Below are 52957 nucleotides of genomic sequence, written 5' to 3' on the forward strand. Positions count from 1 at the left end.
GCTGGTGCTGGTGTTCTACCTGCCCTACACCTGGACCAACTTCGCTTCGGCGGCGATCTTCGGCCTGGCCGCGATCACCGACTGGCTCGATGGCTGGATCGCACGCCGTTACCAGCTGGAGTCGGCCTTCGGCGCCTTCCTCGACCCGGTCGCGGACAAGCTGATGGTGGCAGTGGCACTGTTCCTGATCGTGCAGGGCCATCCGACGCCGTGGATGGCGTTCTGGGCGGCGGTCATCGTCGGCCGTGAGATCGCGGTGTCGGCGCTGCGCGAATGGATGGCCGAGCTGGGCCAGCGTGCCAAGGTGCGTGTGGCGATGATTGGCAAGGTCAAGACCACCGCGCAGATGGTCGCACTGCTGTGCCTGCTGTATTCGGTGGCCCCGAACGTGCCGGTGGAAGACATCTGGATGGGCTGGCCGGTGTTCCATATCGGCGACTGGACCCTGGCCATTGCCGCGGTGCTGACCCTGTGGTCGGGCCTGCAGTACCTGCACGCTGCCTGGCCGAGCCTGCGCGATGACGAGCGTGCCGCGCGCGAGCGTGCACGGCAGAAGAAGCTGGGCAACTGAGCCCCGGGGTCTGAGCCCCGGGGTCGGACCCCTTTCCGAAGGAAAGGGCTCTGACCCCATCGATGCGCCTATCCACGCATGGCGTGGATCTACTGGAAATGCCGCATCCACGGAGGGGGCGGATCCATCAGTTTGCCGAGACGCCGTAGTAGATCCACGCCATGCGTGGATACGCGGTGCCAGGTGCCTCGGTAGCCCCTCAAAAAGCGCTTGACGCCATTTCCAGAACAGGTAGAATTTCGCCTCCCAAGCGGGAATAGCTCAGTTGGTAGAGCGCAACCTTGCCAAGGTTGAGGTCGCGAGTTCGAGTCTCGTTTCCCGCTCCAGATTCAAGAAAAACGCTCCCGCAAAGGGGCGTTTTTCGTTATGCGCGGCGGTACCCGCGCAGATCAATCATTGTCCTGCGCCGTCGCGCGCCAACGCATGCCACCTGGCGGTCCGCGAACCACTCCTGCACATCACCGGCGAAACTCGCCGGGCGTCCCTTGCCCTGCACGCCCTCGGCAATCGAGGGCAGCTTGGAACGTGCCAGTTCTTCGCGCATGGCCTTCTGCGCATTGATCATCACCGCGTGGATGACGCACACACCGCGGTTGGCCCAGCGGGTGGGGCACCATCAAACAGCGCGCAGCGCCCACAGGGAGTTGGGTGTGTCCTGGCGTCTGGGCTCGGGCGTCGCTCGCGTGGATGCGGAGGGCGTGACGTTGGAAAACGGAGAACGCATCGACGCCGCCACCGTTGTCTGGACGGCCGGTGCACGTGCCAGTGCGTTGACTGCTCAGATTCCTGGCTAGCACGATGCGGTGGGTCGCCTGCATGTGGATCGCACTCTCAAGGCGAAGAGTGTCGACGCGGTGTTCGCCACCGGGGACTGCGCGCATGCCGCCACCGATGACGAGGGCAACGTGGCGATGATGTCCTGCCAGCACGCGATGAACCTGGGGCGCTCCGCCGGACACAACGCCGCGGCTGACCTGACCGGGGAAGCGATGATTCCGTATGCGCAGCCCAAGTACGTGACCTGCCTGGACCTGGGGCCGTGGGGTGCTGTCTACACCGAGGGCTGGGATCGCTAGGTAACGCTGTCCGGCGCTGAAGCCAAGGCGCTCAGGACCCGGATCAACACCGAATGGATCTATCCGCCCACGGGTGAGCGTGCGGAGATCCTGGCGTCTGCAGATTCGCTGCGGATTGTGGTGGCCTGACGGCGCAAAGAAGTCCTGCAAGCAACGTTCTCGGACGGGGGCGTTGCTTCTGCCCGATAGTGGATGCTGTGATCTTTCTCCACCTGGGATCTCGACATGGTCATCGTTGGCGTCAGCTTTGCGGACGGCACCTACCTGTTGGTCGTCGGACAAAACGGTTGTGCCTGGATGCAAGGTGGACGTCGGTGGCGAGTGAACAACGCAGGCAACTTTGAATGAATTGATCGTAGTGCTCGACAGCTGCGCAGAATGTCGCAAATGGTCAGCTGACATGGCAGAGACCTCGGCGTTGTGCGATATCCAGAGCATCGGTAGCGCTTTCGCAAGCGACCTCTCTCTCACAGTGAGTTCAGCCGGGCTTGCCCCTTGGTACAGTTGCCATTGCTGACGTGATGGGCAAGGAAGAACCAAGAAAGTACGAGTTGATGGAGAAGCTGTGTTGGTGGGCCCCTTGCGCTCAGCTACTTTTCCATCTGCATATTGACTGCACGGCGCGATGCTCATCGCTCAATGGACGGGCGTTGGCATGCCAGCTTCATTGATATGAATGGACGCCGAAACTTTCTATTCATCTACATCCGGAGTTCCATGATGATTCGACCGTTGGTTGCCGTCGGGATGCTCGTTTTTTCTGTCAATGCGCATGCGACTCCTCTGGGATATGACAAGCAAGCCGAAGTTTCCCTTATTGATGGGCGGCCTGCGATCTGCCTTCCGAAAAAGGCCCGATCACCTTTCCCCATAGGCTGGGCAACGCTGTCTGAAGCCAGTGATCAGAACGATGGGGTCTGGAGCATTGAACTGAAGGATGGTGCTGCACCATTGATGCTGAAACCCGGTGACTGCTTCTCATATGGGCGTGTGCCCAGCTCATACGCTGTCGAACCCTTGAGAGGAAGGGAGAGAGTGTTGGAACTGCGGCCAGGCTTGGCGTATGTGTTCAGGCTGAATTCTTCTGTGCACTCAGCAGAGGCCTATTCGGTGTTGTTCTGCACTGGCCGGAAGCAGACGGAAGGTCGCGAAATTGAATCCATCAAGAAGGTAGACGACAGGACGAGGCGGTCCTCATGCTGATTCATAAGGTCGGAGTCTGATGCGGCGGTCCTTTCGTAGCGCGCGGTGCTTCGTTGGCTGCGATGCATGGTGCGTGGATCAGCAGCGCTCCCTGACAATCCTTGTCATTTCTGATAGAGAGGAGCTTCGATCGGGTCCAGCGTAACGTGTAGGCGAACGCTCATTTCTTTAAGATTCTTACGATCAAGATTGACCTCTTTTTTCCCGTCGCAGATCAGTAACTTCCTCAACTCTTCCTTGGAAGAGCTGCTTTGATGAACGAGTTGCTTGCAGTGCTGGGTGAGTCGAAGCTCCTTGATCCCCGCATTCAGATAAGTAGCGTCTTCTGTTGCATCTCGGACATGTAGATGGAAGCGGTACTCCCCTGAATTGATTGCGCTCTTTCTAGGTTCGTTCTGGAGTGTTAGTCCGACCGCTTCCAGTGGCAGTTTGCAAGCTCCGATGGAGTAATGCACGGGGATGTTTACACGTGATGGCTTGGATTCATCCGGGCTGGATAGATGAAATGCCTTTGTGACAGATCTCGGGCCGGGGATGTTGCTCACAAAGGAAGTTACTCCGCTGCAGTTCAGATCTTTCGCATCTCGTGGTGCATAGTGTGCGACAAGAGTCATGTGCAGCTGTGCCGGCAGTTGGGCTGTCAAGTTGAATGTTCTCGAAGATGCGCGCTTGGTCGTGGAAAGTGCAATTTCCTTGCTGATGACAGCTGCCGTCCGGCATCCCGATGTGATTAATGCCATCGAAACCAATAGCAGTGAAAGGGTGGTGCGGCCGGTTGCCAAGATGAGAGGTCCTGTCGAGGCCCAATGGGTTGTGCGAAGTGACATTCGATAGTGCTGCCAGAGCGATGGAATCGCGACATTTCGTTATAGATGCTCGAAGTAGGATCAAACATGCAACTAGTTGCAGAATATGCTGAATAGGTAAGAATGAATGCATCAGGAGGGTAGGTTGCGTTTCCTGATGAGGTGATGCGCAAAGAGTCGAAGCAGAAAAGCGATCCCGAAACTGAAGACGTTTTCCCATTGGCAAATTGCATGCTTCATCCCCACTTCACCCACACTCCATCGCCCCTCCATCCGCGCTAGCGAAGCTGCATCTCCGACTCTCCACGGCGATGCCGCAATGCCTCACACTCCCTCCGCCTACGACCACGATGTGGTCATCGTCGGCGCCAGCTTCGCCGGTGCCGCCTGCGCGCTGGCCGCTGCTCAATACGGCTTGCGCGTCTGCGTGCTGGAACGCAGGACCGACCCCGGCGAGCGCCTGCACACCACCGGCATCGTGGTGAAGGAAGCGATGGAGCAGACCTGGCTGGGGCGCATGCCCGAACATCTGGTGCAGCGGGTCGCCAACGTGCGCCTCTATGCGCCGAACCTGCGCAGCGTATTGCTGGCCGCACCGGGCTATTACTTCCTCACCACCGATACGCCGAACGTGATGCGTTGGCTGGCCAGCGAACTGCGCGCGAACGGTGTCGACCTGCGCCTGCAGCAGTCCTTCACCGACGCTCGCCGCTGTGGTGACGGCTGGCAGGTCGAAGGGACAGGGCGCTGCGCCTATCTGGTCGGCGCAGATGGCGCACGCTCACGCGTTGCCCAGCGCACCGGGCTTGGCCAGGTGCGTGACAACCTCTACGGCGTCGAGCGTGAGTTCGCCGGCCTGCAGGTGACAGAGGGCGACGCGTTGCATTGCTTCGTCAGCAAGCGCTTTGCACCGGGCTACATCGGCTGGGTCGCGCAGAATCCAACCGGCCTGCAGGTCGGGCTGGCCCTGCGCCATGATCCGCGACAGGCGCGGCCGCCGGATATTGATGGTTTCCTTGAGTATGTGCGCGATGTGGTCGGCATCCCGCCATCTGCGCGTCCCTCGGCCACCCGCGCCGGCCTGGTGCCCTGCGGCCGGCCGGATGGGCCGATCACCGGCCAACGCGTGATCCTGACCGGCGACGCGGCGGGCATCGTCTCGCCGCTCTCCGCAGGGGGCATCCACTCCTCGTGGCGGCACGGCTGGGCGGTCGGCGAGGCGATGGCCCGCCATCTGCGTGGGCAGGGGCCGGATGCGGAACGGGTGGCGCGGCAGGTGGCGCCGGCGTTCCATGGCAAGCGCCTGCTGCGCTGGGCGATGGATCATCTGCAGGCCGACTGGCCGTTCAACGCACTGCTGCACACGGCGGCCACGCGGCGCATTGCCGAGCAGGTCTACTTCCACCGCCGTGGCCTGCGCACGTGACGCGCGCTTTGCCAATGTAATTCCAGAATTCTGTATTTATATAGCTGAATGCGCAAATAAAACACAAAATTCGGGAGTTAAATCAATTGAATGGAGTTGGGGTTAATTCTATAATTTTGGGTGCTAAATAGCATAGATAGGGGATCATGCACGCTATGTTGGATTTAAGCCTCAGCAAGCCCAGCGAGGTCGTCAAGCGACTCTGCGGGCGCTTGCGTACAGAACGCATGGCGTTGGGCATGACACAGTCGGATCTGGCCGGGCGTGCCGGCATTGGTACCAACACCGTGTCCAACCTGGAGGCCGGGCGCAATGTTGGCTTCGAGGCGGTGGTCCGCGTGGCGATGGTCCTTGGTCGGATCAACGAGCTCGAAGGCCTGTTCCAGCCAAAGTTGGACAGCATCGAAGACATTCGGCGCTACGAAGAGGCCGCGAACCGCCTCCGGACGAAGAGGAAGCCCCGTAATGCCTGAACAGGTGAAGGTCTTCTACGAAGGGTGGGGAGAGCGATGGCACTGGGGAACGCTGATCTCCAGCATCGCCCTGACCGGTCGCCCGCTGGTCGCGTTCGAGTACAGCAACGAGGCCCGGCGAAGGGGACTGGAACTGTCTTCGTACAAGCTGCCGCTGGCCGGCCCTCCGTTGCGGCGGGATTTTCCGGACCATCAGCTGCAACTGCCCGGGCCTGTGTATGACGCGTTGCCAGACGGCTGGGGCATGCTGCTGATGGACCGCATGTTCAGGCGCCGCGGAATCAACGCAGCACGCATTGGCCCGCTCCAGCGGCTGGCCTATGTCGGTGGCAACGCGATGGGGGCCATGACGTTTGAGCCCGTGGCGCCCGAAGGTGAGGCGCCGAAGGTCCATATACCGCTAGAGCAGCTTTCCGCGGAAGTGCAGCAGGTGCTCCACGGAGAAGGCGGTGAATTCCTGCAGACCTTGCTGCTGGTGGGTGGTTCGCCCCAAGGTGCAAGGCCCAAGGCCCTGGTCTATCGCGATCCGCGATCGGGCGCGTTCACCACGGCCGTCACGCCCGGCTTCGAAGCCTGGTTGATCAAGTTCCCGGCCAGAGAAGAGCATGCCGAGGTGTGCGCCATCGAAATGGTCTACGCCGAGTGTCTGCGCAGGTGTGGCATCGAGACCCCGGACACGCAGTACTTCAGCCTGCCCAACGGACTGGCCGCGTTCGCCAGCAAGCGCTTTGATCGCCACGATGGGTTGCGTGTGCCGATGCAGAGTCTTGCTGCATTCACGGGCGCCAACTACCAGACGGCGGGGTCGTTGGACTATGTCAACTTCCTGCGCGCGACCCGGTTGTGCACCAATGACGTGCGGCAAATGGCCGTGGCCTTCGAACGTGCGGTCTTCAACGTTGCGTTCAACAACCGGGACGATCATCCGAAAAACTTTGCCTACATCATGTCGCCAGATGGGCAATGGCGTTTGGCTCCGGCCTACGACGTGACCTTCTGCGAAGGACCCAACGGATATCACCAGATGGACGTCATGGGGGAGGCACTGGAGATTTCCCGTGCTGACCTGCTTCGCCTTGCCGAAGAGGCAGAAGTGCAGCACGGGGACGCCAGCCTGGCGATTGGCAGCATTTGCGACGTGGCCAGCCAATTCACGGAAATCGCCAACAGCATGTACTCAAACGTTATTGCTCAAGATACCTTGATCATGATCCAGGGGCGCATCAACGAGAACGTAGCTCTGTTGCGGGAAGTCCGGCGTGGCCTGCGGACCTGAGGGCCGGGTCCAAGGGCCTGAACGCCGCCCCACAATGCGGCCGAAAATTCCTGTTGACGCCGTGCAGCAATATCGACACAATAGCGCTCCTTCGACGCAGGTCGAACGAAATCTGCGGGAATAGCTCAGTTGGTAGAGCGCAACCTTGCCAAGGTTGAGGTCGCGAGTTCGAGTCTCGTTTCCCGCTCCAGATTCAAGAAGAACGCTCCCGAAAGGGGGCGTTTTTCGTTTGTCACACCGGTTGCACCACCACCGCGCCAGCGTGCCTTGCCGGGCAGGGCGCTGCACCAGGTCCGGGCATTCTGCCGGTCGAAACCGGGGCAGCGGTTGTCCTGCGGGATGTAGACGTAGGGAACGTCATCCTCGTAGGTGAAGTGGTAGTAGTAGGTGCGGTCCTTCCCATACAACCAGTAGTTCGACGAGCCGTCGTTGATCGCATACGGCTCGAAGGTGAGGATCGAGGATTCGGCGGGAATGAAGTTGCTGCGCTCCATCAGTAGCAGCAGGGCGTTCGAGACCAGTGGGGTGGTCAGGACGAGCACGATCACACCGACAGTCGCTGTCGTGATCGAGCCAATCAGCAGCCAACGGCGAGGGTGTTTCACGGTCGTGCAGCATCGAAGCAAGGAATTGCGGCAATGTGCAATACGCCGTGAAAGTCGTCCAGTGTTCCGTGCCGGGAACGCATTGAAAGCGTAGTGAAAGGCTGGGTCGGCGTTGCCTGAACCGCACGCGTGCTGTGACCTTTTTCGGACGATTTCTCCATGTTCGCTCCACAATCGCGCGGTAGCCTTCATGCTCCTTCTACACGTTGGCGGGCTGGTGGTCAGGCGTATCACTTCAGTGGCAGCGCCCAGGACAGGGCGTGGACTCTCCCTGCAGGCAGTGCTGCGCCCCGGCGCGTTGTTGGCAACCCTGGCCTTGGCGGGTTGCATGTCGGTGTCCGTCCCGGACCTGCCTGATCGCACACCCAGCGCCTGGACCCAGGTGCCGCAGGGGCTGGGTGTGGCGGTGGACGCCAGGCAGTGGTGGAAGGTGCTGGCCGACCCGGCGCTGGACGGACTGGTGGACCAGGCCATCGCAGGCAACCTTGATCTGCAGCAGGCCACGTTGCGCCTGCAGGCAGTGCGGATCGTCGCCGGCGCCTCGGATTCGCGCTTCCTGCCGGAGATCTCGGCCAGCGCCAAGCAGGTACAGGACGCCGCCGCGGTCGACACCTATTTCCATGCAGGCATCGAAGCGATCTGGGACCTGGGGCTGTTCGGCGCCGCCGAGAGCGCGCAGCTGAGCGCGCAGGCCTCGACCGGCAATGCCGAGGCGCTGCGCAATGCCGCACAGGTGGCGGTGATTGCCGACGTGGTGCGCAGCTATCTGGACCTTACCGTGGCACAGGCCCAGCAGGACCTGCTGGCCCGGCAGCAGGCTGTGGACGACCGCGGCGAACAGCTGGCGCTGGTCCGTCAGCGGCTGCGTCTGGATGAGCCGGGCGAGCTGCAACGGCTGCGCGCGCGGCAGGCGGCCACCCGTGCGGCCATCGCGCAGGCGCGGGAAAACGCCGACAACGCCGCCCGTGCGCTGGCATTGCTGCTGGGCCGCGAGCGTCCGGATCCGGCCTGGCACGCCTACCGCACCCCGCCGACGCTGGGTGCGTTCACGCTGCAGCAGGTCCCTGCGGATCTGCTGCGCCACCGCCCGCAGATTCTGCTGGCCGAATCAGAGGTGATGCAGGCAGCGGCCAGCAAGGGTTCGGCGCGCGCTGCAATGTATCCGCGGATCAGCCTTGGCGGCTCCATCCTGTACGCGTACAACCTCACCCAGAACGCCCGCTCCAATTCCGATTCGAGCCCGTCGATCGGCCCGTACATCGATATTCCGCTGTGGGACTGGGGCCAGCGTCGCGCGCGGTTCCATGCCGACGAGAAGCAACTGGACGCCGCCTTGCTCGGCTACCGCAAGGCCGTGCTGGAAGGCGTGAGCGAAGTGGAAGGTGCACTGGGTAGCCTGGCGCGCCAGGACAGCAGCATCCAATCGCTGCGTGCGGCCAATGATGCCGCCAACCAGCAGGTCAAGCGGCAGGCGCGGCAGGTGCAGCTGGGCCTGTCCAGCGAATTCGACGGGCTGGATACGCAACGCGCCGCACTCGCCTCGCAGGCCGACCTGATCGCTGCGCAGGGCGCGCGCGTGCTGGCCTTTGCATCGCTGTACCGCGCCCTCGGCGGTGCCCCGCTGCCTGCCGAGGGTGAGGGCGAACCGCAATGATCGCACTCGCGCGCAAGACCCTGGCCTATGAGTGGCGCCGTTTCCTGCCGGTGGTGCTGGCGATGTGTTTCGCCGGTGTACTGTTGATCGTGCAGGCGGCACTGGTGCTGGGCATCTTCGGTACCGCCGCGATCTACGTGAAGGCATCCTCGGCCGATCTCTGGGCCGGTTTTCCCGGCACCCAGAGCGTCAACTACGGTCATGCGATCAGCGCCGATGTGGAAAGCCACCTGCGCATGGACCCCGATGTCACCCGCGTCGAACCCTACGAGTGGGTCGACGGCGAATGGCGGTCCGGCGCGCAGGGCACCGGCAATGTGTCGGTGTACCTGTCCGGCATCTCCACCCGGGACGACGCGATGATGTTCGCGCGCATCCTGCCTGCGAACCTGCGCGCGCAGCTGCGCGAGCCGGGTGCGGTGATCGTCGACAGCGCCGATCTGGATACGCTGGGCGTGGACCTGCAGAACAACCGTGCCTGGATCAATGGCAAGGCAGTGCGCGTGGTCGCCGCACAATCGGGCCTGCGCGGCCTCGGTGGCGTCAACGTTCTGGCCTCGCTGGACACCGCGCGCGCCATCGCCGGCACTGACCCGCACGAGGGCAGCACCTATTTCGTGGCGGGCCTGCGCTCGCCGGACCTGGCCGACCGCGTGCGTGACCGCTTGGCCGCGTCGATGGGCCAGGCCACACCGGTCGAGTTCTGGACCGCGCCGGCGTTCGCCAGCCGTTCGCAGCAGTATTGGCTGTTCGATACCGGCGCAGGGATCGCCGTGTTGTTCATGGCCGTCATCGTCTGCTTCGTCGGTGCGGTGATCACCAACCAGTCGTTCGCCTCGGTGGTGGCCGGCTCGGTACGCGAGTACGCCACGCTCAATGCACTCGGTGCAGGCCGCTATGCGCTGGCGCGGGTGGTGTTCGAGCAGGCATTGCTGATCGGTGGCGTGGGCATGCTGCTGGCGGCGGCGTTCAGTACCGTGGTGCTGTTGATCGCGCAGACCCAGCGCGTGCCGGTGCAGCTGACGCCGATGGTGATCCTCGGCTGCGTGGCGCTGGTCGCGGTGATGGCCATGCTCTCCAGCATCATGGCGGTGCGCAGTGTCGTCCGCTCCGATCCATCGTTGCTGCTGCGTTGAGGACCGGCCGATGACTTCCGCACGCGCCGTCGTCCCGACCCTGCAGGCCGACGCATTGGAAAAAGGCTTCATGTCCGGTGATGTGCAGGTGCCGGTGCTGCGTGGCCTGTCGCTGGACATCTATCCTGGCGAGCTGACCCTGGTGTCGGGCCCGTCCGGCTGCGGCAAGAGCACACTGCTGTCGCTGCTGTCCGGCCTGTCCGCACCCGATGGCGGTCGCGTGCACGCGCTGGGCCAGGACGTGGGCCACATGACCCGCAGTGAAGTGGAGCGTTTCCGCCTGCACCATGTCGGGTTCGTGTTCCAGGGCTTCAACCTGTTCCCGGCACTGACTGCGTTGGAGCAGGTACAGCTGCCACTGGGCTACCGCGGCATGCGCAATCGCGAAAGCGAGCCGCTGGCCCGCAGGGCGCTGGAAGAAGTCGGCCTCAGCCACCGCAGCCACATGCGCCCGGCGCAGCTGTCCGGTGGCGAGAAACAGCGCGTGGCGGTGGCGCGTGCCTTCGCCAAGTCGCCAACGCTGATCTTCGCCGACGAACCCACCAGCGCGCTGGACGCCGAGAACGGTCAGCGCGTGATCGACATCCTGCATCGCTATGCGCGGGAGCATGGCGCGACTGTGCTGTGCGTGAGCCACGATCCGCGCCTGATCCGGCATGCCGATCGGGTGATCGCCATGGAAGACGGCATGGTCCGTGATGACCGCCGCCAGAACGAAACCGTAGAGTCCGCCCCATGACCAAGACGTCGCATCTGCTTCCCCTCAGCCTGGCCCTGTCCGCGGCACTGCTGCTCGGCGCCTGTTCCAGGGAAGCGCCCACCGTCGCATCGGCCCCCTCAGGCAAGGCGGGTACTGCCGCCGCCGGCAAGGTCGCCGTGGCACGGGGCATCATTGACATCGAAGGTGGCCTGATCGCACTGGCACCGCCGGTGGATGGCTCGATCACTGCCGCGCCGGTGAAGGAAGGCGCCACGGTGAAGAAGGGGCAGCTGCTGCTGTCGCTGGATGGCGCCCTGTTGCAGCAGGAAGTGGCAATGGCCACCGCCGATCTGGCCTTGGCCAATGACCGCCTGAAGGGCAGCCAGGCGCAGCTGCGCGAACTGGAGCGCAACGCCACCCGACTGTCCACGGGCGCCAGTGAAGGTGTGTCCTCGAACCAGCAGGCCGATGCGGCCAAACAGCAGCTGGCCGGTGTGCGTGCCGATGTCGAGGTGGCCGGTGCGCAGGTCGACCTGGCGCAGCACAAGCTGGAGCACGCGAAGCTGAGACTGCAGCAGATGTCGTTGAGCGCGCCGGAAGCCGGCACCGTGGTCGGCCAGGTGCCGGGCGTCGGTGCCTTCGTGCAGGCGGGCAAGCCGGCGATCTCGTTGCTGCCGGCGCGCCCGCTGCAGGTGCGTGCCGAGCTCAGCGCCGCCTACGCCGATGCCGTGCAGGTGGGCATGAAGGCTGCTGTCGTGCCGGACAGTGATGGTGCGGAGAACACGGGCACGTTGCCACCTGCACGCGTGGTACGCATCAGCCCGGTGTTCGCGCAGGCACGCCTGCCTGAAGATGCCGGGCGTGGCGTGGCCAAGGTGGTGGAGTGCGTGCTGGAGTTTGACGGCGAGGCCAAGGCACGCTTCGGCCAGCATGTGCGGGTGGAGTTCCGGAAGTAGGTCTCTAGCGCTGCGGCGGGGGAGTCTGTGGTGACCCGCGCCGGCAGAGCGCCCGCCACGCGCTCACCGCCGACACCACGCACAGCGCCAGCAGCAATCCCACGTCCAGCAGCAGCAACCACAGCAGGTGCATGCCTTGTACCGGCGGCTGGTGCATCGCCGACAGCATCCACGGTATCGACCACACCAGCAGCAGGGCGAAGGCGATAAGCAGGCGCAGCCACAGGCGTTTGAGCTTCCACGGGCGCACGATCAGCGCCGCCACCACCAGTTCAACCGTGCCCAGCAACGCGAACACGATGACGGTGCTGGTCGGGTAGGGCAGCTGGGCGCCTTCCAGGCGATGCAGCAGCCAGTAGTCTGGGGTGAAGCCAGCATTGACAAGTGCGGCGATCAGCGCCAACCAGGTCAGCGCGACCAGCAACCAGAACAGGCGGACGTAGCGTCTAGGCATCGGCGGTGTCCGTGCTTGGGCGGGGCAGCGTACCCCAGCCCGGACGCTCGTGACCGCATGATGTGAAGACTGTTGACGGCGTGAAGGAATTTGGACACAATAGCGCTCCTTCGACGCAGGTCGAAGAATCTGCGGGAATAGCTCAGTTGGTAGAGCGCAACCTTGCCAAGGTTGAGGTCGCGAGTTCGAGTCTCGTTTCCCGCTCCAGATTCTACAGGGCCCCGGTAGGGGCCTTGTTTTTCTCCCGCCCCGGCAAGGCGGGGCACGTTGGGCCACAAGGCTTTACGCGCAGTCAGAAAAGTGAAATCGCTGGTGTGTTTTCCGGATTTCCGGTAGCATGTCGGCTTACGCGGGAATAGCTCAGTTGGTAGAGCGCAACCTTGCCAAGGTTGAGGTCGCGAGTTCGAGTCTCGTTTCCCGCTCCATGTTCCGACAGGCCCCATCTTGGGGTTTTGTCTTGTCAGGGCTAGGTTCCTGGCGCGCAGTACGTTGGCCTCATGGCAGAGTGGCTATGCACCGGATTGCAAATCCGTTTACAGCGGTTCGATTCCGCTTGAGGCCTCCAATTGAAAAGCCCTGACTCCGGTCAGGGCTTTTTTGTTGGCTGCGATCGCTTTCCCGCTCGCGCGATCGTTGCGCGGCTGGCGGTCAGTCATGACGGAGGCGGCGGCGCTACACTTGCCTGATGAACCAGATTGACCACTTCCGCGGCGCCTTGCTCGGCCTGGCGTGCGGCGATGCCGTCGGTACCACGCTGGAGTTCAAGCCTCGTGGCAGCTTCACCCCGATCACCGACATGGTGGGCGGTGGGCCGTTCCAGCTGCAGCCGGGGCAATGGACCGACGATACCTCCATGGCGATGTGCCTGGCCGAGAGCCTGGTGCGTTGTGACACCTTCGATGTGCACGATCAGATGAACCGCTACGCCAACTGGTACCGGCATGGGTACTGGAGTGCGACCGGCGAGTGCTTCGATATCGGTATGGCAACGCGGGCTGCCATCGACCGGTTCCTGCAGGATGGCCATCCGCTGGCGGGGAGTGACGACCCGCGCAGCGCTGGCAATGGCTCGATCATGCGTTTGGCGCCGGTGGCATTGCGCTACGCCGGGACCCCCGATCTGCAGGCCATGGCCGCGTTGAGTTCGCGAACCACGCACGCTGCGCAGGAGTGCCTGGAGGCGTGCCGCTTGCTGGTGGTCGCGCTGGAGCGGGCGTTGGCAGGTGGCACCCGCGACGGGGTGCTGGATCTCAGCAATGTTCCCGTCGAGAGCGTGCGGCTGCAGCAGATCGCGGCGGGCGGCTACCGCGGTGCCGCGCGTGAGCAGATCCGTGGCAATGGCTATGTTGTCGACAGTCTGGAAGCTGCACTCTGGTGCTTTGATCGCCACGACACCTTTGAAGCCGTCGTACTCGAGGCGGCCAATCTTGGCGAGGACGCCGACACCACGGCCGCCATTGCGGGGCAGCTGGCGGGCGCATTCCATGGTGCGCGCGGAATCCCCGGGCGGTGGTTGCAGCGGCTGGCCCTGCGTGCCGAAATCCAGGCGCTGGCCGATGCGCTGCACGCCTTGAACCAGGGCAGCGACCGCGCTGCGTGAGTCGGGTTCCCTGCCTGTGAACTGCGCCGGCAGGGCGCTCCCTGCGGCCGCCATTTCCGACGCCGCGCTGCTTCACCTGCAGCCGTTCGCCGCGCCCCGGTCGCCAGTCTCAGCCGGCCACGACATGGAAAGGCGCTATGGTCGAGTTCCACGTCTCAGGGAGCCGCAATGGCGAGCAAGGACATCACGCGTCGTTCCAGCCACGGAGCGAAACGGAAATGAGCAAAGTCACGGCAGATGTGCGCTGGTTGACCTTCCGCTTGAAGAACGGGCAATCCATTGGCCCGGATCGGCTGAAGGACGGATGGGTCATCGCCTCGGAAACCGCCCGCTGCGGGGTGCGCCGCGAGCATATCGAAGGGTCGGGCCTGGTGTATGCCCTGTACGCGCCGGCCAACCTGGCCTCACCACGGCGCGCGGAAATGCGCATGCGCGAATTCCTGATGAGCTCGGGCTACACCTTCACGATGGGCACGCTGGGCGGCTGACCTGCGCGTGGGCCGCGATTGCTCAACGCTGCGCGGCCTTCAACGCCTCGATGATCTGCGCGCCGGAGAAGCCACAATGGCCTTCGCCAACGGGCGGCAGCACCTGTGGCAGCGGACGGGCGCCGGCCCGTGCGGCCGTCTGCGGATACACCGTCTGCATGCGCGGCACGATCGTCGGGTCGTAGTTGTTGAACTGGATCACCAGCGGTCGCCTCAACGCACCGCTCAATGCCAGCTCCCTGCGGACAGCGGCCTGCGCGGCAGGCACGGCGTCGACACGTTGCACGCCGGCATTGAACGCCATGTCGTCACCGAAGCCGCTGTAAGCCACACCTCTGTTGCCCACCGGCATGCCGCCACTGCGCGTGGCCAGTTCGTGCAGGACCAGTGCATGCAGGCTGATCGTGCCGGCCAGTGCATCAGCGGACACCTGCAGCCGCTGTGCCAGCAACGCGGCATGCGAGGGGCTGCGTTGCAGCGCATTGGAGATGCCCTGGTACAGTTCGCCCTGTGGCAGCGCAGCCGCGTCGCGTGAGACCAGTCCCGCAGCCGGCAGGCCTTCGGCCTTGGCAAAGAAGTAATCGAAAGCGACCAGCGTGGTCAGCATATCACTCGCGATCTGTTCGCCACTAAGATTGGCGCCGCATAGCGACACGCCACCAGCGTAGTGTTGCGGGAACCGTTCGAGGCTGGCGAGGGTCACGGCGCCGCCCATCGAAAATCCCAGCATCCAGATATGGCGCACATGCTTGAGTTCAGCCACTGCATGCCGGCGCAGGCGTTCCATGTCGGTGATCGCATCGGCCACCGCCCAGCCCTGGCTGGCATAGGCGCTCTGCGCGACGGCGTAGCCTGCCGCCAGCAGTGGCGCGGTGCCGTCATTGGCAGCCATCGGCGTAGCACGTGGCATGCCTACCGGCTCGTAGCCGTGCGCCAGCATTACCAGGTCACCGTTCCAGTCAGCCGGAACGTCCAGGCGCCACGGGGCCCTCTGCAGCTCGCCACTGAACGTGCGCGGTGATGCAGCGGGTGCGGCCATCACCTGTGTCGCAGGGAATAGCAGGGCGAGGGTGAGGGCACATCGTAGCAAGCGACACATCACGGGCATTCCATCCGGGAATGGCATCAGCTTAGACCCCGCCAGCAGCCTGCGCGCGCTGCACTGCCGCAGGAAGGGCGGGCTGGGGGGCGCCCGCTCCCGGAGTTGATCACGTCCGCTACGGGAGGATTCCGATACGATGTGTCGCCTTGATCTCTTTCTACTTTACCCAGGGTCCCGTCATGGTCGACCGGCTCGCCATTCTGCTTGAACGCTTTGCGGTCACTGCCTCGGTGTTCCATGCCGGCGCGCTGTGCGGCATCAACTCGCTGGCGGGCGAGGATGACGCCGGGCAGCTGCATCTGGTGCGACGTGGCCCGTTGCAGGTCAGCCATGGCCAGCAGACCGTCCAGGTCGAGGTGCCGAGCCTGCTGCTGTACCCACGGCCGATGCCGCATCGATTCAGTACCGATCCGCAGCACGGCGCCGACATGGCCTGCGCCAATCTGCATTTCGAGGGCGGGCGGCTCAACCCGATCAGCGCGGCGTTGCCCGATTTCATCTGCCTGCCGCTGGCCGATCTGTACGGCGGCAACGCAGCGCTGGAGCTGCTGTTCGAAGAAGCCTTCGAGCAGCGCTGCGGGCGTGCGGCGATGGTCAACCGGCTGTTCGAGGTGGTGATGATCCAGGTGCTGCGGCAGCTGATGGAAGGGGGCGAGATGCGTGGTGGCCTGTTTGCCGGGCTGGGGCATCCGCGGCTGCGGCTGGCGCTGGTGGCGATGCATGAAGCGCCCGCACAGTCCTGGACCCTGGAAGACCTGGCCGAGGTCGCCGGCATGTCACGCAGCGTCTTTGCTGCCAGTTTCCGTGAGGCGATGGGCACTACTCCGGGCCAGTACCTGCAGGGCTGGCGGGTGGGCTTGGCGCAGCAGGCGCTGCGCCAAGGGCGCCCATTGAAGCGGATCGCTGACGACGTCGGCTATGGCAGCGAAGCAGCACTGTCGCGCGCATTCAAGGCACATACCGGACAGTCGCCGCGGGAGTGGCGCGGACAGGCCCGCGCCGGCGCGGGCTGAGCCTCAGCCCAGCACCAGCCGGGCCAGTTTCATGCCACCGAACAGGCCGACCAGGCCCAGTGCCACCGAACCGCCGGCATACAGCGCCGCCAGGCCATGCTGGCCGCGCTGCAGCAGCAGTCCGATTTCCAGTGCGTAGGTGGAAAATGTGGTGTAGCCGCCGAGGACGCCGGTGGCCAGCAGAAGGCGCAACTGCGGCGAGGCGCCATTGCGCAGGGCGAAGGCTTCGACCAGCACGCCCATCAGCAGTGCACCGCTGATGTTGATCAGGAAGGTCGACCATGGCCACGGGCTGCCGACTGATACCCGCGCACCGATCAGGTTGCAGGCATAGCGAAGGCAGGCGCCGAGCCCGCCGCCGATGAAGACCAGCAGATAATTGTTCAATGCGTGCATCACGTGCCTCGGTTGCGGGTTCGCTGATTCGATGGCGAACGCCGACAGCAGGCACGACCCGCCATCGACGAACACCGGTTCGTCCTGGCAGGAGCCATCAGCCCTTTCGGGCGGTTATCGGGGGAGCCCCATCCCCATCCGCGACCATGCTACCAGTGGCGGTGCATTCACGTCATCGAGGTCGTCAGCACCCGGATGACCTTGCTGCGGCTGAAGCCGTCCATCAGCAGTTCGAAGGCCAGCAGGTCCAGGGCCGCGTGGCGGCGATGGTCGATCTGCAATCCCTTCTCCTCCACCAGATGGCTGACCAGTTCGTAGGCGTCCTGCCAGACATCCAAGTGGGCCTGGCTGGGAATATAGGTATTGCCCCGCTCACCGACGCCAAGCCCACTCACGCCGTACAGCAGTTCACGCGCGTCCAGTTTGGCCGCATCGGCGATGCGGAACAGCTGTTCGGCCTTCACATGGGCGGGGCTGACATGGTCGTTGAGCCAGTTGCTGATGGTTGCCGTCGTCGAATCGGCGGCGCGGGCCAGATCGGCCGGGCGAGGGTGCCCGGCTTTCTTCATGGCAATGGCGAGTCGTTGGCCGAGAGTATTCATCTATGCAAGCCAGCTTAACGCGTGGATCGCAAAGTTCCCTTGTTCCAAGAATAAGTCTGGTTAACAGAAGGACCGACCGTGACCGAATTCTGGAGCAAGGGGCAGGTACGCGCCCGGCTGGGTTTCCGGACCGATGCCGAACTGGCGCGCTTTTTTGGCATAAGCCGATCTGCCGTGTCGCAATGGCCCAAGAACTTTCCGATTCCTGCGCTACGCCAATACATCCTGCATCAGCGCTATCCCAACCTGTTCCCCGCGACTGAGGCTACGCAGGGCGAGTAAGCCTCAACTACGCCGCCTTTTGTCGCATATAGCACTCTAAACAGTATTTGCTAAGTATGCTTAGCAACATTGGAAACTTCGATGGAACGGGGCTTGCCCATCGATGGCGCCTACCAAAGCGGGGCCGGGAAATCGGAGCAGTGTGTCGGGTCCGACCCATCCGGGTACCCCGTCTCCCCGTATGTGGTTTCGTGAACGATTAATAATTTCAATCACGAAAGTCGCGGTATGTAATTGACCTGTCGTGAAATCTATGACTAATTGGGATCAACCGGACGTGAAGTCCGGGAGTCTTTCAGTAGCTCGCAAGTGAGTCGGTAGACCGTCAACGATGCAGAACAAGTCCAACGGAGGTCGTATGGAATACGGCATGCATGGCTTGGCTGAACGGGTACGCCGCGAACTGGAAGCCAGTTATCACAAACACGGATGCGGTCCGGCGTTCTGGGATACCTACCAGCAGGTGCTGGACCGCCTGGTCCCGCAGGGGACCGAGCGTACCGAAGTCACCAATGAAATGGCGCTGATCATCGAGCAGCTGGGCATCGTCCGACGAGCGCAGCTGGTGCCGCCGCACGCCAACGGGCAGCGTTGATCCGTTGATTCAAAGCAGGCGCCAGGCGCCGCAGGCCAACAGCGCCAGCAGCATCGACAGCAGTGCCAGGGTCCGCGGTCGCCACCATTGCCGCGGTTGCCCGGCCATGGCCTGCGGACTGCAGTAGCGTACCAGCCCCGGGCCGAAACCGGCCTGGTGCTGCTGCTGCGAGCAGGCCTCCAGGCAGGCGCCGCAGGCCAGGCAATCGGCCTGAGGTCCCTGGCGGATATCCAGTTGCATCGGGCAGGCGCTGACACAGGCAGCGCAATCGGTGCAGTCGCCCAGGCGGTCGGCGCTGAAGGTAGGCATCGGTCCGGCCAGCAGCGGATGTGCAGCGCGGAACACGTAGTCCTGTGCGGTGGTCGGGTCGAGCAGGCCACGGCCGCGTCCGAGCACGCCCCCCAGCCCCGACGGACGCATGCCGCGCGGTTCGCCGCGGCGCGCGTCGTACAACATGCGCGGTGTATGCGGATCGGTCAGCAGCGGCTGCAGGCGCGCGAACGGGCACAGCGAACGGCACACCTGCTCGCGCAGGAAGCCGGCATTGCCCCAGGTGGCGGCGGCATAGAACAGCACCCAGAAGGTTTCCCAGCCGCTCCAGCCGGCATGCGGCGCGGCGGCCACCAGTTCTTCGATCGGGCTGAACAGACCGACGAACGTGATGCCGGTCCACAGCGACAGCAGCCCCCATGCCACCTGGGTGGCAGGGCTCACGCCGGGCGCTGGCAAGGCCCGGGCCATGGCGCGCGCAATCCAGTCGAAGGCGCAGCGCCATAGCGTCTGCGGGCAGGCGTGGCCGCACCAGATGCGGCCGGCGAGGTGGGTGAGCAGCGCGAGGCCGACCGCCAGCACCGCCAGCAACCCGATCAGCACGCCGACATCGCTGGGCCACAATGTCCAGCCAAACAGGTCAAAGCGCCGTGCGTTGATGTCCAGCAGCAGGGCCTGCCGCCCATTCCAGCGCAGCCATGGCAGGGCATAGAACAAGGCCAGCAAGAGCATGCTGAGCGCGGCGCGCCAATGCCAGCGGCGTGGGATTCCGGTGCAGGGCGTACTCATCCCAGCGGCAGCTCGTCGTCGTCGTCGCTTGGCATCGGTCGCTGCAGGTACCAGGTGACCGCGCTGGACAGTGCGGTCACCGACCAGAACATGAAGAATCCTGCCGTATAGCCCAGTTCGCGGCTGATCGCCGTACCCGGAAAGCTGATCGCCTGCAGACGCAGCGGGTCGACAAAGGCGAAGAACACCACGCTGGCCAGGCCTGCAGCGATGAAGCTGGGCCAGAGGATGGCGCCCCAGTGGTGGATCAGCTGCTGGCGGCGGCTGGGAGAGGGTCTGTTCATGCTGTCCCGGATCGGAATGAGGGCGGCGCGTATACTCCGCCGAGGCTGGCGCAGCATCCGCAGGGCATGCTTCCTGCAGGCGTGCCAGCCTAGGTGCAGCGAACTGCGCCGACATTGATCTGGATCAACGGCGGTGCCGGCCGGCTACGGCACACTGCCGGCAAGCTTTGGGTGCCCCGATGAACGCAACGCCGCCGCCCGTCCTGCCCGTCGCCTCGCCCGGGTTGTGCACCGAGCAGGAAGTGACCCGCCTGGTCCACGACTTCTATGCGCGCGTGCGCGAGGAAGAGCGGTTGGGGCCTGTGTTCGAGGCGCACGTACACGACTGGCCGGAACACCTGGCGCAGTTGGTCGATTTCTGGTCGGCAATGCTGCGCGGCACGCGCCGCTTCAAGGGCTCGCCGATGTCCAAGCACATGGCCATCGAGCTGGACAAGGACCTGTTCGACCGCTGGCTGGTGCTGTTCCGGATCACCACCGCCGAGTGCGGCAACCCGCCCATGCAGGTGCTGGCCAACGACGTCGCCACGCGCATCGGTGACACCTTCTGGAAGCGCTACCAGATGCTGCGCTGGCCGCAGGTCGGCCTGCCGGTGCTGGGAATCCCCGCCCGCGATTGATCTGGGTCAAGGCGGTCGGGTACGCCCGGCGCGATGCTGGCGGCATGGACACGTTCTCTCCCGCCGCCGGCGGTCTTGCCTGGACCTTCGACCCCGACCTGCTGCGCCGGCATGACCGGCCGGGGCCGCGCTACACCTCGTATCCGACCGCGCCTCATTTCCACGATGGCTTCGATGCGCCGGCACTGCGCCAGGCAATCGCCGACAGCAACCAGCTGGCCCGCGCGCTGTCGCTGTACGTGCATGTGCCGTACTGCTCCAGCCCCTGCTTCTACTGCGGCTGCAACCGGGTGATCACCCGCGACCGCGGCCGTGGCCACAGCTACGTCGCGCGTGTGCTGGCCGAGGCCGACCTGCTGGCGCCGCAGTTCGAGGACGGCCGTGAGGTCATCCAGCTGCACCTGGGCGGGGGAACGCCGAACTTCCTCGAGGCCGAGGCGATGACCGCGCTGGTTGAAGGACTGCGCCGGCGCTTTGATTTCAGCGATTCGCCGCAGCGCGATTTCTCGATCGAACTCGATCCGCGCTTCATCGATACCCGCGATGTCGCCATGCTGGCGCGGCTGGGCTTCAACCGCGCCAGCCTGGGCGTGCAGGACTTCGACCCACAGGTACAGGAAGCGATCAACCGCGTGCAGGGCGTGCAGCAGACGCTGGACATCCTGCAGGCCTGCCGCGACAGCGGCATGCGTTCGGTCAACGTCGACCTGATCTATGGGCTGCCGGGACAGAGCCTGGAAGGGTTTGGCCGCACCCTGGAGCGGGTGCTGGCATTGCGCCCGGATCGCCTGGCGGTGTACGGCTACGCACACCTGCCGCATCTGTTCCGCGCACAGAAGCAGATCGACGAACGCCACTTGCCTTCGCCGGAAGACAAGCTGGCGCTGCTGGGCCTGGCGGTGGAGAAACTCTCTGCGGCCGGCTACCAGTACATTGGCATGGATCACTTCGCATTGCCGGAAGAAGATCTGTCACGTGCGCAGCGCGCCGGGCAGCTGCATCGCAATTTCATGGGCTATACCACCCACGCCGATACCGATCTGCTCGGCCTGGGCGTGAGTGCGATCAGCCACATCGGTGCCACCTACAGCCAGAATCCGCGCGACCTGCCGTCGTGGGAGGATGCCGTGGACCAGGGTCAGTTGCCGGTGTGGCGCGGCGTGGCGCTCAGCGCCGACGACCAGCTGCGCGCAGAACTGATCCAGCAGCTGATGTGCCAGGGCGAGGTGGACGGTGCGGTGCTGGGCCAGCGCCATGGCGTGGATTTCGAGCAGTACTTCGCCGAAGACCTGCGTTCGGTGCAGCGGCTGCAGGAAGACGGCCTCGCCGAGTACCGTGACGGTGTAGTGCGCGCCAGCGAGCCTGGACGGCCGTTGCTGCGGCTGCTGGCGATGTGCTTCGACCCGTACCTGCGTGCCGCCTGCGAGCAGCCGCGCTACTCGCGTGCAATCTGACGTTCGTCGTGAAAAGTGCGATGGTGCCCGGAGCCGGAATCGAACCGGCATGGGGTTGCCCCCGGCGGATTTTAAGTCCGATGCGTCTACCAGTTTCGCCATCCGGGCCTGCAGCGCGGCGCCGATTGTAGCCCAGCTGCAGAATCCCGACCGGATTGCAGTGGAGCGGCGGTGTGCTTAACTGTCGCTCCCATTCATGTCATAGTCCAAAGCCTCGTTCCCAGGGGGGGAGCCACCCGATGTCGCTGCACGCGATTGCCTATGCCAGCGAGGCCCGCGCCGACCTGCAGACAACCGATCTTGACCGCCTGCTGGCCGATGCCACGGCATTCAACCGAGTAGCCGGTGTCACGGGTGTGCTGATGTTCGATGGCAGCCGTTTCCTGCAGTACCTGGAAGGCCCGGAGGATGGCATCGATTCGGTGTACCAGCGCATCGCCAATGCGCGCAGCCATGGACAACTGAAGGTGCTGTGCCGCGCGCCGGTGGCGCAGCGGGCATTCCCGCGCTGGTCGATGGGGACCCGGCGCATTGATACAGAACTGCTGGTACAGATCGTCGACGCCTCATGGCCGGGCTTCGTGCTTGGCGGCGGTGGCTTCGAGCGCCTGCTGCAGGCCTGGACCGGCGCCGATGGCGAACTGGAGCCGGCCGCGGTCGCATTGGGTTCCTGACCCCACCTTGGCGGCCGGGCACCCGGGCCGTTAGGCTGTAGCCTTTCTGGCATGGATCTTCCCGGAGTGGCAAAGCGAATGAGTAGGTCGGCCATGCCCATGGCAGTACGCATGCGATTTCAGCCGTTGCATGGGATGCGGCGTTGAGCGCGCCGCTTGCGGCAGCAGCGTCGCCGCGCTTCGCGGTGATCGGGCTGGGCTACGTGGGCCTGCCACTGGCGGTGGCCTTCGGCCGGCACTGGCCGACGCTCGGCTTCGACATCGATGCTGATCGCATCGCCGAGCTCCGTGACGGCCAGGACCATACGCTGGAAATGGAGGCCGATGAGCTGGCCAGTGCGCAGCAGTTGCAGTACGGCAGCGATCCGGCTTTGCTCGATGCCTGCAATGTCTACATCGTTACCGTGCCGACCCCGATCGATGCCTATGAGCAGCCCGATCTGGAGCCGCTGCGTTCGGCGACGCGGCTGATCGCCAGCCACCTGCGTGCGGGTGACCTGGTGATCTACGAATCCACGGTGTACCCCGGCACCACCGAAGAGGTCTGCGTGCCGCTGCTGGAGCAGCTGTCCGGACTGCGCTTCAACGAAGACTTCTACTGTGGTTACAGCCCGGAGCGGGTCAGCCCCGGCGACCGACAGCGGCGCCTGGCCGATATCCGCAAGATCACCTCGGGGTCGACACCGGAAGTGGCTGCGGTGATTGATGGCCTGTACCAGCGCATCATCGCCGCCGGTACCTTCCCGGCGCCGTCGATGCGTGTGGCCGAAGCGGCCAAGGTGGTGGAGAACATCCAGCGTGACGTCAACATCGCGCTGGTCAATGAGCTGGCGCTGATCTTCGACCGGCTCGGCATCGACACCCAGGATGTGCTTGACGCCGCCGGCAGCAAGTGGAACTTCCTGCCGTTCCGGCCGGGCCTGGTCGGCGGCCACTGCATCGGCGTGGACCCGTACTACCTGCTGCACAAGTCCGAGAGCGTGGGTTACCACCCGGACCTGATCCACACCGCGCGGCAGGTCAACAACCGCGTCGGTGAGCACGTGGCGTCGCGTGTGCTGGCAATGCTGGCCGAACGCGGCCGCGCACCTGCGCAGTCGCGTATCCTGGTGCTGGGCGTGACCTTCAAGGAGGATTGCCCGGACCTGCGCAACAGCCGCGCGCTGGAACTGGCGCAGCGCCTGCGTGATGCCGGCGCACAGGTGGAGGTCAGCGACCCGTGGGTCGGCCCGGCGGCATTGGCCGACGCGGGCGTGCACTGGCTGGCCGAGCCGTTGGCGGGGAGTTACGACGCCGTAGTTCTGGCAGTGGCCCATGCCCGATTCAAAGCCATGGATGACGCCGCAATCCAGGCGCTGCTGGCGCCCGGCGGCATCGTCTACGACGTGAAATCGGCCTGGCCGCGCAACGTGGTTGACGGTCGCCTGTAAACGCCGGTGATGGCCGGCGCGGTAGACTCGCAGGCAGTTGCAACCAAGGAACGCCATGCACCGGTATATCGTCTACCTGCTCGCCATCCTGATGTTTCCCATCTGCCTGTGGTTGGCCACGATCTGGCCGGCCTGGTACTGGGGCGTCGGCCTGACTGCCGCGATGGTGGCGCTGGGGACCTGGGATCTGCTGCAGAAGCGCAGCACGCTGCGCCGCAACTATCCGGTGATGGCGCATTTCCGCTATGGCCTGGAATCAATCGGCCCGGAAATCCGCCAGTACTTCGTGCAGAGCGACCTGGAGGACGTGCCGTTCTCGCGCCAGCAGCGTGCGCTGATCTACCAGCGCGCAAAGAACGAAATGGACACGGTGCCGTTCGGTACCCTGCGCAGTACCTATGCGGTGGATTACGAGTGGATCAACCATTCGCTGGCTCCCACCTCCATTGCCAAGCATGATTTCCGCGTGCTGATTGGGCCGAACTGCGCCAAGCCTTATTCGGCCAGCGTGTTCAACATCTCGGCGATGAGCTTCGGTTCGCTCTCGGCCAACGCGATCCGCGCACTGAACGAAGGTGCGCGGCGCGGTAGCTTCTACCACGACACCGGCGAAGGTTCGATTTCGCCCTACCACCGCGAGATGGGCGGCGATCTGGTCTGGGAAATCGGCTCGGGCTACTTCGGCTGCCGTGACGAGAAGGGTGGTTTCAGCGAAGAGCGCTTCGTCGCCAACGCTACCCACGACCAGGTCAAGATGATCGAGATCAAGCTGTCGCAGGGTGCCAAGCCGGGCCACGGCGGCGTGCTGCCGGCACCAAAGGTGACCGCCGAAATATCGGTGACCCGTGGTGTTCCGATGGGCGTGGACTGCGTATCGCCGTCGCGTCACTCGGCATTCTCGACGCCGGTCGAACTGTTGCAGTTCGTGGCCCGGCTGCGCGAGCTGTCCGGTGGCAAGCCGGTCGGTTTCAAGCTGGCCATCGGCCACCCCTGGGAATGGTTCGGCATCGCCAAGGCGATGCAGGAAACCGGGCTGCTGCCGGACTTCATCGTGGTCGATGGTGCCGAGGGAGGCACCGGCGCGGCGCCGGCTGAATTCGTCGACCATGTCGGCGTACCGATGCATGAAGCACTGCTGCTGGTGCACAACACCCTGGTCGGCCTGGACCTGCGCGAGCGCATCCGCATCGGCGCCGCTGGCAAGATCACCAGTGCGTTCGACATCGCGCGCACCATCGCGCTGGGTGCCGACTGGTGCAATGCCGGCCGAGGCTTCATGTTCGCGCTGGGCTGCATCCAGTCGTTGAGCTGCCACACCGACAAATGCCCGACCGGCATCGCGACCCAGGACCCTGCGCGCTGGAAGCATCTGGATGCACCGGACAAGGCCACCCGTGTGTACAGCTATCACGAGCACACGCTGCATGCCTTGAAGGAACTGTTGTGCGCGGCGGGCCTGAACGATCCGGCCGAGCTGGGGCCGGAGCACATCCTGCGTCGCGTGTCGCCGGTGGAAATCCGTTCGCTGGCGTCGCTTTACCGCTACCTGGAACCGGGCGAGCTGCTGCACAAGGTGCCCGACCATGCGGTGTTCCATGCATTCTGGGCCGATGCGCGCAGCGACTCGTTCCAGCCGCCGCCGAAGATCCAGGCTCTGCGCGCCAGCAAGTCGCGGTAGCGTGATGTTGTAGAGCCGAGCCCATGCTCGGCTGCCTTGCTGTAGAGTCAAGCCATGCTTGACTGCCTTTCGATCAGTCATCGCGAGGTCGGAACGAAGAACAGCCGAGCATGGGCTCGGCTCTACGAGGAGATGTCATGCAGTTCAGGACCGGCACCATGGATGACGTGGCCATGTTGTGGGCGTTGCGCACGCGCTGCGTGCGCGAGACCTGCAGCAGCCATTACCCACCCGAGGTCATTGCACCGTGGTCGGCCTCGCCGCCACCGTCGCAGTATGCGCGGTTGCTGGGGCAGGGCGGTTGCGTGGTGGCCGAGGACGGGCAGGGTGGCCTGCTCGGCTTCGGCGTCTTTGATGTCGATGCCAATGAAGTCGATGCGTTGTTCGTCGATCCGGATCATGGCGGCCTGGGCATTGGCCGGGCGCTGATGCAGCGCCTGCTGGCGATGGCTGATCGTGAGCGCGAGGTGGTGCTGTCGGCCTCGCTCAACGCCGTGCCGTTCTATCAACGGCAGGGCTTTGTCAGCGTGGGTGAGGAAGCCTATGCACATCCCAGCGGTGTGGCGTTGGCCTCGGTGAGCATGCGCAGGCCGTGGTGATGTGCCGTCGAGCATGGGCTCGACGCTACACGGCAGGCGTCACCGCCCGGCCAACCAACCGATCACGCCCTCGGCGGCACGCCGGCCACTGGCGTAGCACGCGGTCAGCAGGTAGCCGCCGGTGGGGGCCTCCCAGTCCAGCATTTCACCGGCGCAGAACACGCCAGGAACGGCCCGCAGCATCAGGCCATCATCCAGCGCATCCAGGCGCACGCCACCGGCGGTGCTGATCACCTCGGCCATCGGCCTTGGGCGCAGCAGGCGCAGCGGCAGGTGCTTGAGCGTGGCGGCCACAGCCGGCAGGTCGTTGCCGGCCTCCCTGCCAAGAATCTCGAACACGAGTGCGGCCTTCACCGCATCCAGACCCGCCTGGCGGCGCAGGTGCTCGCCGAAGCTTCGGCCCTTGCGCGGACGTGACAGGTCGGCCAGCAGGCGCGCCTCGTCGCGACCCGGCACCAGGTCCAGCCACAGCATTGCGTGGCCATCGCGGTTGATGGTCTCGCGCAGGTCGGCGGCCAACGCGTAGACCAGGCTGCCTTCAATGCCGTATTCGCTGGCCACGCACTCGCCTTGCAGCGACCGCGGTTGTCCAGCCAGGTCGATCCAGTGCGCGACCACCGGCCTCAATGGTGCGCCGGCATTGCGCTGGGCAAAGAACGGCGTCCAGTCCACGTCGAAGCCACAATTGGCTGACTGCAGCGGCGCGATGTCCACGCCACGCGCCTGCAGTGGCACGACCCAGGCGCCGTCGCTGCCCAGCTGCGGCCAACTGCCGCCGCCCATCGCCAGTACCGTGGCATCGGGGTGCACATCGATTTCCCCCGCCTCAGTGGCAAAGCGCAGGGCGCCGTCGTCGCTCCAGCCGATCCAACGGTGGTTGGCATGCAGGCGCACACCCTGATCCTTCAACCGGCGCACCCAGCCGCGCAGCAGCGGCGCCGCCTTGCGGTCGACCGGGAACACGCGGCCGGAGCTGCCCACATAGGTTTCCACGCCCAGGCCAGCGGCCCAGTCACGCAGTGCCTGTGCGTCGAAGCCGTCCAGCCAGCTGCCGACCACAGCGGCCTGCTCGCGGTAGCGGCTGTCGAACAACGGCCGCGGATCGGAATGGGTGAGGTTGAGCCCGCCCTTACCGGCGATCAGGAACTTGCGGCCAGGCGACCCCTTGGCCTCGTACAGGTCGACCTCCAGCCCAGCGGCACGCAGGCGTTCGGCGGCGAACAGGCCGGCCGGGCCGCCGCCAATGACGACGACCCGATGGGGCATGGCGGCATTACGGTTTGACATCGAGCAGCTCGACGTCGAACACCAGCGACGAGCCCGCCGGAATCGGGCCGACCTTGCGGTCCCCGTAACCGTAGTCCGGCGGAATCATCAGCGTGCGCTTGCCGCCGACCTTCATGCCGGCCACGCCCTCGTCCCAGCCGCGGATGACCTGGCCGGCGCCGAGCGCGAAGGTGAACGGCTCGCCGTGCTTGAAGGAGCTGTCAAAGGTCTTGCCGTGCCTGGTCTCGGTACGGTTGTCGTAGATCCAGCCGGTGTAGTGCACCGTGACCTTGCTGCCGGCGATGGCTTCGGCGCCGGTGCCGGGCACGGTATCGATCCGCTCGAAGGTGGTCAGCGTGCCGCCGGGCGGCGGGCCGGATGGTTCGGTCGAGCAGCCAGCGGCGGCGAGGGACAGCAGCAGGGGAAGCAGCAGGCGGCGCATCGGGCGTCTCCAGAAGGGCGCGGGGCGAGGGCGGCAAGGGTAGCGCATCGGCGCCGGGTATCATGGGGCCATGGCAAAACTCCTGCTCAATCTGCGCAATGTCGGCGACGACGAATATGCCGATGTCTGCACGCTGCTCGATCAGCACGGCATCGCCTGGTATCGCACCGAACCCAGCCCGTGGGGCATTTCCAATGGTGGCCTGTGGCTGCGCGACGACGCTGATCATCCGCGTGGGAAGGCGCTGATGGCGGAGTACCAGGCGGCGCGCGGCGTGCGCGTGCGGGCTGAACGCGAGCAGGCATTGCGCGAGGGGACGGCGGAGACATTTGGCAGCCTGTTCCGGCGCCGGCCGGCCTATGTGGTGCTGGTGCTGCTGGCGATGGCCGGCGCGGCGGCGCTGGTGCTGCTGCCGTTCCTGCTGTTGCGGGGGTAACGGGTTTCGGCCGGGTTGCACCCGGCACCCGCAGAGGCAACGGCAACGTCAGAAGCGGGTTTCCGTGGGATGGCGCGGCGGTGTGGGCAGGCGGGTCATGCCGTAAACCCATCTTTGGGGGCCAGATCAAACGGTCCCGCCTACCCAAACCGCCACGCTTCTGACAGTTCCCGCGATCTGAAGTTGATCCACGCCATCCGTGGATGAACGGGTAAATCTGACCCTGGGGCGGTCTGGCGCTAAAATGGCGGGATGATCGCCAATACCGCTGCCTATCATTTCGCCGTCATCGACGCTCCCCAGGCCCTGTGCGACCAGCTGCTGGCCCGTGCCGGGACGGCGCAGCTGCGCGGCACGATCCTGGTGGCCGGCGAGGGGCTGAACCTGTTCCTGGCGGGGGCGCCGGAGGCGGTCGAGGGCTTCTATGCAGCGCTGCGTGCCGATGCGCGTTTCGCCGGCATGCGGGTCAAGACCAGCCTGAGCGAGCACCAGCCGTTCGCGCGGCTGAAGGCCAAGGTCAAGGACGAGATCATCAGCTTCCGTCGCGATGACGGCCAGCCGTTGGACTATCCGCGCGCACCGTCGGTCGATCCGGCCACCGTGCAGCGTTGGCTGCGGCAGGGGCATGACGATGCCGGCAAGCCGGTGGTGATGCTCGATACCCGCAACCTGCAGGAAGTGGAGTACGGCACCTTCAAGGATGCGCTGGTGTTGCCCATCCGCAAGTTCACCGACCTGCCCGAGGCGCTGGCGCCGCATCGCGATGCGCTGCGGGACAACACCGTGGTCAGTTTCTGCACCGGCGGCATCCGCTGCGAGAAGGCCGCGCTGTGGATGGTCAATGACGGCATGGACAATGTGCTGCAGCTCGATGGCGGCATCCTCGGCTACTTCGAGGAGGTGGGTGGCGAAGGCTACGAAGGCCGCTGCTTCGTGTTCGATGAGCGCGTGGCGCTGGATGCCGAGCTGAAGCCGATGGTCGACCAGCCGCTGCCCGAACCGCGCCCCAGCGCGTTCTGACTGCATTTCTGTAGAGCCGAGCCCATGCTCGGCCGCTGTTGGTCGACGAAAGGCAGCCGAGCATGGGCTCGGCTCCACGATCCGGTGGGCGCTGAACCTGCCCTACGGGAATCAGCATCCCGCCACCGTCACTGGCCGCTGCGCCCGTCCGCCCCCATGCAGGGGTGATCCTGTGACGGAAAACCGCCTGATGATCCCGTTGTCGATCCTTGACCTGGCCCCGGTCTGCGAGGGCAGTGACACCACCGCCGCCTTCGCCAACATGCTGGAACTGGCGCAGCATGCCGATGCGCTGGGCTACCGCCGCTACTGGCTGGCCGAACACCACAACATGCCCGGCATCGCCAGTGCCGCCACCGCCGTGCTGATCGGCCATGTTGCCGGTGGCACCCGGCGCATCCGTGTCGGCGCGGGCGGCATCATGCTGCCCAATCATGCCCCGCTGCAGGTGGCCGAGCAGTTCGGAACGCTGGCCTCGCTGTATCCGGACCGCATCGACCTTGGCCTGGGCCGTGCGCCGGGCACCGATCAGCCGACCGCGCGTGCACTGCGCCGCTATTTCGATAGCGCCGACCAGTTCCCACAGGACGTGCGCGAGCTGCTGCACTACTTCGAGCCGGTCCAGCCTGGACAGGCGGTGCAGGCCGTTCCGGGGGGTGGCCTGCGGGTCCCGACCTGGATCCTCGGTTCAAGCCTGTTTGGCGCACGCATGGCCGCCTCGATGGGCCTGCCGTATGCATTCGCCTCGCATTTCGCGCCGGACGTGATGGACGAAGCGCTGGCGGTGTACCGCCGCGAATTCCGCCCCTCGGCCACGTTGAAGCAGCCGCACGCGATGCTGGCCCTGAACGTTGTTGCCAGCGACAGCGAGGCCGAGTCGCGTCGCCTGTTCACCAGCCAACAGCAGAGTTTCGTCAACCTGCGCCGCGGCCGGCCGGGCAAGATCCCGCCGCCGATCGACGACATTGAAGCCTTCTGGGAGCCGCACGAAAAGCTCGGCGTGGAACGGGCCCTGGCCTGCACTGTACTGGGCGATCCGCAGCAGGTGGCCGAGGGTATCGCCGCTTTCGTTGAGCGGCACAAGCCTGACGAGCTGATGCTCACTGCCAACCTGTATGACCACCGTGCGCGCCTGCGTTCCTTCGAGCTGGCGATGAACGCCTGGCATGGCCGCCACGCGGGCTGAACAATCGCGTCACGGCCCGTTGCGGCCGATCCGCGTCTGATGGGAGCTCCCCTTTCTGGAGTTCCCACCATGGCCGAGACCCGTGCCGAACACATTGCCCAGCTGGCTGAACTGATCAAGGACGTGGAGGTGGCGATGTTCACCACCACCGGCGTCGACGGGCGGCTCTACAGCCGGCCGTTGGCCACCCAGCAGGTCGCCTTCGACGGTGACCTGTGGTTCGTGATCACCGCCGACAGCCCGAAGGTGGCTGAGATCGCGCTCGACCCGCGCGTCAATGTGGCCTATGCCTCGCCATCGAAGAACACCTATGTGTCTGTGGCGGGGCGGGCGCGGGTTGTCGATGATCGCGCGAAGATCGAAGAGCTGTGGTCGCCGGCGATGAAGCTGTTCTTCCCCGCCGGCAAGGAAGACCCCAACCTTCGGCTGATCCACGTGCGCGCCGATAGCGCCGAATACTGGGATGGCCCGGGCACCTTGCTGGGCAAGGCATTGAACTTCGTGCTGTCGGCGGTGCAGGACGATCCGGCACCGCTGGCGGACAACGGATTCGTCGACCTTCGGTGATTGCCGCATCCACGCGTTGCGTGGATCTAGCGGATGCCGGTAGTGCCGGCCGTTGGCCGGCGACCCTGGAAACGTGGCAGCCGGTCATCGGCCGGCTCTACCGGATGCCGCTTCAGAACCAGCGCTGGAAAAGTTCCACTGTATAGCCCACCAGCTGCCCCGAACTGAAGCCGAAGAACGCGATCGCCACCAGCGCTGCGATCCAGTTGAACAGCATCAATGCACCATCGCGCTCCAGCAGCGCCAGCGAGAACAGCAGCAGCTGGAAGCCGAACAGGAAGTTGGTGAACGGAATCGGCAATGACAGCAGGATGCCCAGCAGCACCAGCAGCAGGCCGCTGAAGGCGTGCGCGGGCAGCGGTGTCAGCAACTGCGGCAGGCGAGGTTTCAGCATCCTGTCCAGCCGCCGCAACGGGCGATCGATACGGTCCAGGAAGCGGTGCATGGTGCCGCGCTTCGGCCCGCGTCGGGCAATGAAACCCGGCAGCCAGGGCCGGCGCAGGCAACACAGCATCTGCAGTCCGATCAGGACCACGAGTGGGCCGCTGACCGCACCCCCCATGCCCGGGATCGGGATGAACGAGGGCAGGATCGCCACGAACAGGAACACGCCAAACGCGCTCTGCTGCAGGTTGCTGAGGATCTGGCCAAGCGGCATGTGCTCGGCAGGATCGCCGGAGGCGAACATCTCCAGCAGGGTGCGGATGCCCTCGTTGCGGTAGGTCGGGCGCTGCGCGCCCTGGCCCTGGCCGGCCTCAGGCGGTGAGCTCATCGGCCTGCTCGTCGGATAACGTGCGCAGCAGCAGCTTGTCCACCCGCGCGCCGTCCAGGTCGACCACCTCGAAGCGCCAGCCGGCCCAGTCGAAGTACTCGCCTGCGTGCGGGATGCGGCCGAAGTAATGGATGCACATGCCGGCCAGCGTGTAGTAGTCGCCATCCTCGGCATCGGGCAGGTCGTTGCTTCCGATCAGCTCGCGCAGGTCCTCGATCGGCAGCGAGCCGTCGACCAGCAGCGAGCCGTCCTCGCGGGTCACCACCAGTGCGTCTTCATCGGCATTCTCCACCGCCTGCAGGCGGCCAACCACGGCGCCCATCAGGTCGCTGATGGTCACCAGGCCCTGGATCTCGCCGTACTCGTCCACCACCAGCGCCATCGACTGCTGCTCCTCGCGGAAGATCTCCAGCAGCTTCATCGCGTGGGTCGATTCGGACACGTACAGCGGTTCGCGCAGGGTCTGGAACAGCGCGTTGTCGCCGCGCGCCATGCGCGTGGCCAGCGATTTCAGCTCCAGCACGCCGACCACGTCCATGTCGTTGTCGCGGTACACCGGGTACCGCGAGAACTCGTGCTCGGCCATGATGTCCAGATTGCGCTCCAGCCCGGCCTGGGTGTCGAGCCAGGCAATGCGGTTGCGCGGGGTCATCAGGCTGTCGGCGGTGCGGTCGCCCAGGCGCATGACGCGGTTCATCATGTCGCGCTCGTGGGCGTCGATCACGCCAGCTTCGTGGCTCTCGGCCACCAGCATCCGGATCTCTTCTTCAGTCACCTGCGCGGCCTCGTCCTTGCCCAGGCCCAGCACCTTCAGTACCAGCTGGGTGGTCTTGGACAGGAGCCAGACGAAGGGCAGGGCCAGCCTGGCCAGCCAGCTCATCGGCATCGCGACCAGGCCGGCAATGGCCTCGGAGCGGGTAAGGGCCAGACGCTTGGGCACCAGTTCGCCGAAGATCAGCGTGATGAAGGTGATCAGCGAGACCGCCAGGGCGGTGCCCACTTCGCGCGCGTACGCAAAGCCGGGCATCAGGCCCTGCAGCCAGCCGGCGATCGCGTCGCCGATCGCATCACCACCGAGGTAGCCGGTCAGCACGCCGATCACGGTGATGCCGATCTGCACGGTGGACAGGAAGCTCTCCGGCTTCTCCGAAAGCTCCAGCGCCTTGGCGGCGCGCTTGGAGGTGGCGGCCATCTGCTTCAGGCGGCTCTTGCGCGAGGTCATGACCGACATCTCGGACATGGCGAAGAAGCCGTTCAGTAGAACCAGCGCGAAGACAATCAGGATCATTTCAAACACGGGCGTCGTCCCCGGTTGGTGGCAGGGAGGGCGGGTGCTTGCGATGGCGGCTGGCGCTCAGGAACAGGGTCCGGCGCGGCGCAGGGGGATAAGGGTCGTCGTCCATAAGGTGCGCCCGGAGGCGCGCTGGCATCTTAGCAAAGGGGCGTGGCAGGGTGGCAACCGCCTGTTCAGGTTGGGGGTCCCAGAGCCCGGAAAGGGCGCGGGGATACCCGTGATGGTCATCTAGCCGTCATAATTCGCTCTGGTGCCGTCCTTCCCGCGACGGCTGACAGGTTTCTCAATGTTCTCTCTGCAGACCATTTTCGGTTCCGGCAAACAGTTCTACACCCTGCTCGATGAGGCTGCCGTCGCGGCTTCCGATGCCGCCAAGGCGCTGCATTCCATGCTGCGCGAGGCCGACCGCCAGCCCGCGCTGGACGCCTTCAAGCTGGCCCGCCTGCGCGAACGCGCGGCCTCGGACAAGATCAGCCAGGCGCTGGTGGACAGCTTCATGACCCCGATCGAGCGCGAAGACATCGAAGCGCTGGGTTCGGCCCTGTACAAGATTCCGAAGCAGATCGAGAAGTTCGCCGATCGCTATTCGCTGGCCACGACCCACCTGGAGCACATCGACTTCGCGCCGCGCGCGGCGATGCTGGAACAGGCCGCCGGCGTGGTGGTGGAGATGGTGGCCGACCTGCGCCACATGAACCTGGACCGGATGACCGCGCTGAACGAGAAGCTGCGCTCACTGGAGAACGAGGCCGACCGCCTGATGCTCGAGCTGTACCGCGACATCTACTCCGGTCGCCTGGACAACCTGCAGATGTTCCTGCTGAAGGAATTCTTCGAGATTCTGGAAAAGGCCATCGACCGTTGCCGCGAGGCCGGCGTGGTGGCGTACCAGATCGTGTTGAAGAACAGCTGACGGACGCCGCCGCATGTTGACCCTTGTCCTGGTGGTGATCCTGGCCGCGCTCGTCTTCGAGTTCATCAACGGCTTCCACGACACTGCCAACTCCATTGCCACCGTAGTGGCGACCAAGGTGCTCTCGCCCGGCTGGGCGGTGATGCTGGCCGCCTTCATGAACCTCATCGGTGCGCTGACCGGTACGGCGGTGGCGCTGACCATCGCCTCGGGCCTGCTCAACACCAACGTGGTCGAGGTTACTCCGCAGGTGATCCTGTGCGCCCTGCTGGGCGGCATCATCTGGAACCTGATCACCTGGTGGAAGGGCCTGCCGTCCTCGTCCTCGCACGCCCTGATCGGTGGCCTCTGTGGTGCCGGCCTGGCCGCGGCCCACAACAACTGGGACGCGCTGATCTGGTCGGAGCGCCTGGGCAGCTGGGCGCAGAACAAGGGCCTGCTGTGGAAGGTGTTCGTGCCGATGATCACCTCGCCGATCGCCGGCTTCCTGCTCGGCATCGTGGTGATGGTGCTGCTGTGGGCGCTGATCGCCGGCCTGGCCAAGATCGGTGGCGCCATCGGCCGCCTGGCCCGTCCGCGCATCGTCAATGCCTTCTTCGGCAAGGCGCAGATCGCCTCGGCGGCCTACATGGGCTTCGCCCACGGCCACAACGACGCGCAGAAGACCATGGGCATCATCGCGATGACCCTGATTGGTGCCGAAGCCACCGGCGCACTGAACGATCTGCCGTCCTGGCTGGCCTTCATGCACCCGGACGCGCACGCCGGTGACGGCATCGCCATGTGGATCGTACTCACCTGTGCGGTGGTGATGGCTGCCGGTACCGCCTCGGGTGGCTGGAAGATCATCAAGACCCTGGGCCACAAGATGGTCAAGCTGCACCCGATCCACGGCTTCGCCGCAGAGACCAGCTCGGCCACCATCCTGACCCTGGCCGCCCACTTCGGCATGCCCGTCTCGACCACGCACAGCATCTCCACCGCGATCATGGGCGTCGGTTTCGCCAAGAACCCGCGCTCGCTGAAGTTCGGCGTGATCGAGCGCATCGTCTGGGCCTGGATCCTGACCATTCCCGCGGCAGGCGGCTGTGCGTACCTGATCCTGAAGCTGTTCGAGCTGTTCGGCTGGACCTGATCGCCACGCCAAGGTGCACACGAAAAAGCCCGCCGACTACCGGCGGGCTTTTTTCATGGGAGAAACAATGCTTCTGCATCAACAGCAGACGATCGACCACGCCCCACAAGCGCCCGGAAACTGTCAGCGGCGGGGTGGGGGGGGGGGGGGGGGCCCCCCCGGGAACCCGGCCACGGGGGGGGGAGGGGGCCACCCAAGCGGCCCCCCGGCCGCAAACCCCCCCCCCCCCCCCCCCGCCCCCCCCCACCGCAACCCCGTTTTTGCTGTTGCTGTGGCGTTTGCCTCCCGGGGGGGCCGGCCCCCCGCCCCGCCCGAACCCCTCAATTACGCTGGAACAGCGCCTGCACATCCTTCCGGAACGCCGCCTGGCTGTCCGCCCGGCTGTAGAACATGTGCCCGCCCGGGTAGCTCCGCACCTGCACCCGGTCCGGATTGCTGCCCATCGTCGGCATCTGGTCCACGGTCAGGATCGAACCCATGAACGGGCACGACAGGTCATTCCAGCCATGCACGATCAGCACCTGCAGGTTCGGGTCGATCGCCACGGCCTGGCGCAGCTGGGTCACCGCGCCATCGCGCAGCTCGCCATTGCGGTCCCACAGCCGGTTCACGTCGTAGTTCAGCGCCTGGTACCGCGCATCCACCTTCCAGCCGACCACGCGCGTCACGAAGTCGACCATCGCCGTGGTGGTCGGCGCAATGATGCTGTCCAGCAGCGGATCGTTGGCGCGCTGCTCCGGATCGTTCGGGAATGGATCGAACGCGGTCACGTTGGAATCGTAGCGGCTGCCCAGCGTGCCCTTGTCGCGGAACACTTCACGCAGGTAGGCCTGGGTTTCCAGCCGGCCACCGGCACGGCGCACGAACTGCGGGTCCAGCCCGGTCAGTTCGGTCACCCGGCGCAGCATTGCCTCGGTCGCCTGCGGATCGCTGCGGCCCTTCATCAACGCGGTGGCGTAGTCGCCACGGGTGTACTCCACCACGTCGCGCATCGCTGCATCGGTCAGCTTGCCCTGGCGCTCCAGGTGCGCGGCGGCGATCGACGGCAGGGTCTGCATCCACGCCATCGGCGAGACATCGGCGTTGTCTTCCAGGGTCGGGCTCAGGTACGGCGAGACCAGTACCAGGCCGTTCATCGCAACTCCCAGCCGGGTCTGCAGGTAGTGGGTGATGCGCGGGCCACGGTAGCCGCCGTAGCTCTCGCCGGTCAGGTACTTGCGCGACGCCATGCGCTGGTTGCGCAGCAGCCAGTCGTAGATCGAGCGTGACAGGTATTCGATGTCGGCGCTGGGGTTGTACAGCGCCTTCTTCGCTTCGTCGTCGCCGATGCGCGCGCGGCTGAAGCCGGTGCCGACCGGATCGATGAACACCAGATCGGTGAAGTCCAGCCAGGTGCCGGGGTTGTCGTGCAGCGTGGCCGGCGCCGACGCGCTGTCACCCTCGGAGCCGAAGGTCACCACCTTGGGCCCGATCGCGCCCATGTTGAGGTAGACCGACGATGCACCGGGGCCGCCATTGAGCGCGAAGGTCACCGGCCGGTCCTTGCCCGGCATCGTGTAGGCGGTGAACACCACGTCGGCAATCACCTTGCCCTTGGCATCGCGTACCGGCAGGGTGCCGACGGTGGCGGTGTAGTCCAGGGTGCGGCCGGCCAGGCGCATGCTCTGGCGGGCCGAGGCGTCTGCGGGCAACGCAGGTGCCTCGGTCTTGTCGTCTTTCGGATCGGGCTTGGCGTCGGCATCAGGCGCGGCCAGCACGCTGGCTGGGGCGATGAGCAGGCCGACGCAGAGCGCGGCAGTGTGCAACAGAGACTTCATGGCACCGGCTGGGCAGCGGAAGGGGATTCCGATGCTAGGCCGGTGGCGGCCCTTGCCGTATGTGTCCAAAGACATGGCCCCGGCGTTGCGGCCGCGATTGGCCAGCTTGGGTCAAGCGGGCAGGGCGGCTGCCGCTTTGTCATCGGCAAGCAGGCCGTAGACGGCCGAGTCGGCCAGTTCCCCCTGGATGCGCCAGCGCTGGCGCAGCACTCCCTCGCGGCGGAAGCCCAGGCGTTCGAGCACGTGCGCGGAGGGTGCGTTGCGCGGGTCGATCTCGGCTTCCACGCGGTGCAGGTGGAGGGTGCCGAACAGGTAGGCCAGTACCTGCTGCAGGGCCTCGTGCATGTAGCCCTGGCCCTGGCGATCCGGTGCCAGCAGGTAGCCGATCTCGGCGCGGGCTGCAGTGCGGTCCACTGCAAACACCACGCAGATGCCCAGCAGTGGACCTTCCAGTGATTCGCGCACGGCCAGCTTCAGCTGGGTACCGATGGCATGGGCTGCGAGATCATCGTCGATCTGCTCGCGCGCCTCGGCCTGTCGCGTCCAGGCCGGATGATTCCACCAGCGCATCACATCGGGATTGGACTGCAGCGTAAACAGCGCGGCGGCGTCGTCACGGCGGATCGGGCTCAGGACCAGCCGTGCACTGTGCAGCGGCAGGTCGGGGAACAGCAGCGAGTGGCTGGCCAATACGGTGGTCCACGCGGATGGACGCGCATTATGGCGCCGCCGGGTTTGCCGATGGGGGCGGAATGCCCGGGGCGGATGGGGTCGGATCCCTTTCCCGGCGGGAAACGGATCCGACCCCGCGAGGGATCAGACTTCCAGCGAAGCCAGGTCGCCCTTCGACTCCAGCCAGCCCTTGCGGTCGGACGCGCGCTTCTTGGCCAGCAGCATGTCCATCAGCGAGCGGGTCTGCTCGCCATCGTCCACGGTCAGCTGTACCAGGCGGCGCGTATCCGGGTGGATGGTCGACTCGCGCAGCTGCGGCGGATTCATCTCGCCCAGGCCCTTGAAGCGGGTCACGTTGATGGCGCCCTTGATCTTCTCGCGTTCGATCTTGTCCAGCATCGAGCGCTTTTCTTCTTCGTCCAAGGCATAGAACACCTGCTTGCCTACGTCGATGCGGAACAGCGGCGGCATCGCCACGAACACGTGGCCGGCATCGACCAGCGCCGGGAAGTGCTTCAGGAACAGCGCGGTCAGCAGCGTTGCGATGTGCAGGCCGTCGGAGTCCGCGTCGGCCAGGATGATCACCTTGCCGTAGCGCAGGCCGCTGATGTCGTCCTTCCCCGGATCGCAGCCGATGGCGATGGCCAGGTTGTGTACTTCCTCCGAGGCCAGCACGCTGTTGGACGAGACTTCCCAGGTGTTCAGGATCTTGCCACGCAGCGGCATGATCGCCTGGAAATCCTTGTCGCGGGCCTGCTTGGCGCTGCCGCCTGCCGAGTCACCTTCCACCAGGAACAGCTCGGTGCGCGACAGGTCCTGGCTGATGCAGTCTGCCAACTTGCCGGGCAGGGCCGGGCCCTGGGTGACCTTCTTGCGGACGACCAGCTTCTCGGTCTTCAGGCGCGCGCTGGCACGCTCGATGGCGATCTGCGCGATCTTCTCGCCCAGCTCCACATTCTGGTTGAGCAGCAGGCTGAAGGCATCATGGGCGGCACCTTCGATGAAGCCGGCCGCCTGGCGCGAGGACAGGCGCTCCTTGGTCTGGCCGCTGAACTGCGGGTCGGTCATCTTCAGCGACAGCACGAACGACACGCGGTCCCACACGTCTTCCGGGGCCAGCTTGACGCCACGCGGCAGCAGGTTGCGGAAGTCGCAGAACTCGCGCAGCGCCTCGGTCAGGCCGGTACGCAGGCCGTTGACGTGGGTGCCGTGCTGGGCGGTGGGGATCAGGTTGACGTAGCTTTCCTGCACCAGCTCGCCTTCCGGCAGCCAGGCCACTGCCCAGTCCACGACCTCGGTGTCCTTCTTCAGGCTGCCGACGAACAGCTCGGCCGGCAGCATCTCGCGATCGCCCAGCTCCAGCTTCAGGTAATCGCGCAGGCCGTCTTCGTAGTACCAGGTATCGACTTCACCGGTGGCTTCATCGGTCAGCTTCACAGTCAGGCCCGGGCACAGCACGGCCTTGGCGCGCAGCAGGTGCTTGAGCGCGCGCACCGCGAACTTCGGCGTATCGAAGTACTTCGGGTCCGGCCAGAAGCGCACGCGGGTACCGGTGTTCTTCTTGCCGACGCTGCCGACCACTTCCAGCGGCGTGGCACGGTCGCCGTTGCGGAAGGTGATGCGGTGTTCGGCACCGTCGCGCTTGATGTGCACCTCCACCAGGGTCGACAGCGCATTGACCACGCTGACGCCGACGCCGTGCAGGCCGCCGGAGAAGGTGTAGTTGTTGTTGCTGAACTTGCCGCCTGCGTGCAGGCGGGTGAGGATCAGCTCGACACCCGGGATCTTCTCCTCCGGATGGATGTCCACTGGCATGCCGCGGCCGTCATCGCTGACCTCCACGCTGCCGTCCTTGTACAGGGTGATCTCGATCGAACGGGCGTGGCCGGCGAGGGCTTCGTCCACCGAGTTGTCGATCACTTCCTGCGCCAGGTGGTTCGGGCGCGCGGTGTCGGTATACATGCCGGGACGGCGCTTGACCGGGTCAAGGCCGGACAGGACTTCAATATCGGCGGCGTTATAACGGGCGTTCATCTGTCTTCGAAAGCTTGGAGCGACGGGCAAGTGTGGGGTCTGGCACGGGATTTTGCACGCCTGCGGTTCAGTCTCGGCGACGCAGAGGGGGTAAAATGGCAGCCGCTGGAATCTGAACGCCGGCGCTCCGTTGGATCAGAACGTCCAAGCCATACCGCGAGGAGGACTCCATGAAGAAGTTGCTGACCATTGCGATCCTGGCCGCTGCCGCTGTTGCAGTGCCGCTGGTGGTGGCGCAGAACGCCGGCCAGTCGGCCCCGCAACAGGGTGATCAGGCCGACAAGGCCCAGGCCGAGGCCGATGCCAAGGCCAAGCGCCGGGCCCAGGCCAATGCCCAGATGAAGGCGCAGGGCCAGCCGGCCCCGCAGCAGGAAGAGGAAGAGGAAGCGCGCAAGAAGCGCTGATCCCGCGGCCTGCCAGGCGCCCTTGCGACAAGGGTTGCGCTCCGGAACGCCCCGCTCAGCGGGGCGTTTCTTTTTAGGAACGTGGCGTCAGCCTCTTGGGTTGGCGGCCATCAATCTGTAAACTATGGCTTTCCGGGAGTAAGTGCGTGTCCACCCTTTGCGAATGGGCTGGAGCGGCCAAGCGTGGCTTCCAGCAAGGCGGGTCGCAGGTGACGGTCGATTTGGCCGGCACGGCCGCCCCGACCTCGCACGATGGTTCCGGTCCGGCGCCTGCCGCCGCACGGATCCGCACCTCCCTCGCTGCTACAGCGAACCGGAAAACCCCCTCTGAGCACCATGCCCGCCCTCCGGGTGCGCGTGGTGCTGCCGTTTTCCATTTCCAGACAGGATGCTTGCAGCCATGACTCCCTTGATTTTCGTAACCGGCGGCGTGGTGTCCTCGCTCGGCAAAGGCATTGCCGCCGCGTCGCTGGCCGCCATTCTCGAAGCCCGTGGCCTGAAGGTCACGATGATGAAGCTCGACCCGTACATCAACGTCGACCCGGGCACCATGAGCCCGTTCCAGCACGGTGAGGTCTATGTCACCGACGACGGCGCGGAGACCGACCTCGACCTGGGCCACTACGAGCGCTTCGTGCGAACCCGCCTCAGCCGCAAGAACTCGGTCACCACCGGCCGCATCTACGAGAACGTGATCCGCAAGGAGCGCCGCGGCGACTACCTGGGCGCGACCGTGCAGGTCATTCCGCACATCACCGACGAGATCCGTCGCTGCATCGACGAAGCCACCGAAGGCTACGACGTGGCACTGGTCGAGATCGGCGGCACCGTGGGCGACATCGAGTCGCTGCCGTTCCTGGAGGCGATCCGCCAGGTGCGCACCGAACGTGGCCCGGAGAAGGCGCTGTTCATGCACCTCACCCTGGTGCCGTACATCGGCGCCGCCGGTGAGCTGAAGACCAAGCCGACCCAGCACTCGGTGAAGGAGCTGCGCTCGATCGGCATCCAGCCGGACGTGCTGCTGTGCCGCTCCGAGCAGGCGGTGCCGGATTCGGAGCGCCGCAAGATCGCCCAGTTCACCAACGTTTCCGAGCGTGCGGTGATCAGCGTGCCGGACGTGGACGTGCTGTACCGCATCCCGTCCGGCCTGCATGCACAGGGCCTGGACGAAATCGTGGTGAACCAGCTGAAGCTGGCCGACAAGGCCGGTCCGGTCGATCTGTCGATGTGGGAAGACGCGGTCGATGCGACCCTGCACCCGCTGGACGAAGTGACCATCGCCGTGGTCGGCAAGTACGTCGATCACCAGGACGCCTACAAGTCGGTCGGCGAAGCACTGAAGCACGGCGGCCTGCGCCAGCGCACCAAGGTCAACCTGAAGTGGCTGGAAGCACAGGACCTGGAAGGCACCGACATGGCCGCACTGGCCGATGTCGACGGCATCCTGGTGCCGGGTGGCTTCGGTGATCGTGGTTTCGAAGGCAAGGTGCTGACCTCGAAGTTCGCCCGCGAGCAGCAGGTGCCGTACTTCGGCATCTGCTACGGCATGCAGGCGGCGGTGGTCGATTACGCGCGCAACGTGGTCGGGCTGGAAGGTGCCAACAGCACCGAGAACGATCGCCAGTCGCCGAACCCGGTGATCGGCCTGATCACCGAATGGCGCACCGCCAGCGGCGATGTCGAGAAGCGTGACGACAAGAGCGACCTCGGCGGCACGATGCGCCTGGGCCTGCAGGAGCAGCGCCTGAAGCCGGGCACGCTGGCCCGCGAGCTGTACGGCAAGGACGTGGTCGCCGAGCGCCACCGCCACCGCTACGAGTTCAACAACCGCTACCGCACCCAGCTGGAAGATGCGGGCCTGGTGATCGCCGGCAAGTCGATGGACGACACCCTGGTGGAAGTGGTCGAGCTGCCGCGCGACGCCCACCCGTGGTTCCTGGCCTGCCAGGCGCACCCGGAATTCCTGTCCACGCCGCGTGACGGCCATCCGCTGTTCATCGGTTTCATCCGTGCCGCGCGCGAGCGCAAGGCCGGCGGCAAGCTGCTTTCCGAAGCGCGCGCCTGACTTGTGAATGGGGGCTTCGGCCCCCATCCTGCATGCTTCAACCCCCAGCGCACCGGCCTGTCCGGTGCTGCGGACAACAAGGAAACGCCATGAAACTGTGTGGATTCGAGGTCGGGCTGGACCAGCCCCTGTTCCTGATCGCCGGCCCCTGCGTGATCGAGTCGATGCAGCTGCAGCTCGATACCGCCGGCAAGCTGAAGGAGATTACCGACAAGCTCGGCGTCAACTTCATCTTCAAGTCCAGCTTCGACAAGGCCAACCGCACTTCGGGTACCGCCTTCCGCGGCCCGGGCATGGAAGAGGGCCTGAAGGTCCTGGCCGAGGTCAGGAAGCAGATCGGCGTGCCGGTGCTGACCGACGTCCACGAGTACACCCCGATGGACGAAGTGGCCTCGGTGGTGGATGTGCTGCAGACCCCGGCGTTCCTGGTCCGCCAGACCGACTTCATCCGCAAGGTGTGCTCGGCCGGCAAGCCGGTCAACATCAAGAAGGGCCAGTTCCTGGCGCCGTGGGACATGAAGCCGGTCGTGGAGAAGGCCAAGGCCACCGGCAACGAGCAGATCATGGTCTGCGAGCGCGGTGCCAGCTTCGGCTACAACAACCTGGTCAGCGACATGCGTTCGCTGGCGGTGATGCGCGAGACCGGTTGCCCGGTGGTGTTCGACGCCACCCATTCGGTGCAGCTGCCGGGCGGGCAGGGCACCAGTTCCGGTGGCCAGCGTGAGCACGTGCCGGTGCTGGCCCGTGCCGCCGTGGCGGTGGGTATCTCCGGCCTGTTCGCCGAGACTCATCCGGACCCGTCCAAGGCGCTGTCCGATGGTCCCAACGCGTGGCCGCTGGACCAGATGGAGGCCCTGCTCGAGACGCTGATGGAACTCGACGCGGTGACCAAGAAGCACGGTTTCTCGCGCTTCGCGTGAGTCGTGACCCGTGGGTGGCGCTGGAAACCCAGCGTCACCGCCGGCACTGGAGACAGTGGCCGTGGGGCCTGATCGCGCTGGGGCTGTCCGTGGTGTTCACCGTGGGCATGTTCTGCCTGGTGCTGATCGGTGCTGCATCGGTGCGGCCACCGGGTGATGGCAGCAGCGCGCCCGATCTTCGGGCGTACTTCATTGCGCTGCTGGTGGCAGAGCTGGTCGGCGCCGTGGGGTGCGTCGCTGCCGCCGTACTGGCCTGGCGCCTGAACCGTGGCAAGGTGGCCGCCGGGTTGGCGATCGTCCTGCTGTCGCTGTGGCTTGGTGCCCTGTTCTACGGGCTGTTCTGATGAATGCGACCCTGGCAACCCGTGATCGGCCCTGGGGCCTGATCGCGCTGGCGCTGGCTGTTCTTGCCTGGGCCGGCCTGATGGCAGCTGTATTCGCCTTCGCCGCCAGTTTCGGTTCGCCCGGGGATGGCAGCCATGGCATGCAGGCCATGCAGTACTGGATCCTGGCTGCACTGACCATGCTCGTGCTGTCCTTTGTTGGCAGCCTGGTGGCGATGGTGATGGCCTGGCGTTGCCGCCGCGGCGGCGTATTGGCCGCCATTGCCGGTGGCCTGCTGGTGGTACTGGTGTCGTTGATCCTGATGGTGATCGGGGCCACTCTGGCCTGACGGCGCCTGCGCCATTTGGCAAGTGGCGGGCAGCCGGGGATAATCACGCGGCATTCGTTTTGTCGCCCCCTCTCCAGACAGGTAACCGGCCCGACCATGAGTACGATCCGCAGCATCCACGCCCGTGAAATCCTCGACAGCCGTGGCAATCCCACGCTGGAAGCCGAAGTCATCCTGGAGGACGGTTCGTTCGGTCGCGCCGCGGTTCCCTCCGGCGCCTCGACCGGTACCAAGGAAGCGGTCGAGCTGCGTGACGGCGACAAGACCCGTTACCTGGGCAAGGGCGTGCGCAAGGCCGTGGACAACGTCAACACCACGATTGCCGCCGCGCTGAAGGGCTTCGAAGCCACCGACCAGGCCGGCCTCGACCGTCGCCTGATCGATCTGGACGGCACCGAGAACAAGGGGCGGCTGGGTGCCAACGCGCTGCTGGGTGTTTCGATGGCCGCCGCGCACGCCGCCGCCGCATCCAGCAAGCAGGCGCTGTGGCAGTACCTGGCTGCCCGGACCGGCGTGGCGCCGTCGCTGCCGGTGCCGATGATGAACATCATCAACGGCGGCGCGCATGCCGACAACAACGTCGACTTCCAGGAGTTCATGGTGCTGCCGGTGGGCTTCACCTCGTTCTCCGAAGCATTGCGCGCTGGTACCGAAATCTTCCATTCGCTGAAGTCGGTGCTGAAGGGCCACGGCCTGAGCACGGCGGTGGGCGACGAAGGCGGCTTCGCGCCGGACTTCCGCAGCAACGTCGAAGCGCTGGACACCATCCTCGAAGCGATCGGCAAGGCTGGCTACACCGCTGGTGAAGACGTGCTGCTGGGCCTGGACGTGGCCTCCAGTGAGTTCTTCGAGAACGGCAAGTACAACCTGGTCGGCGAGAACAAGCGCCTGACCTCCGAACAGTTCGTCGACTTCCTCGCCGACTGGGCCGCGCAGTACCCGATCATCACGATCGAAGACGGCCTGGCCGAGAACGACTGGGCGGGCTGGAAGCTGCTGACCGACCGCATCGGCAAGAAGGTGCAGCTGGTCGGTGACGACCTGTTCGTGACCAACCCGAAGATTTTCCAGGAAGGCATCGACTCGGGCACCGCCAACGCGATCCTGATCAAGGTCAACCAGATCGGCACCCTCAGCGAAACCCTGGAAGCGATCGCCATGGCCGACCGCGCCGGCTATGCCGCCGTGGTCTCGCACCGCTCGGGCGAAACCGAAGACACCACCATCGCCGATATCGCGGTGGCCACTACCGCCACCCAGATCAAGACCGGCTCGCTGTGCCGCAGCGATCGCGTGGCCAAGTACAACCAGCTGCTGCGCATCGAGGAAGCCCTCGGCGCCGGCGCGCGTTACGCCGGTCGTGACGCGTTCGTTTCGCTGAAGCGCTGAGCCGATGCGCGACTGGCGCTGGATGCTGCTGGTGCTGGCCCTGTTGCTGGGCTGGCTGCAGTACCGCTTCTGGTTCGGTCCGGGCAATTCGGGTGAAGTGATGATGCTCGAAGCCCAGGTCGCCAACCAGGAGCGGGACAATGAGGGCCTGCAGCAGCGCAACGACGCGCTGGCCGCCGAAGTGAAGGACCTCAAGGAAGGCCAGTCCGCCATCGAGGAACGCGCGCGCAGCGAGCTGGGCATGATCAAGCCCGGCGAGAAGTTCTACCGCGTGGTCGAGGATGCGCCGGTCCGTCCGGCGCAGCCCGCTGCAGGCGTCACTGTCCAGGCCGGCGATCACCCGGCGGACGTTCCATGAGCGCGGCGATCTGGGTGGTGGTTCCGGCTGCCGGCCGTGGCGCCCGCTTTGGTGCGCCGCTGCCCAAGCAGTACCTGCAGGCGGGCGGGCAGATCCTGCTCGCCCATACCCTGGACGCGCTGCTGGCGCATCCGGCCGTGGCCGGCGCAATGGTGGTGATCGGCCAGGACGATGGCGACTGGCCGGGCTGGAGCGAATGGGCCGGCAAACCGGTACTGACCTGCATCGGTGGCGCGACCCGTGCCGCCTCGGTGCTGGCCGGGCTGCAGGCACTGCCGGACTCGGTGCGCGCCGACGAATTCGTGCTGGTCCACGACGCCGCGCGACCCAACCTGTCGCTGGCCGATCTTGGCCGCCTGCTTGAAGTCGGGCGTGCCGATCCGGTCGGGGCGATCCTGGCCGCACCGGTGCGCGACACCCTCAAACGTGCGGGCGACGACGGTGGCATCGATGGCACCGAACCGCGCGAGCGGCTGTGGCGTGCGCTGACACCACAGCTGTTCCGCCGCCACCAGCTCAGCCGCGCGCTGTCTGACGCCGCCGCTGCCGGTGTTGAAGTCACCGACGAGGCCATGGCCATGGAGCGCCAGGGCCAGCGCCCGCTGCTGGTGGAAGGCAGCGAGGACAACTTCAAGGTCACCACCCCGGCCGATCTGGACCGGTTCGAATTCGTACTTTCCCGCCGCGCCGGCTGACTGCCTGCGCGGCCCTGCTGCAAGGGCTGCATCCATGAGCACCGCACCGTTCCCGCCCGTCCGTATCGGCCAGGGCTACGACGTCCATGCCTTCGGTGAAGGCGATCACATCATGCTCGGCGGGGTGAACGTGCCGCACAGCTGCGGCGTGCTGGCGCACAGCGACGGCGACGTGATCCTGCACGCCTTGTGCGATGCGATGCTCGGTGCGCTGGCGCTGGGCGATATCGGCCAGCATTTCCCGCCGAGCGATGATCGCTGGAAGGGCGCCGACAGCAGCGATTTCGTGCGCCATTGCGACAGCCTGCTGCGCGAGCGTGGCTGGCGCGTTGGCAACACCGACATCACCGTGATCTGCGAGCGGCCGAAGGTTGGCCCGCATGCGCTGGCCATGCGTGAGCGCATTGGTGGGTTGCTGCAGCTGCCGCTGGACGCGGTCAGCGTCAAGGCCACCACCTCGGAGAAGCTGGGCTTCACCGGCCGCAGTGAAGGCATCGCCGCGCAGGCGGTCGTGTTGCTGGTGGCGGCATGATCCCGCTGCCGTTGGCGTTTGGTGCGCCGCTGTTGACGGCACGCATCCGCACCACGCCGGACGATTTCCAGGTCGATGAACTGCCGGCCTTCGAGGCCACCGGTGAAGGCGAGCACCTGCTGCTGCACATCCGCAAGCGCGGCGCCAACACCGTGCATGTGGCCAAGCTGCTGGCCAAGTGGGCGGGCCTGCCGGAAATGGCGGTGAGCTACGCCGGCATGAAGGATCGGCATGCGGTCACCACCCAGCGTTTCAGCGTGCACCTGCCCAAGCGCATCGCACCGGACCTGGCCGAGCTGGCCAGTGACGAGATCGAAGTGCTCGAAGCGACCTGGCACAACCGCAAGCTGCAGCGTGGCGCACTGGCCGGCAACCGCTTCAGGCTCGTGCTGCGCGAGGTGCAGGGCGATGCTGCGGCGATCAGCGAGCGCCTGCAGCAGATCGCCGGGCGCGGCCTGCCGAACTGGTTTGGCGAGCAGCGCTTCGGCCGCGACGGCGGCAACGTGCCTGCGGCATTGGCGATGTTCGGTGGCCGCCGCATGCGCAAGGACCAGCGTTCGCTGCTGCTGTCAGCCGCGCGCTCGGCGCTGTTCAATCGTGTGCTCGCCGCGCGCGTGGAGCAGGGCAACTGGGATCAACCGCTGGACGGTGAAGTGTGGATGCTCGATGGCAGCCGCAGCGTGTTCGGCCCCGAACCCTACACCGACGTGCTGGCCGAGCGCCTGGCGCGTTTCGACATCCATCCCAGCGCGCCGCTGTGGGGCGAAGGCGAGCTGCGCAGCGCCGACGCTGCACGTGAGCTGGAGCTGGCCGCGCTGGACGACGAGGAATCGAAGGCGCTGCGCGCTGGCCTGGAAGACGCACGGTTGAAACAGGAGCGCCGCGCGCTGCGCCTGCGCCCGGCGCTGCTGCAGCATCAGTGGCTGGCCAGTGATGTACTGGAACTCTCGTTCGCGCTGCCGCCGGGCTGCTACGCCACCGCCGTGCTGCACGAACTCGGCCCCGTCGAAGACGCTGCGCAGGCCTGACAGAAAAAGGGGACGGAGGGAGTCAACTCGTTTGTGGCACAAACGACTTGATTCCCTCCGTCCCTGTTTCTCAACGCCGTGCCAGCAGCACCAGCATCGCGCCGGTGCCGCCTTGCCCGGCCGGCGCCGAATGAAACGCCAGCACGTCGTTGCGCAGCCGCAGCAGACGATCGACCAGGTTCTTCAGCACTGGTGCACCGCCATCGGACTGCAGGCCCTTGCCGTGAATGATGCGCACGCAGCCATACTCGTGTGCATGCGCTTCCAGCAGGAACTGGCGCAGCAGGGTTTCCGCCTGCGCGGCGGTGGCGCCGTGCAGGTCCAGCTCATCCTGCACCGAATACTGGCCGCGCTTGAGACGCTGGAACAGGCGCGGTGGCAGGTTGTCGCGGCGGTAGCTGGCCACGTCGCCCGCTTCCAGCGGCGTACTGTCGCGCAGCAGCCGGGCGAACTCGCCCGCGGCTTCGGCGTCGTCGCGTTCGGCCATGCGTGCGCGCGGCTTCGGCCGGGGCGCAGCAGGCGCCGGTTCGGCATCCTTGCGCAGCGGCGTCACTTCACCGATGGCCGCACGGAACAGCGCGGCCGGATCTTCGTCTTCAGGGTGCGACATGCGCACAGGGTAAACCGCCGGCGCGGGTCTGCCTATGACGGTTCGATGTCGGCCGTGACCGCCGGCAGGGTAGGACCGGCGGCTCGCATGCGGCACAATAGACGATGCCCTTGCAGGGTCGACGGCTTCCGCAGGGGAGTACGACGGTCCCGCCCACACTGCACGGTGACGGAATCGAATTCTTGGAAAATCAAGCGGTTAAATCGAAGATGCGAATCCTGGTCAGTAATGACGATGGTGTCGACGCCGCAGGCATCCGGATGCTTGCTTCGGTGCTGCGGGAGGCCGGACACGAAGTCACGGTGGTCGCGCCTGACCGCGATCGCTCCGGTGCCAGCAACTCGCTGACCCTGGACCTTCCGATCCGGCTCAAGCGCATCGACCATTACACCGTCTCGGTGGCGGGCACGCCGACCGACTGCGTGCATCTGGCGCTGACCGGCCTGCTTGAATTCGAGCCGGACATCGTCGTGTCAGGCATCAACAACGCCGCCAACCTCGGCGACGACGTGATCTATTCCGGCACCGTCTCGGCGGCGATGGAAGGCCGCTTCCTCGGCCTGCCGGCGGTGGCGGTCTCGCTGGTCACCCGCAACCACGATCCGAAGCACTTCGACACCGCCGCGCGTGCCGCAGTGGAGATCGTGGCCCGGCTCAAGGCCGATCCGCTGCCGGCCGACACCATCCTCAACGTCAACGTGCCGGATCTGCCGTGGAGCGAGGTCCAGGGCTTCGAGGTCACCCGCCTTGGCAACCGTCATCGTGCCGAAGGCTGCATCGCGCAGAAGGATCCGCGCGGCAACGACGTGTACTGGATCGGCCCTGCCGGGCGCGAACAGGACTCCGGCCCGGGCACCGACTTCCACGCGGTGCGTACCGGCCACATCTCGATCACCCCGATCCAGGTGGACCTGACCCGCTACCAGGCGCTGGAGAAAGTGGCCAGCTGGGTGGGTGGCCTCAGCGCCGCGCTGGACCGGCCGGCATGAGTCCACGCCTGCGACTGCAGCCGGAAGCTGTCGGCATCGGCATGACCTCGCAGCGCGTGCGTGACCGTCTGGTCGATCGCCTGCGCGACGCTGGCATCGTCGACGAGTCCACCTTGAACGCAATCCGGGTAGTGCCGCGCCACCTGTTCATCGATGAAGCACTGGCCTCGCGTGCCTATGAGGACACCGCGCTGCCGATCGGCCATTGCCAGACCATCTCGCAGCCCTGGGTGGTCGCCCGGATGACCGAGGCGGTGCTCCAGGTCGCGCCGAAGCGCGTGCTGGAAGTCGGCACCGGCTCGGGCTACCAGGCCGCCATCCTGGGCGCGCTGGGCCTGGAGGTCTACACCGTGGAGCGAATCGGTGACCTGTTGCGGCAGGCACGCAAGCGCTTCCGCGCACTGGGCATGAACATCCGCACCAAGCATGACGACGGTCGCGCCGGATGGGCCGAGCACGGTCCGTTCGATGCCATCGTGGTCACCGCCGCGGCGCCTGCACTGGTCGATGAACTGGTCGGGCAGCTGGCTGAAGGGGGGCGCCTGGTGGCGCCGGTGGGTGGCCCGGGCGGACAGTCGCTGGTGCAGCTGGACCGCAAGCCCGATGGCAGCATCGAACAACGCGTGCTGGCGCCGGTCACGTTCGTGCCGCTGCTGTCTGGCATGCTCGACTAATCCACGGAGCAGGGTTGCATGAAGATTTTCGGGCCGCTGTACGAGCGGGCGATGAAGTGGGCGGCGCACGAACGCGCGCCGACCTATCTGACGGTATTGAGTTTCTTTGAAGCGATCATCTTCCCGGTGATGCCGGAAGTGATGCTGGCACCGATGTGCGTGGCCCAGCCCAAGCGTGGCTGGTGGTTCGCCACCCTCAGCCTGGCGGGCTCGATGGTCGGCGCGCTGGTTGGTTATGCGCTGGGTCATTACGCTTTCGAGGCGATCAAGCCAGTGTTCGAGGCGCTGGGCATGCTTCCAGCGATCGAGCAGGGCATCACCACCGTGCAGGCGAAGATGGCCGAATCACCGTGGGCGGTGTTCACCTTCCTGGTGCTGGGCGGCTTCATGCCGATCCCGATGAAGGTCTTCACGTGGGCATCGGGTATCGTCGGCGTACCGATGCCGCAGTACCTGTTGAGCATGTTGATCGGTCGTGGCAAGCGCGTGTTCGTGCTGGCCGCGGTCATCCGTATCGGTGGTGCGCGTGCCGAAGCGGCGCTGCGTCGCTGGATTGAACCGCTGGGCTGGATCGCCACCGTGCTGGTGGTGGTGCTGATCGCCTGGCTTGTATGGAGGTCGAAGTTCGCATGAATCCTGATCGTCTGAGCAAGGGAGTGCGCATCGGCGCGCTGGCGTTGCTGGTTTCCACACTGGCCGCCTGCGGTACCGCCACCGTGGTCCGCCCGGGCGGCGGCAACGCTGGTGGCGTGACCACGCCGAAGACCTCGGTACCCAAGCCCGGGCAGACCGTGGTGGTGCGCAAGGGCGACACCATCTATGCGCTGGCCCGCATCCATGACATCACCCCGGCCGACCTGATTGCCTGGAATCGTCTGGACAACCCGTCGACCATCTACCCCGGCCAGGTGATCCGCCTGTATCCGCAGGGGGCCACCAGCGGCCGTGCGCCGACCACGGTGGTCACCCCGCCGCGTTCGGCTGGCAGCAGTGGCGGCAGCACCGCGCCGGCCCCGGCGCCGGTCGGGCCGGTGAAGAGCAACATCGCCTGGCGCTGGCCAGCCGATGGCGCGATCGTCGGCCGCTACGTGGCCGGTGACGCGACCAAGCAGGGCGTGGACATCGCCGGCACCAGCGGCCAGCCGGTCAAGGCAACCGCCAACGGTGTGGTGGTGTACTCCGGTGCCGGCCTGGTCGGCTACGGCGAACTGATCATCATCAAGCACAGCGACCAGTGGCTGTCCGCCTATGGTCACAACCGCAAGCGCCTGGTGAATGAAGGGCAGAGCGTGAAGGCTGGCGAGCAGATCGCCGAAATGGGCCGCACCGGTGCGAACCGCGACATGGTCCACTTCGAGATTCGCTACAACGGCAAGCCGGTCGATCCGCAGCAGTACCTGCCGGCACGCTGATCACCGTGTGATCGGGTAGCGCCGGGTCACGCCCGGCGGCTTTCCGCGCCGCGTCGCGGCGCCGCCCGAGCATGGGCTCGGGCGCTACAGAGTACGTGTGATCCAGGGTACCGCCGGGCCAGGCCCGGCGACGCCACGTCAGCCTTCGAGAATGAAGGCGGCGGCGACCTTGCGGCCTTCGCCGGCCAGGATGTTGAAGGTGCGTGCGGCAGCCGGATTGTTCATCACTTCCAGGCCGATGCCGCGGGACAGGCAGGCGGCCATCACCACCGCCGGCGGGAACACCTGGCGGTCACCGGTACCCAGCACGATCAGCGCCGGGTTCAGCGCCAGGATCGGCTCGAGGTCCGCCAGCTGCAACGCAGCGGCACTCGCCACCGGCCAATGCGCGACCAGCTGGTCCGGGGTCAGGAAGAAGCTGCCGTCCAGCACCTGGTCATTGACCTTGGCCGAGCGGCCATCGGCGGCGCGCAGGCTGTAGGCGTAGTCGGGTGGTTCGTGGTTCAGCTGCATGACGGTAGGGCGATCAGCCGCGCGGCAGCACGATCTGGCGCTGTTCCCTGCTCGGGCGGTACAGCACGGCGACGTGGCCGATGCGCTGCACCAGCGCGCTCCCGGTGGCTTCGACGATCTCGCCGATCATCACGTCACGGGCGTCGCGATCCTCGGCGGCGACCTTCACCTTGACCAGTTCGTGGCGCTCCAGCACTTCGTTCAGCTCAGCGATGAAGGCCGGGGTCACGCCCTTGCCGCCGGTCTGCAGCAGGGCCTTCAGGTCGTGGGCTTGGCCGCGCAGGAAACGGGTCTGGGAGGCGGTCAGGGCGATGGACATGCAGGAAAACACGGTTGAATGGGGCGATCAGGGTATCATGAGGACCCCATCAGCCCCTATTTTCAATGGCTACCCGCAGCAAAAGCAGCCAGCGCTGGCTCAAGGAACACTTCTCCGACCCCTTCGTGAAGAAGGCGCAGGCCGAAGGCATGCGCTCGCGCGCCGCCTACAAGCTCGAAGAGCTGCTTGAACGTGACCGGCTGCTGAAGCCGCACATGGTGGTGGTCGACCTCGGCGCGGCACCGGGCGGCTGGTCTCAGCAGGTTCGGAGACAGATTGGCGACACCGGCCGCGTGCTGGCCCTGGACATCCTGGACATGCCGCCGCTGGCCGGCGTGGAGTTCCTTCATGGTGACTTCAGGGAAGAAGCCGTCCTATCGCAGTTTGAAGCCATGCTCGGGGATCAGCCGGTAGACCTTGTGCTGTCGGACATGGCCCCCAATAAGAGTGGTGTAGGCGCGGTCGACCAGCCGCGGATGATGCACCTGGCGGAGCTGGCCCTGGATTTTGCCGACAACCACCTGAAGACCGGTGGGGCATTCCTGATCAAGCTGTTCCAGGGCGAGGGCTTTGACGACTACGTGCGCGAGATGCGCCGCCGGTACGACAA

At 65.6% G+C, this 52957-nt stretch carries 60 protein-coding genes, 6 tRNA genes and 1 riboswitch (2 of these 67 cut by a window edge); of the genes, 47 read left to right on the forward strand and 19 right to left on the reverse strand.

Annotation, left to right across the window (positions count from 1 at the left end; translation table 11 throughout):
- Positions 1–571, forward strand: the 3' portion of a protein-coding gene (gene pgsA, locus RCF13_RS24375; RefSeq protein ID WP_012510614.1) for a CDP-diacylglycerol--glycerol-3-phosphate 3-phosphatidyltransferase. 56 nt of this gene lie to the left of the window's left edge; only the last 571 of its 627 coding nucleotides appear in the window; the start codon falls outside the window, past its left edge; its stop codon occupies positions 569–571.
- A gap of 250 nt (positions 572–821) precedes the next feature.
- A tRNA-Gly gene (locus RCF13_RS24380) sits at positions 822–897 on the forward strand.
- Positions 898–935: 38 nt separating this feature from the next.
- Here RCF13_RS24380 and RCF13_RS24385 read toward each other — a convergent pair.
- Entirely contained in the window at positions 936–1157 is a 222-nt protein-coding gene (locus RCF13_RS24385) for a hypothetical protein (RefSeq protein WP_308141618.1), read from the reverse strand.
- Positions 1158–1221: 64 nt separating this feature from the next.
- Here RCF13_RS24385 and RCF13_RS24390 point away from each other — a divergent pair, with 64 nt between their 5' ends.
- A complete protein-coding gene (locus RCF13_RS24390; protein WP_209019970.1) occupies positions 1222–1365 on the forward strand; it encodes a hypothetical protein in 144 nt (47 codons plus the stop codon).
- 9 nt (positions 1366–1374) lie between these two features.
- Complete coding sequence (locus RCF13_RS24395) at positions 1375–1647, forward strand: hypothetical protein (RefSeq protein ID WP_231352653.1); 273 nt, start codon at positions 1375–1377, stop codon at positions 1645–1647.
- A 1307-nt stretch (positions 1648–2954) separates the two neighbouring features.
- Here RCF13_RS24395 and RCF13_RS24400 read toward each other — a convergent pair.
- Complete coding sequence (locus RCF13_RS24400; protein ID WP_134969364.1) at positions 2955–3632, reverse strand: hypothetical protein; 678 nt, start codon at positions 3630–3632, stop codon at positions 2955–2957.
- Positions 3633–3975: 343 nt separating this feature from the next.
- Between RCF13_RS24400 and RCF13_RS24405 the strand changes: the two genes are divergently transcribed.
- The 8 genes from RCF13_RS24405 to RCF13_RS24440 all read left to right on the forward strand — a co-directional run bounded on the left by RCF13_RS24405 (position 3976) and on the right by RCF13_RS24440 (position 11882).
- The gene (locus RCF13_RS24405) at positions 3976–5082 is read left to right on the forward strand and encodes an NAD(P)/FAD-dependent oxidoreductase (RefSeq protein ID WP_231352654.1); all 1107 of its coding nucleotides are present in this window, start codon (positions 3976–3978) and stop codon (positions 5080–5082) included.
- A 146-nt stretch (positions 5083–5228) separates the two neighbouring features.
- Positions 5229–5555: a helix-turn-helix transcriptional regulator gene (locus RCF13_RS24410; RefSeq protein ID WP_227200205.1), complete on the forward strand. Its 327-nt coding sequence runs from the start codon at positions 5229–5231 to the stop codon at positions 5553–5555.
- The gene (locus tag RCF13_RS24415) at positions 5548–6831 is read left to right on the forward strand and encodes a type II toxin-antitoxin system HipA family toxin (RefSeq protein WP_134969459.1); all 1284 of its coding nucleotides are present in this window, start codon (positions 5548–5550) and stop codon (positions 6829–6831) included. The genes RCF13_RS24410 and RCF13_RS24415 overlap by 8 nt, the downstream gene beginning before the upstream one ends.
- 114 nt (positions 6832–6945) lie before the next feature.
- Positions 6946–7021 (forward strand) — tRNA-Gly (locus RCF13_RS24420).
- Between the two features lie 605 nt (positions 7022–7626).
- Complete coding sequence (locus RCF13_RS24425; RefSeq protein WP_231352655.1) at positions 7627–9090, forward strand: efflux transporter outer membrane subunit; 1464 nt, start codon at positions 7627–7629, stop codon at positions 9088–9090.
- Positions 9087–10226 (forward strand): ABC transporter permease, encoded by a 1140-nt coding sequence (locus tag RCF13_RS24430; protein ID WP_134968032.1) that lies wholly within the window; start codon positions 9087–9089, stop codon positions 10224–10226. Before RCF13_RS24425 ends, RCF13_RS24430 begins: the two co-directional genes overlap by 4 nt.
- Before the next feature lie 10 nt (positions 10227–10236).
- Entirely contained in the window at positions 10237–10965 is a 729-nt protein-coding gene (locus RCF13_RS24435) for an ABC transporter ATP-binding protein (RefSeq protein ID WP_308141619.1), read from the forward strand.
- Positions 10962–11882 carry a biotin/lipoyl-binding protein gene (locus tag RCF13_RS24440; protein ID WP_061478470.1) on the forward strand — a complete coding sequence of 307 codons (921 nt, stop codon included), beginning with the start codon at positions 10962–10964 and terminating at the stop codon, positions 11880–11882. Before RCF13_RS24435 ends, RCF13_RS24440 begins: the two co-directional genes overlap by 4 nt.
- 4 nt (positions 11883–11886) lie before the next feature.
- Here RCF13_RS24440 and RCF13_RS24445 read toward each other — a convergent pair whose 3' ends face one another.
- Complete coding sequence (locus RCF13_RS24445; RefSeq protein WP_134968034.1) at positions 11887–12336, reverse strand: hypothetical protein; 450 nt, start codon at positions 12334–12336, stop codon at positions 11887–11889.
- A 131-nt stretch (positions 12337–12467) separates the two neighbouring features.
- Between RCF13_RS24445 and RCF13_RS24450 the strand changes: the two genes are divergently transcribed.
- The 5 genes from RCF13_RS24450 to RCF13_RS24470 all read left to right on the forward strand — a co-directional run bounded on the left by RCF13_RS24450 (position 12468) and on the right by RCF13_RS24470 (position 14424).
- Positions 12468–12543 (forward strand) — tRNA-Gly (locus RCF13_RS24450).
- 142 nt (positions 12544–12685) lie between these two features.
- A tRNA-Gly gene (locus RCF13_RS24455) sits at positions 12686–12761 on the forward strand.
- 66 nt (positions 12762–12827) lie between these two features.
- Positions 12828–12901, forward strand: a tRNA-Cys gene (locus tag RCF13_RS24460).
- A 120-nt stretch (positions 12902–13021) separates the two neighbouring features.
- Positions 13022–13936 carry an ADP-ribosylglycohydrolase family protein gene (locus RCF13_RS24465; RefSeq protein WP_134968035.1) on the forward strand — a complete coding sequence of 305 codons (915 nt, stop codon included), beginning with the start codon at positions 13022–13024 and terminating at the stop codon, positions 13934–13936.
- Positions 13937–14154: 218 nt separating this feature from the next.
- Positions 14155–14424 carry a hypothetical protein gene (locus RCF13_RS24470; RefSeq protein WP_005415995.1) on the forward strand — a complete coding sequence of 90 codons (270 nt, stop codon included), beginning with the start codon at positions 14155–14157 and terminating at the stop codon, positions 14422–14424.
- A 22-nt stretch (positions 14425–14446) separates the two neighbouring features.
- On the opposite strand, the gene RCF13_RS24475 is transcribed toward RCF13_RS24470, so the two are convergent.
- On the reverse strand, positions 14447–15523 hold the full coding sequence (locus tag RCF13_RS24475; RefSeq protein WP_134968036.1) for a hypothetical protein: 1077 nt from the start codon (positions 15521–15523) through the stop codon (positions 14447–14449).
- Positions 15524–15705: 182 nt separating this feature from the next.
- Here RCF13_RS24475 and RCF13_RS24480 point away from each other — a divergent pair, with 182 nt between their 5' ends.
- Positions 15706–16539 carry an AraC family transcriptional regulator gene (locus tag RCF13_RS24480; RefSeq protein WP_005415997.1) on the forward strand — a complete coding sequence of 278 codons (834 nt, stop codon included), beginning with the start codon at positions 15706–15708 and terminating at the stop codon, positions 16537–16539.
- Positions 16540–16542: 3 nt separating this feature from the next.
- Here RCF13_RS24480 and crcB read toward each other — a convergent pair whose 3' ends face one another.
- Both crcB and RCF13_RS24490 read right to left on the reverse strand, forming a co-directional pair.
- Positions 16543–16935: a fluoride efflux transporter CrcB gene (gene crcB / locus RCF13_RS24485; protein ID WP_061478548.1), complete on the reverse strand. Its 393-nt coding sequence runs from the start codon at positions 16933–16935 to the stop codon at positions 16543–16545.
- An 81-nt stretch (positions 16936–17016) separates the two neighbouring features.
- Positions 17017–17080, reverse strand: a riboswitch (Fluoride riboswitch).
- A gap of 22 nt (positions 17081–17102) precedes the next feature.
- A complete protein-coding gene (locus RCF13_RS24490) occupies positions 17103–17504 on the reverse strand; it encodes a helix-turn-helix transcriptional regulator (RefSeq protein WP_061478466.1) in 402 nt (133 codons plus the stop codon).
- A gap of 111 nt (positions 17505–17615) precedes the next feature.
- Between RCF13_RS24490 and RCF13_RS24495 the strand changes: the two genes are divergently transcribed.
- Complete coding sequence (locus tag RCF13_RS24495) at positions 17616–17819, forward strand: hypothetical protein (protein WP_061478465.1); 204 nt, start codon at positions 17616–17618, stop codon at positions 17817–17819.
- A gap of 358 nt (positions 17820–18177) precedes the next feature.
- Positions 18178–18414 carry a hypothetical protein gene (locus RCF13_RS24500; RefSeq protein WP_061478464.1) on the forward strand — a complete coding sequence of 79 codons (237 nt, stop codon included), beginning with the start codon at positions 18178–18180 and terminating at the stop codon, positions 18412–18414.
- Positions 18415–18423: 9 nt separating this feature from the next.
- Here the strand turns inward: RCF13_RS24500 and RCF13_RS24505 are convergent, their stop codons facing one another.
- Both RCF13_RS24505 and RCF13_RS24510 read right to left on the reverse strand, forming a co-directional pair.
- Positions 18424–19473, reverse strand: a complete 1050-nt coding sequence (locus tag RCF13_RS24505; RefSeq protein ID WP_134968037.1) for a 4Fe-4S dicluster domain-containing protein — start codon at positions 19471–19473, stop codon at positions 18424–18426.
- Positions 19470–19757, reverse strand: a complete 288-nt coding sequence (locus RCF13_RS24510; RefSeq protein WP_061478462.1) for a hypothetical protein — start codon at positions 19755–19757, stop codon at positions 19470–19472. Before RCF13_RS24510 ends, RCF13_RS24505 begins: the two co-directional genes overlap by 4 nt.
- A 179-nt stretch (positions 19758–19936) precedes the next feature.
- On the opposite strand from RCF13_RS24510, the gene RCF13_RS24515 reads away from it, so the two are divergent.
- Both RCF13_RS24515 and hemN read left to right on the forward strand, forming a co-directional pair.
- Complete coding sequence (locus RCF13_RS24515) at positions 19937–20377, forward strand: group III truncated hemoglobin (RefSeq protein WP_061478461.1); 441 nt, start codon at positions 19937–19939, stop codon at positions 20375–20377.
- A gap of 44 nt (positions 20378–20421) precedes the next feature.
- Positions 20422–21831 (forward strand): oxygen-independent coproporphyrinogen III oxidase, encoded by a 1410-nt coding sequence (gene hemN / locus RCF13_RS24520; RefSeq protein ID WP_134968038.1) that lies wholly within the window; start codon positions 20422–20424, stop codon positions 21829–21831.
- Between the two features lie 21 nt (positions 21832–21852).
- On the opposite strand, the gene RCF13_RS24525 is transcribed toward hemN, so the two are convergent.
- Positions 21853–21939, reverse strand: a tRNA-Leu gene (locus RCF13_RS24525).
- Positions 21940–22070: 131 nt separating this feature from the next.
- Between RCF13_RS24525 and RCF13_RS24530 the strand changes: the two genes are divergently transcribed.
- From RCF13_RS24530 to RCF13_RS24545, 4 genes are all read left to right on the forward strand, one after another.
- Positions 22071–22505: a BLUF domain-containing protein gene (locus tag RCF13_RS24530; protein WP_088497736.1), complete on the forward strand. Its 435-nt coding sequence runs from the start codon at positions 22071–22073 to the stop codon at positions 22503–22505.
- A gap of 143 nt (positions 22506–22648) precedes the next feature.
- Positions 22649–23935, forward strand: a complete 1287-nt coding sequence (locus RCF13_RS24535; RefSeq protein WP_134968039.1) for a nucleotide sugar dehydrogenase — start codon at positions 22649–22651, stop codon at positions 23933–23935.
- A 55-nt stretch (positions 23936–23990) separates the two neighbouring features.
- Entirely contained in the window at positions 23991–25613 is a 1623-nt protein-coding gene (locus RCF13_RS24540; RefSeq protein ID WP_134968040.1) for an FMN-binding glutamate synthase family protein, read from the forward strand.
- Between the two features lie 137 nt (positions 25614–25750).
- On the forward strand, positions 25751–26212 hold the full coding sequence (locus tag RCF13_RS24545; RefSeq protein ID WP_134968041.1) for a GNAT family N-acetyltransferase: 462 nt from the start codon (positions 25751–25753) through the stop codon (positions 26210–26212).
- Between the two features lie 39 nt (positions 26213–26251).
- Here the strand turns inward: RCF13_RS24545 and RCF13_RS24550 are convergent, their stop codons facing one another.
- Both RCF13_RS24550 and RCF13_RS24555 read right to left on the reverse strand, forming a co-directional pair.
- Positions 26252–27499 (reverse strand): TIGR03862 family flavoprotein, encoded by a 1248-nt coding sequence (locus tag RCF13_RS24550; protein ID WP_134968042.1) that lies wholly within the window; start codon positions 27497–27499, stop codon positions 26252–26254.
- A complete protein-coding gene (locus RCF13_RS24555) occupies positions 27486–27920 on the reverse strand; it encodes an FKBP-type peptidyl-prolyl cis-trans isomerase (RefSeq protein ID WP_049414258.1) in 435 nt (144 codons plus the stop codon). Before RCF13_RS24555 ends, RCF13_RS24550 begins: the two co-directional genes overlap by 14 nt.
- A gap of 70 nt (positions 27921–27990) precedes the next feature.
- Here RCF13_RS24555 and RCF13_RS24560 point away from each other — a divergent pair, with 70 nt between their 5' ends.
- From RCF13_RS24560 to RCF13_RS24575, 4 genes are all read left to right on the forward strand, one after another.
- Positions 27991–28356, forward strand: a complete 366-nt coding sequence (locus RCF13_RS24560) for a DUF6164 family protein (RefSeq protein WP_231352656.1) — start codon at positions 27991–27993, stop codon at positions 28354–28356.
- 252 nt (positions 28357–28608) lie between these two features.
- Positions 28609–29376 carry a sulfurtransferase gene (locus RCF13_RS24565; protein ID WP_231352657.1) on the forward strand — a complete coding sequence of 256 codons (768 nt, stop codon included), beginning with the start codon at positions 28609–28611 and terminating at the stop codon, positions 29374–29376.
- A gap of 190 nt (positions 29377–29566) precedes the next feature.
- Positions 29567–30562 (forward strand): LLM class flavin-dependent oxidoreductase, encoded by a 996-nt coding sequence (locus RCF13_RS24570; RefSeq protein WP_111127140.1) that lies wholly within the window; start codon positions 29567–29569, stop codon positions 30560–30562.
- Positions 30563–30631: 69 nt separating this feature from the next.
- Positions 30632–31129: a pyridoxamine 5'-phosphate oxidase family protein gene (locus RCF13_RS24575; RefSeq protein ID WP_134968043.1), complete on the forward strand. Its 498-nt coding sequence runs from the start codon at positions 30632–30634 to the stop codon at positions 31127–31129.
- A gap of 112 nt (positions 31130–31241) precedes the next feature.
- Here RCF13_RS24575 and RCF13_RS24580 read toward each other — a convergent pair whose 3' ends face one another.
- Complete coding sequence (locus tag RCF13_RS24580; protein WP_053501113.1) at positions 31242–31901, reverse strand: exopolysaccharide biosynthesis protein; 660 nt, start codon at positions 31899–31901, stop codon at positions 31242–31244.
- A complete protein-coding gene (locus RCF13_RS24585) occupies positions 31885–33189 on the reverse strand; it encodes a hemolysin family protein (protein ID WP_005416017.1) in 1305 nt (434 codons plus the stop codon). Before RCF13_RS24585 ends, RCF13_RS24580 begins: the two co-directional genes overlap by 17 nt.
- Before the next feature lie 292 nt (positions 33190–33481).
- Here RCF13_RS24585 and RCF13_RS24590 point away from each other — a divergent pair, with 292 nt between their 5' ends.
- Together RCF13_RS24590 and RCF13_RS24595 are read left to right on the forward strand one after the other, a co-directional pair.
- Positions 33482–34108 (forward strand): DUF47 family protein, encoded by a 627-nt coding sequence (locus RCF13_RS24590; protein WP_004152833.1) that lies wholly within the window; start codon positions 33482–33484, stop codon positions 34106–34108.
- Between the two features lie 13 nt (positions 34109–34121).
- Complete coding sequence (locus tag RCF13_RS24595; protein WP_014646691.1) at positions 34122–35243, forward strand: inorganic phosphate transporter; 1122 nt, start codon at positions 34122–34124, stop codon at positions 35241–35243.
- A gap of 320 nt (positions 35244–35563) precedes the next feature.
- Here the strand turns inward: RCF13_RS24595 and RCF13_RS24600 are convergent, their stop codons facing one another.
- The 3 genes from RCF13_RS24600 to parE all read right to left on the reverse strand — a co-directional run bounded on the left by RCF13_RS24600 (position 35564) and on the right by parE (position 39766).
- Positions 35564–37060: a S10 family peptidase gene (locus RCF13_RS24600; protein WP_134968045.1), complete on the reverse strand. Its 1497-nt coding sequence runs from the start codon at positions 37058–37060 to the stop codon at positions 35564–35566.
- Positions 37061–37171: 111 nt separating this feature from the next.
- Positions 37172–37750 carry a GNAT family N-acetyltransferase gene (locus RCF13_RS24605; RefSeq protein ID WP_061478450.1) on the reverse strand — a complete coding sequence of 193 codons (579 nt, stop codon included), beginning with the start codon at positions 37748–37750 and terminating at the stop codon, positions 37172–37174.
- Between the two features lie 126 nt (positions 37751–37876).
- On the reverse strand, positions 37877–39766 hold the full coding sequence (parE, locus tag RCF13_RS24610) for a DNA topoisomerase IV subunit B (RefSeq protein WP_061478449.1): 1890 nt from the start codon (positions 39764–39766) through the stop codon (positions 37877–37879).
- 170 nt (positions 39767–39936) lie between these two features.
- On the opposite strand from parE, the gene RCF13_RS24615 reads away from it, so the two are divergent.
- The 10 genes from RCF13_RS24615 (at position 39937) to truD (ending at position 47830) form a co-directional block, all read left to right on the forward strand.
- On the forward strand, positions 39937–40170 hold the full coding sequence (locus RCF13_RS24615) for a hypothetical protein (RefSeq protein ID WP_019658885.1): 234 nt from the start codon (positions 39937–39939) through the stop codon (positions 40168–40170).
- 400 nt (positions 40171–40570) lie between these two features.
- The gene (locus RCF13_RS24620; protein ID WP_005416023.1) at positions 40571–42235 is read left to right on the forward strand and encodes a CTP synthase; all 1665 of its coding nucleotides are present in this window, start codon (positions 40571–40573) and stop codon (positions 42233–42235) included.
- An 89-nt stretch (positions 42236–42324) separates the two neighbouring features.
- Entirely contained in the window at positions 42325–43155 is an 831-nt protein-coding gene (gene kdsA / locus RCF13_RS24625; RefSeq protein WP_049412800.1) for a 3-deoxy-8-phosphooctulonate synthase, read from the forward strand.
- Positions 43152–43499: a hypothetical protein gene (locus RCF13_RS24630; RefSeq protein ID WP_134968046.1), complete on the forward strand. Its 348-nt coding sequence runs from the start codon at positions 43152–43154 to the stop codon at positions 43497–43499. The genes kdsA and RCF13_RS24630 overlap by 4 nt, the downstream gene beginning before the upstream one ends.
- Positions 43499–43828, forward strand: a complete 330-nt coding sequence (locus tag RCF13_RS24635) for a hypothetical protein (protein WP_061480167.1) — start codon at positions 43499–43501, stop codon at positions 43826–43828. Before RCF13_RS24630 ends, RCF13_RS24635 begins: the two co-directional genes overlap by 1 nt.
- 96 nt (positions 43829–43924) lie before the next feature.
- On the forward strand, positions 43925–45217 hold the full coding sequence (gene eno, locus RCF13_RS24640) for a phosphopyruvate hydratase (protein ID WP_134968047.1): 1293 nt from the start codon (positions 43925–43927) through the stop codon (positions 45215–45217).
- Between the two features lie 4 nt (positions 45218–45221).
- Positions 45222–45575 carry a cell division protein FtsB gene (gene ftsB, locus RCF13_RS24645; RefSeq protein WP_005416028.1) on the forward strand — a complete coding sequence of 118 codons (354 nt, stop codon included), beginning with the start codon at positions 45222–45224 and terminating at the stop codon, positions 45573–45575.
- On the forward strand, positions 45572–46270 hold the full coding sequence (gene ispD, locus RCF13_RS24650; protein WP_005416029.1) for a 2-C-methyl-D-erythritol 4-phosphate cytidylyltransferase: 699 nt from the start codon (positions 45572–45574) through the stop codon (positions 46268–46270). The genes ftsB and ispD overlap by 4 nt, the downstream gene beginning before the upstream one ends.
- 34 nt (positions 46271–46304) lie before the next feature.
- The gene (ispF, locus tag RCF13_RS24655) at positions 46305–46802 is read left to right on the forward strand and encodes a 2-C-methyl-D-erythritol 2,4-cyclodiphosphate synthase (protein WP_061480165.1); all 498 of its coding nucleotides are present in this window, start codon (positions 46305–46307) and stop codon (positions 46800–46802) included.
- Entirely contained in the window at positions 46799–47830 is a 1032-nt protein-coding gene (truD, locus tag RCF13_RS24660) for a tRNA pseudouridine(13) synthase TruD (protein ID WP_072166692.1), read from the forward strand. The genes ispF and truD overlap by 4 nt, the downstream gene beginning before the upstream one ends.
- Positions 47831–47900: 70 nt before the next feature.
- Here truD and RCF13_RS24665 read toward each other — a convergent pair whose 3' ends face one another.
- Positions 47901–48440: a Smr/MutS family protein gene (locus tag RCF13_RS24665; protein ID WP_134968048.1), complete on the reverse strand. Its 540-nt coding sequence runs from the start codon at positions 48438–48440 to the stop codon at positions 47901–47903.
- Between the two features lie 209 nt (positions 48441–48649).
- Here RCF13_RS24665 and surE point away from each other — a divergent pair, with 209 nt between their 5' ends.
- From surE to RCF13_RS24685, 4 genes are read left to right on the forward strand one after another with little or no spacing between them, the layout of a single operon-like run.
- Complete coding sequence (surE, locus tag RCF13_RS24670) at positions 48650–49429, forward strand: 5'/3'-nucleotidase SurE (protein ID WP_061480162.1); 780 nt, start codon at positions 48650–48652, stop codon at positions 49427–49429.
- Positions 49426–50103 (forward strand): protein-L-isoaspartate(D-aspartate) O-methyltransferase, encoded by a 678-nt coding sequence (locus RCF13_RS24675; RefSeq protein WP_134968049.1) that lies wholly within the window; start codon positions 49426–49428, stop codon positions 50101–50103. Before surE ends, RCF13_RS24675 begins: the two co-directional genes overlap by 4 nt.
- Positions 50104–50121: 18 nt before the next feature.
- The gene (locus RCF13_RS24680; protein WP_005416033.1) at positions 50122–50736 is read left to right on the forward strand and encodes a YqaA family protein; all 615 of its coding nucleotides are present in this window, start codon (positions 50122–50124) and stop codon (positions 50734–50736) included.
- Entirely contained in the window at positions 50733–51515 is a 783-nt protein-coding gene (locus RCF13_RS24685; protein ID WP_005416034.1) for a peptidoglycan DD-metalloendopeptidase family protein, read from the forward strand. The genes RCF13_RS24680 and RCF13_RS24685 overlap by 4 nt, the downstream gene beginning before the upstream one ends.
- 138 nt (positions 51516–51653) lie before the next feature.
- Here the strand turns inward: RCF13_RS24685 and RCF13_RS24690 are convergent, their stop codons facing one another.
- Together RCF13_RS24690 and yhbY are read right to left on the reverse strand one after the other, a co-directional pair.
- Entirely contained in the window at positions 51654–52028 is a 375-nt protein-coding gene (locus tag RCF13_RS24690) for an Mth938-like domain-containing protein (RefSeq protein WP_061480160.1), read from the reverse strand.
- Between the two features lie 13 nt (positions 52029–52041).
- A complete protein-coding gene (gene yhbY / locus RCF13_RS24695; RefSeq protein ID WP_057495897.1) occupies positions 52042–52347 on the reverse strand; it encodes a ribosome assembly RNA-binding protein YhbY in 306 nt (101 codons plus the stop codon).
- 65 nt (positions 52348–52412) lie between these two features.
- Here yhbY and rlmE point away from each other — a divergent pair, with 65 nt between their 5' ends.
- Positions 52413–52957, forward strand: partial view of a 23S rRNA (uridine(2552)-2'-O)-methyltransferase RlmE gene (gene rlmE, locus RCF13_RS24700; RefSeq protein WP_006431652.1) — the 5' portion only. Its footprint extends 88 nt past the window's final position; the window shows 545 of its 633 coding nt (coding positions 1–545); the start codon lies at positions 52413–52415; its stop codon lies off the right edge, out of view.

Origin of the sequence: Stenotrophomonas maltophilia group sp. RNC7, assembly GCF_030910085.1 — a bacterium.
GTDB classification, from domain to species: domain Bacteria; phylum Pseudomonadota; class Gammaproteobacteria; order Xanthomonadales; family Xanthomonadaceae; genus Stenotrophomonas; species Stenotrophomonas sepilia.

Coding starts and splice junctions, on each gene's coding strand:
- RCF13_RS24580 (WP_053501113.1), bottom strand. CDS start 31,901: ATGAGCTCACCGCCTGAGGCCGGCCAGGGCCAGGGCGCGCAGCGCCCG.
- RCF13_RS24430 (WP_134968032.1), top strand. CDS start 9,087: ATGATCGCACTCGCGCGCAAGACCCTGGCCTATGAGTGGCGCCGTTTC.
- RCF13_RS24690 (WP_061480160.1), bottom strand. CDS start 52,028: ATGCAGCTGAACCACGAACCACCCGACTACGCCTACAGCCTGCGCGCC.
- RCF13_RS24470 (WP_005415995.1), top strand. CDS start 14,155: ATGAGCAAAGTCACGGCAGATGTGCGCTGGTTGACCTTCCGCTTGAAG.
- parE (WP_061478449.1), bottom strand. CDS start 39,766: ATGAACGCCCGTTATAACGCCGCCGATATTGAAGTCCTGTCCGGCCTT.
- RCF13_RS24595 (WP_014646691.1), top strand. CDS start 34,122: ATGTTGACCCTTGTCCTGGTGGTGATCCTGGCCGCGCTCGTCTTCGAG.
- RCF13_RS24620 (WP_005416023.1), top strand. CDS start 40,571: ATGACTCCCTTGATTTTCGTAACCGGCGGCGTGGTGTCCTCGCTCGGC.
- RCF13_RS24505 (WP_134968037.1), bottom strand. CDS start 19,473: ATGAGTACGCCCTGCACCGGAATCCCACGCCGCTGGCATTGGCGCGCC.
- kdsA (WP_049412800.1), top strand. CDS start 42,325: ATGAAACTGTGTGGATTCGAGGTCGGGCTGGACCAGCCCCTGTTCCTG.
- RCF13_RS24425 (WP_231352655.1), top strand. CDS start 7,627: ATGCTCCTTCTACACGTTGGCGGGCTGGTGGTCAGGCGTATCACTTCA.
- RCF13_RS24680 (WP_005416033.1), top strand. CDS start 50,122: ATGAAGATTTTCGGGCCGCTGTACGAGCGGGCGATGAAGTGGGCGGCG.
- RCF13_RS24415 (WP_134969459.1), top strand. CDS start 5,548: ATGCCTGAACAGGTGAAGGTCTTCTACGAAGGGTGGGGAGAGCGATGG.
- RCF13_RS24445 (WP_134968034.1), bottom strand. CDS start 12,336: ATGCCTAGACGCTACGTCCGCCTGTTCTGGTTGCTGGTCGCGCTGACC.
- RCF13_RS24465 (WP_134968035.1), top strand. CDS start 13,022: ATGAACCAGATTGACCACTTCCGCGGCGCCTTGCTCGGCCTGGCGTGC.
- ispD (WP_005416029.1), top strand. CDS start 45,572: ATGAGCGCGGCGATCTGGGTGGTGGTTCCGGCTGCCGGCCGTGGCGCC.
- RCF13_RS24500 (WP_061478464.1), top strand. CDS start 18,178: ATGGAATACGGCATGCATGGCTTGGCTGAACGGGTACGCCGCGAACTG.
- ftsB (WP_005416028.1), top strand. CDS start 45,222: ATGCGCGACTGGCGCTGGATGCTGCTGGTGCTGGCCCTGTTGCTGGGC.
- RCF13_RS24550 (WP_134968042.1), bottom strand. CDS start 27,499: ATGTCAAACCGTAATGCCGCCATGCCCCATCGGGTCGTCGTCATTGGC.
- RCF13_RS24405 (WP_231352654.1), top strand. CDS start 3,976: ATGCCTCACACTCCCTCCGCCTACGACCACGATGTGGTCATCGTCGGC.
- crcB (WP_061478548.1), bottom strand. CDS start 16,935: ATGCACGCATTGAACAATTATCTGCTGGTCTTCATCGGCGGCGGGCTC.
- RCF13_RS24475 (WP_134968036.1), bottom strand. CDS start 15,523: ATGTGTCGCTTGCTACGATGTGCCCTCACCCTCGCCCTGCTATTCCCT.
- RCF13_RS24530 (WP_088497736.1), top strand. CDS start 22,071: ATGTCGCTGCACGCGATTGCCTATGCCAGCGAGGCCCGCGCCGACCTG.
- RCF13_RS24545 (WP_134968041.1), top strand. CDS start 25,751: ATGCAGTTCAGGACCGGCACCATGGATGACGTGGCCATGTTGTGGGCG.
- RCF13_RS24570 (WP_111127140.1), top strand. CDS start 29,567: ATGATCCCGTTGTCGATCCTTGACCTGGCCCCGGTCTGCGAGGGCAGT.
- truD (WP_072166692.1), top strand. CDS start 46,799: ATGATCCCGCTGCCGTTGGCGTTTGGTGCGCCGCTGTTGACGGCACGC.
- RCF13_RS24510 (WP_061478462.1), bottom strand. CDS start 19,757: ATGAACAGACCCTCTCCCAGCCGCCGCCAGCAGCTGATCCACCACTGG.
- RCF13_RS24435 (WP_308141619.1), top strand. CDS start 10,237: ATGACTTCCGCACGCGCCGTCGTCCCGACCCTGCAGGCCGACGCATTG.
- RCF13_RS24575 (WP_134968043.1), top strand. CDS start 30,632: ATGGCCGAGACCCGTGCCGAACACATTGCCCAGCTGGCTGAACTGATC.
- RCF13_RS24635 (WP_061480167.1), top strand. CDS start 43,499: ATGAATGCGACCCTGGCAACCCGTGATCGGCCCTGGGGCCTGATCGCG.
- RCF13_RS24615 (WP_019658885.1), top strand. CDS start 39,937: ATGAAGAAGTTGCTGACCATTGCGATCCTGGCCGCTGCCGCTGTTGCA.
- RCF13_RS24540 (WP_134968040.1), top strand. CDS start 23,991: ATGCACCGGTATATCGTCTACCTGCTCGCCATCCTGATGTTTCCCATC.
- RCF13_RS24590 (WP_004152833.1), top strand. CDS start 33,482: ATGTTCTCTCTGCAGACCATTTTCGGTTCCGGCAAACAGTTCTACACC.
- RCF13_RS24665 (WP_134968048.1), bottom strand. CDS start 48,440: ATGTCGCACCCTGAAGACGAAGATCCGGCCGCGCTGTTCCGTGCGGCC.
- RCF13_RS24480 (WP_005415997.1), top strand. CDS start 15,706: ATGGTCGACCGGCTCGCCATTCTGCTTGAACGCTTTGCGGTCACTGCC.
- surE (WP_061480162.1), top strand. CDS start 48,650: ATGCGAATCCTGGTCAGTAATGACGATGGTGTCGACGCCGCAGGCATC.
- yhbY (WP_057495897.1), bottom strand. CDS start 52,347: ATGTCCATCGCCCTGACCGCCTCCCAGACCCGTTTCCTGCGCGGCCAA.
- RCF13_RS24490 (WP_061478466.1), bottom strand. CDS start 17,504: ATGAAGAAAGCCGGGCACCCTCGCCCGGCCGATCTGGCCCGCGCCGCC.
- hemN (WP_134968038.1), top strand. CDS start 20,422: ATGGACACGTTCTCTCCCGCCGCCGGCGGTCTTGCCTGGACCTTCGAC.
- RCF13_RS24410 (WP_227200205.1), top strand. CDS start 5,229: ATGCACGCTATGTTGGATTTAAGCCTCAGCAAGCCCAGCGAGGTCGTC.
- RCF13_RS24585 (WP_005416017.1), bottom strand. CDS start 33,189: ATGATCCTGATTGTCTTCGCGCTGGTTCTACTGAACGGCTTCTTCGCC.
- ispF (WP_061480165.1), top strand. CDS start 46,305: ATGAGCACCGCACCGTTCCCGCCCGTCCGTATCGGCCAGGGCTACGAC.
- RCF13_RS24560 (WP_231352656.1), top strand. CDS start 27,991: ATGGCAAAACTCCTGCTCAATCTGCGCAATGTCGGCGACGACGAATAT.
- eno (WP_134968047.1), top strand. CDS start 43,925: ATGAGTACGATCCGCAGCATCCACGCCCGTGAAATCCTCGACAGCCGT.
- RCF13_RS24600 (WP_134968045.1), bottom strand. CDS start 37,060: ATGAAGTCTCTGTTGCACACTGCCGCGCTCTGCGTCGGCCTGCTCATC.
- RCF13_RS24565 (WP_231352657.1), top strand. CDS start 28,609: ATGATCGCCAATACCGCTGCCTATCATTTCGCCGTCATCGACGCTCCC.
- RCF13_RS24440 (WP_061478470.1), top strand. CDS start 10,962: ATGACCAAGACGTCGCATCTGCTTCCCCTCAGCCTGGCCCTGTCCGCG.
- RCF13_RS24515 (WP_061478461.1), top strand. CDS start 19,937: ATGAACGCAACGCCGCCGCCCGTCCTGCCCGTCGCCTCGCCCGGGTTG.
- RCF13_RS24675 (WP_134968049.1), top strand. CDS start 49,426: ATGAGTCCACGCCTGCGACTGCAGCCGGAAGCTGTCGGCATCGGCATG.
- RCF13_RS24555 (WP_049414258.1), bottom strand. CDS start 27,920: ATGCGCCGCCTGCTGCTTCCCCTGCTGCTGTCCCTCGCCGCCGCTGGC.
- RCF13_RS24685 (WP_005416034.1), top strand. CDS start 50,733: ATGAATCCTGATCGTCTGAGCAAGGGAGTGCGCATCGGCGCGCTGGCG.